At 71.8% G+C, this 56245-nt stretch carries 54 protein-coding genes and 5 tRNA genes (2 of these 59 cut by a window edge); 26 read left to right on the top strand and 33 right to left on the bottom strand.

Annotated elements, in window-relative coordinates; translation table 11 throughout:
- A protein-coding gene (locus tag IEY61_RS10215; protein WP_189042903.1) for a HelD family protein crosses the window boundary here: on the top strand, positions 1–1375 show its 3' portion. The gene continues 926 nt to the left of window position 1, outside the view; only the last 1375 of its 2301 coding nucleotides appear in the window; the start codon falls outside the window, past its left edge; the stop codon is at positions 1373–1375.
- Between the two features lie 131 nt (positions 1376–1506).
- Here the strand turns inward: IEY61_RS10215 and IEY61_RS10210 are convergent, their stop codons facing one another.
- Positions 1507–1911: a hypothetical protein gene (locus IEY61_RS10210; protein ID WP_189042901.1), complete on the bottom strand. Its 405-nt coding sequence runs from the start codon at positions 1909–1911 to the stop codon at positions 1507–1509.
- Positions 1912–2206: 295 nt separating this feature from the next.
- On the opposite strand from IEY61_RS10210, the gene IEY61_RS10205 reads away from it, so the two are divergent.
- Positions 2207–2587 (top strand): hypothetical protein, encoded by a 381-nt coding sequence (locus IEY61_RS10205; RefSeq protein WP_189042899.1) that lies wholly within the window; start codon positions 2207–2209, stop codon positions 2585–2587.
- A 70-nt stretch (positions 2588–2657) separates the two neighbouring features.
- Here the strand turns inward: IEY61_RS10205 and IEY61_RS10200 are convergent, their stop codons facing one another.
- The 3 genes from IEY61_RS10200 to IEY61_RS10190 form a co-directional block, all read right to left on the bottom strand.
- A complete protein-coding gene (locus IEY61_RS10200; protein WP_189042897.1) occupies positions 2658–3743 on the bottom strand; it encodes a sporulation protein in 1086 nt (361 codons plus the stop codon).
- Positions 3744–4334: 591 nt separating this feature from the next.
- Positions 4335–4601 carry a DUF397 domain-containing protein gene (locus tag IEY61_RS10195; protein ID WP_189042895.1) on the bottom strand — a complete coding sequence of 89 codons (267 nt, stop codon included), beginning with the start codon at positions 4599–4601 and terminating at the stop codon, positions 4335–4337.
- On the bottom strand, positions 4598–5467 hold the full coding sequence (locus IEY61_RS10190; RefSeq protein WP_189042893.1) for a helix-turn-helix domain-containing protein: 870 nt from the start codon (positions 5465–5467) through the stop codon (positions 4598–4600). The genes IEY61_RS10195 and IEY61_RS10190 overlap by 4 nt, the downstream gene beginning before the upstream one ends.
- Positions 5468–5912: 445 nt before the next feature.
- On the opposite strand from IEY61_RS10190, the gene IEY61_RS10185 reads away from it, so the two are divergent.
- Both IEY61_RS10185 and IEY61_RS10180 read left to right on the top strand, forming a co-directional pair.
- Positions 5913–6167 carry a DivIVA domain-containing protein gene (locus IEY61_RS10185; RefSeq protein WP_189042891.1) on the top strand — a complete coding sequence of 85 codons (255 nt, stop codon included), beginning with the start codon at positions 5913–5915 and terminating at the stop codon, positions 6165–6167.
- Positions 6164–6415, top strand: coding sequence for a hypothetical protein (locus tag IEY61_RS10180; protein ID WP_189042889.1), 252 nt, complete (start codon positions 6164–6166; stop codon positions 6413–6415). Before IEY61_RS10185 ends, IEY61_RS10180 begins: the two co-directional genes overlap by 4 nt.
- 233 nt (positions 6416–6648) lie before the next feature.
- Here IEY61_RS10180 and IEY61_RS10175 read toward each other — a convergent pair whose 3' ends face one another.
- The 3 genes from IEY61_RS10175 to IEY61_RS10165 are packed head-to-tail and all read right to left on the bottom strand — an operon-like array spanning position 6649 to position 9168.
- The gene (locus tag IEY61_RS10175) at positions 6649–7392 is read right to left on the bottom strand and encodes an SDR family NAD(P)-dependent oxidoreductase (protein ID WP_189042886.1); all 744 of its coding nucleotides are present in this window, start codon (positions 7390–7392) and stop codon (positions 6649–6651) included.
- 52 nt (positions 7393–7444) lie between these two features.
- On the bottom strand, positions 7445–7696 hold the full coding sequence (locus IEY61_RS32125; RefSeq protein ID WP_189042884.1) for a hypothetical protein: 252 nt from the start codon (positions 7694–7696) through the stop codon (positions 7445–7447).
- Positions 7697–7722: 26 nt separating this feature from the next.
- Positions 7723–9168 carry a cellulase family glycosylhydrolase gene (locus tag IEY61_RS10165; RefSeq protein ID WP_189042881.1) on the bottom strand — a complete coding sequence of 482 codons (1446 nt, stop codon included), beginning with the start codon at positions 9166–9168 and terminating at the stop codon, positions 7723–7725.
- A 357-nt stretch (positions 9169–9525) separates the two neighbouring features.
- On the opposite strand from IEY61_RS10165, the gene IEY61_RS10160 reads away from it, so the two are divergent.
- A complete protein-coding gene (locus IEY61_RS10160; RefSeq protein ID WP_189042879.1) occupies positions 9526–10488 on the top strand; it encodes a TIGR03557 family F420-dependent LLM class oxidoreductase in 963 nt (320 codons plus the stop codon).
- A gap of 344 nt (positions 10489–10832) precedes the next feature.
- On the opposite strand, the gene IEY61_RS10155 is transcribed toward IEY61_RS10160, so the two are convergent.
- From IEY61_RS10155 to IEY61_RS10125, 7 genes are all read right to left on the bottom strand, one after another.
- Positions 10833–11585: a hypothetical protein gene (locus IEY61_RS10155; RefSeq protein WP_189042877.1), complete on the bottom strand. Its 753-nt coding sequence runs from the start codon at positions 11583–11585 to the stop codon at positions 10833–10835.
- Between the two features lie 250 nt (positions 11586–11835).
- Positions 11836–12621 (bottom strand): endonuclease/exonuclease/phosphatase family protein, encoded by a 786-nt coding sequence (locus IEY61_RS10150; protein WP_308424563.1) that lies wholly within the window; start codon positions 12619–12621, stop codon positions 11836–11838.
- On the bottom strand, positions 12618–14108 hold the full coding sequence (locus IEY61_RS10145) for a phosphatase PAP2 family protein (RefSeq protein WP_189042875.1): 1491 nt from the start codon (positions 14106–14108) through the stop codon (positions 12618–12620). The genes IEY61_RS10150 and IEY61_RS10145 overlap by 4 nt, the downstream gene beginning before the upstream one ends.
- Positions 14109–14175: 67 nt before the next feature.
- Positions 14176–15186: a YihY/virulence factor BrkB family protein gene (locus IEY61_RS10140; RefSeq protein ID WP_189042873.1), complete on the bottom strand. Its 1011-nt coding sequence runs from the start codon at positions 15184–15186 to the stop codon at positions 14176–14178.
- Positions 15179–16183: a diacylglycerol/lipid kinase family protein gene (locus IEY61_RS10135; RefSeq protein ID WP_189042944.1), complete on the bottom strand. Its 1005-nt coding sequence runs from the start codon at positions 16181–16183 to the stop codon at positions 15179–15181. Before IEY61_RS10135 ends, IEY61_RS10140 begins: the two co-directional genes overlap by 8 nt.
- A gap of 38 nt (positions 16184–16221) precedes the next feature.
- Positions 16222–16896, bottom strand: coding sequence for a Clp protease N-terminal domain-containing protein (locus tag IEY61_RS32300; RefSeq protein ID WP_444543346.1), 675 nt, complete (start codon positions 16894–16896; stop codon positions 16222–16224).
- The gene (locus IEY61_RS10125) at positions 16896–17132 is read right to left on the bottom strand and encodes an HTH domain-containing protein (RefSeq protein WP_111218248.1); all 237 of its coding nucleotides are present in this window, start codon (positions 17130–17132) and stop codon (positions 16896–16898) included. Before IEY61_RS10125 ends, IEY61_RS32300 begins: the two co-directional genes overlap by 1 nt.
- Positions 17133–17253: 121 nt before the next feature.
- Between IEY61_RS10125 and IEY61_RS10120 the strand changes: the two genes are divergently transcribed.
- From IEY61_RS10120 to IEY61_RS10095, 6 genes are all read left to right on the top strand, one after another.
- A complete protein-coding gene (locus tag IEY61_RS10120) occupies positions 17254–17634 on the top strand; it encodes an ArsR/SmtB family transcription factor (protein WP_189042871.1) in 381 nt (126 codons plus the stop codon).
- Entirely contained in the window at positions 17631–18068 is a 438-nt protein-coding gene (locus IEY61_RS10115) for an SRPBCC family protein (RefSeq protein ID WP_189042869.1), read from the top strand. The genes IEY61_RS10120 and IEY61_RS10115 overlap by 4 nt, the downstream gene beginning before the upstream one ends.
- Positions 18069–18093: 25 nt before the next feature.
- A complete protein-coding gene (locus IEY61_RS10110; protein WP_189042867.1) occupies positions 18094–18450 on the top strand; it encodes a nuclear transport factor 2 family protein in 357 nt (118 codons plus the stop codon).
- Positions 18451–18640: 190 nt separating this feature from the next.
- A complete protein-coding gene (locus tag IEY61_RS10105) occupies positions 18641–19468 on the top strand; it encodes a universal stress protein (protein ID WP_189042865.1) in 828 nt (275 codons plus the stop codon).
- A gap of 115 nt (positions 19469–19583) precedes the next feature.
- The gene (locus IEY61_RS10100; protein ID WP_189042863.1) at positions 19584–21977 is read left to right on the top strand and encodes a phosphoketolase family protein; all 2394 of its coding nucleotides are present in this window, start codon (positions 19584–19586) and stop codon (positions 21975–21977) included.
- Between the two features lie 11 nt (positions 21978–21988).
- Entirely contained in the window at positions 21989–22858 is an 870-nt protein-coding gene (locus IEY61_RS10095) for a universal stress protein (protein WP_189042861.1), read from the top strand.
- 62 nt (positions 22859–22920) lie between these two features.
- On the opposite strand, the gene IEY61_RS10090 is transcribed toward IEY61_RS10095, so the two are convergent.
- Positions 22921–24798, bottom strand: a complete 1878-nt coding sequence (locus IEY61_RS10090) for a heavy metal translocating P-type ATPase (protein ID WP_189042943.1) — start codon at positions 24796–24798, stop codon at positions 22921–22923.
- A gap of 296 nt (positions 24799–25094) precedes the next feature.
- Between IEY61_RS10090 and IEY61_RS10085 the strand changes: the two genes are divergently transcribed.
- Positions 25095–26099, top strand: a complete 1005-nt coding sequence (locus IEY61_RS10085) for an Acg family FMN-binding oxidoreductase (RefSeq protein WP_373293125.1) — start codon at positions 25095–25097, stop codon at positions 26097–26099.
- A gap of 172 nt (positions 26100–26271) precedes the next feature.
- A complete protein-coding gene (locus tag IEY61_RS10080; RefSeq protein ID WP_373293130.1) occupies positions 26272–27900 on the top strand; it encodes a sensor histidine kinase in 1629 nt (542 codons plus the stop codon).
- A gap of 75 nt (positions 27901–27975) precedes the next feature.
- On the opposite strand, the gene IEY61_RS10075 is transcribed toward IEY61_RS10080, so the two are convergent.
- Positions 27976–28614 (bottom strand): response regulator, encoded by a 639-nt coding sequence (locus tag IEY61_RS10075; RefSeq protein WP_189042857.1) that lies wholly within the window; start codon positions 28612–28614, stop codon positions 27976–27978.
- A gap of 342 nt (positions 28615–28956) precedes the next feature.
- Here IEY61_RS10075 and IEY61_RS10070 point away from each other — a divergent pair, with 342 nt between their 5' ends.
- A complete protein-coding gene (locus tag IEY61_RS10070; RefSeq protein ID WP_189042855.1) occupies positions 28957–29931 on the top strand; it encodes an Acg family FMN-binding oxidoreductase in 975 nt (324 codons plus the stop codon).
- Positions 29932–29960: 29 nt separating this feature from the next.
- On the opposite strand, the gene IEY61_RS10065 is transcribed toward IEY61_RS10070, so the two are convergent.
- From IEY61_RS10065 to IEY61_RS10050, 4 genes are all read right to left on the bottom strand, one after another.
- A complete protein-coding gene (locus IEY61_RS10065; protein WP_189042853.1) occupies positions 29961–30965 on the bottom strand; it encodes an NAD-dependent epimerase/dehydratase family protein in 1005 nt (334 codons plus the stop codon).
- Between the two features lie 322 nt (positions 30966–31287).
- Entirely contained in the window at positions 31288–32304 is a 1017-nt protein-coding gene (locus IEY61_RS10060; protein ID WP_189042851.1) for a LacI family DNA-binding transcriptional regulator, read from the bottom strand.
- A gap of 100 nt (positions 32305–32404) precedes the next feature.
- Positions 32405–33457, bottom strand: a complete 1053-nt coding sequence (locus tag IEY61_RS10055; protein ID WP_189042849.1) for a LacI family DNA-binding transcriptional regulator — start codon at positions 33455–33457, stop codon at positions 32405–32407.
- A gap of 75 nt (positions 33458–33532) precedes the next feature.
- Complete coding sequence (locus IEY61_RS10050; RefSeq protein WP_189042847.1) at positions 33533–34825, bottom strand: extracellular solute-binding protein; 1293 nt, start codon at positions 34823–34825, stop codon at positions 33533–33535.
- Between the two features lie 254 nt (positions 34826–35079).
- Here IEY61_RS10050 and IEY61_RS10045 point away from each other — a divergent pair, with 254 nt between their 5' ends.
- From IEY61_RS10045 to IEY61_RS10035, 3 genes are all read left to right on the top strand, one after another.
- Entirely contained in the window at positions 35080–36702 is a 1623-nt protein-coding gene (locus IEY61_RS10045) for a glycoside hydrolase family 43 protein (RefSeq protein ID WP_189042845.1), read from the top strand.
- A gap of 322 nt (positions 36703–37024) precedes the next feature.
- Positions 37025–38218, top strand: coding sequence for an endo-1,4-beta-xylanase (locus IEY61_RS10040; RefSeq protein WP_189042843.1), 1194 nt, complete (start codon positions 37025–37027; stop codon positions 38216–38218).
- Positions 38219–38397: 179 nt separating this feature from the next.
- Positions 38398–39045, top strand: coding sequence for a polysaccharide deacetylase family protein (locus IEY61_RS10035; RefSeq protein WP_189042841.1), 648 nt, complete (start codon positions 38398–38400; stop codon positions 39043–39045).
- A gap of 180 nt (positions 39046–39225) precedes the next feature.
- Here the strand turns inward: IEY61_RS10035 and IEY61_RS10030 are convergent, their stop codons facing one another.
- On the bottom strand, positions 39226–40779 hold the full coding sequence (locus IEY61_RS10030; RefSeq protein WP_189042839.1) for a lysyl oxidase family protein: 1554 nt from the start codon (positions 40777–40779) through the stop codon (positions 39226–39228).
- Between the two features lie 151 nt (positions 40780–40930).
- Between IEY61_RS10030 and IEY61_RS10025 the strand changes: the two genes are divergently transcribed.
- Complete coding sequence (locus tag IEY61_RS10025; protein WP_189042837.1) at positions 40931–41674, top strand: AfsR/SARP family transcriptional regulator; 744 nt, start codon at positions 40931–40933, stop codon at positions 41672–41674.
- A 97-nt stretch (positions 41675–41771) separates the two neighbouring features.
- Here the strand turns inward: IEY61_RS10025 and IEY61_RS10020 are convergent.
- A tRNA-Val gene (locus IEY61_RS10020) sits at positions 41772–41846 on the bottom strand.
- A 40-nt stretch (positions 41847–41886) separates the two neighbouring features.
- A tRNA-Gly gene (locus IEY61_RS10015) sits at positions 41887–41959 on the bottom strand.
- A 152-nt stretch (positions 41960–42111) separates the two neighbouring features.
- Here IEY61_RS10015 and IEY61_RS10010 point away from each other — a divergent pair.
- On the top strand, positions 42112–42354 hold the full coding sequence (locus IEY61_RS10010) for a DUF6458 family protein (RefSeq protein WP_189042835.1): 243 nt from the start codon (positions 42112–42114) through the stop codon (positions 42352–42354).
- 101 nt (positions 42355–42455) lie between these two features.
- Here the strand turns inward: IEY61_RS10010 and IEY61_RS10005 are convergent.
- The 3 genes from IEY61_RS10005 to IEY61_RS09995 all read right to left on the bottom strand — a co-directional run bounded on the left by IEY61_RS10005 (position 42456) and on the right by IEY61_RS09995 (position 42721).
- Positions 42456–42530, bottom strand: a tRNA-Val gene (locus IEY61_RS10005).
- 13 nt (positions 42531–42543) lie between these two features.
- Positions 42544–42614, bottom strand: a tRNA-Cys gene (locus IEY61_RS10000).
- A gap of 34 nt (positions 42615–42648) precedes the next feature.
- A tRNA-Gly gene (locus tag IEY61_RS09995) sits at positions 42649–42721 on the bottom strand.
- Positions 42722–43001: 280 nt separating this feature from the next.
- On the opposite strand from IEY61_RS09995, the gene IEY61_RS09990 reads away from it, so the two are divergent.
- Positions 43002–43604 carry a TetR/AcrR family transcriptional regulator gene (locus IEY61_RS09990; protein WP_189042833.1) on the top strand — a complete coding sequence of 201 codons (603 nt, stop codon included), beginning with the start codon at positions 43002–43004 and terminating at the stop codon, positions 43602–43604.
- Positions 43605–43730: 126 nt separating this feature from the next.
- Here IEY61_RS09990 and IEY61_RS09985 read toward each other — a convergent pair whose 3' ends face one another.
- Entirely contained in the window at positions 43731–44648 is a 918-nt protein-coding gene (locus tag IEY61_RS09985) for a hypothetical protein (protein ID WP_229705797.1), read from the bottom strand.
- A gap of 176 nt (positions 44649–44824) precedes the next feature.
- On the opposite strand from IEY61_RS09985, the gene IEY61_RS09980 reads away from it, so the two are divergent.
- From IEY61_RS09980 to IEY61_RS09965, 4 genes are all read left to right on the top strand, one after another.
- Positions 44825–45493: a class I SAM-dependent methyltransferase gene (locus IEY61_RS09980; RefSeq protein WP_189042831.1), complete on the top strand. Its 669-nt coding sequence runs from the start codon at positions 44825–44827 to the stop codon at positions 45491–45493.
- Positions 45494–45502: 9 nt separating this feature from the next.
- On the top strand, positions 45503–46696 hold the full coding sequence (locus IEY61_RS09975) for a cytochrome P450 (protein ID WP_189042829.1): 1194 nt from the start codon (positions 45503–45505) through the stop codon (positions 46694–46696).
- Between the two features lie 153 nt (positions 46697–46849).
- Positions 46850–47788 (top strand): ATP-binding cassette domain-containing protein, encoded by a 939-nt coding sequence (locus IEY61_RS09970; RefSeq protein ID WP_189042827.1) that lies wholly within the window; start codon positions 46850–46852, stop codon positions 47786–47788.
- Entirely contained in the window at positions 47785–48537 is a 753-nt protein-coding gene (locus IEY61_RS09965) for an ABC transporter permease (protein ID WP_189042825.1), read from the top strand. Before IEY61_RS09970 ends, IEY61_RS09965 begins: the two co-directional genes overlap by 4 nt.
- Here the strand turns inward: IEY61_RS09965 and IEY61_RS09960 are convergent.
- The 4 genes from IEY61_RS09960 to IEY61_RS09945 are packed head-to-tail and all read right to left on the bottom strand — an operon-like array spanning position 48466 to position 52796.
- Entirely contained in the window at positions 48466–49230 is a 765-nt protein-coding gene (locus IEY61_RS09960) for a response regulator (protein WP_308424561.1), read from the bottom strand. The two genes, IEY61_RS09965 and IEY61_RS09960, sit on opposite strands and share 72 nt — an antisense overlap.
- Complete coding sequence (locus tag IEY61_RS09955; RefSeq protein ID WP_229705796.1) at positions 49227–50888, bottom strand: sensor histidine kinase; 1662 nt, start codon at positions 50886–50888, stop codon at positions 49227–49229. Before IEY61_RS09955 ends, IEY61_RS09960 begins: the two co-directional genes overlap by 4 nt.
- Before the next feature lie 46 nt (positions 50889–50934).
- On the bottom strand, positions 50935–51672 hold the full coding sequence (bioD, locus tag IEY61_RS09950; protein ID WP_189042821.1) for a dethiobiotin synthase: 738 nt from the start codon (positions 51670–51672) through the stop codon (positions 50935–50937).
- Positions 51660–52796 carry an 8-amino-7-oxononanoate synthase gene (locus tag IEY61_RS09945; RefSeq protein WP_189042819.1) on the bottom strand — a complete coding sequence of 379 codons (1137 nt, stop codon included), beginning with the start codon at positions 52794–52796 and terminating at the stop codon, positions 51660–51662. The genes bioD and IEY61_RS09945 overlap by 13 nt, the downstream gene beginning before the upstream one ends.
- Before the next feature lie 295 nt (positions 52797–53091).
- On the opposite strand from IEY61_RS09945, the gene bioB reads away from it, so the two are divergent.
- On the top strand, positions 53092–54087 hold the full coding sequence (gene bioB, locus IEY61_RS09940; RefSeq protein WP_189042817.1) for a biotin synthase BioB: 996 nt from the start codon (positions 53092–53094) through the stop codon (positions 54085–54087).
- A 29-nt stretch (positions 54088–54116) separates the two neighbouring features.
- Complete coding sequence (gene bsaP / locus IEY61_RS09935) at positions 54117–54356, top strand: biotin synthase auxiliary protein BsaP (RefSeq protein ID WP_229705801.1); 240 nt, start codon at positions 54117–54119, stop codon at positions 54354–54356.
- A 45-nt stretch (positions 54357–54401) separates the two neighbouring features.
- Here bsaP and IEY61_RS09930 read toward each other — a convergent pair whose 3' ends face one another.
- Positions 54402–55853, bottom strand: coding sequence for a WD40 repeat domain-containing protein (locus tag IEY61_RS09930; protein WP_189042815.1), 1452 nt, complete (start codon positions 55851–55853; stop codon positions 54402–54404).
- A protein-coding gene (locus tag IEY61_RS09925; protein ID WP_229705794.1) for a SigE family RNA polymerase sigma factor crosses the window boundary here: on the bottom strand, positions 55850–56245 show its 3' portion. The gene runs 129 nt beyond the window's last position; the window shows 396 of its 525 coding nt (coding positions 130–525); the start codon falls outside the window, past its right edge; its stop codon occupies positions 55850–55852. Before IEY61_RS09925 ends, IEY61_RS09930 begins: the two co-directional genes overlap by 4 nt.

Below are 56245 nucleotides of genomic sequence, written 5' to 3'. Positions count from 1 at the left end.
CCGACAGCGGGTGCCCGACGAGCCGTTGGAGATCGAGCTGCCGCAGCGGGAGATCCTGCTCCTCGACCCGGCCACCGTGCACGCGGCCCGGGAGCGGGCCCGCCGCAGCGGTCGGCCGCACAACCTGGCCCGCGCCGTGTTCGACATCGAGATCATCCATGCGCTGGCCGCCCAGGTGGCGGAGCGGATCGGTGCCGATCCGCTGGGCGGGGAGAACCTGCTGGACGAGGCCGACCTCGCGGAGATCCGCCGCGAACTGCGCGAGGAGCCGGAGGTCCGGGCCGCGCTGGACGAACTGTGGCCGGTACTCACCCCGCAGCGCCTCCTCGCCGACCTGTTCGCCTCGACCGAGCGGATCGCCACCGCCGCGCCGATGTTGACCGCCGACGAGCGGGCCGCGTTACACCGCGAACCGGGCGGCTGGACCCCGGCGGACGTACCCCTGCTGGACGAGGCGGCGGAGCTGCTCGGTGAGGACGACCGGGCCGCCGCCGCCCGCCGGGAACGGATCCGCGCCCTGCAACGGGAGTACGCCGAGGGCGTCCTAGAGATCGCCCGGGGTTCCCGGTCGATCGACGTGGAGGACGAGGCCGACGGCGGCGAGATCCTCGGCGTGACCGACCTGCTCGACGCCGACCGGCTGCTGGAGCGGCAGGAGGAGGCGGACCGGCTGACCACCGCGCAACGCGCGGCGGCCGACCGCAGCTGGGCCTTCGGTCACGTGATCATCGACGAGGCGCAGGAGCTGTCGCCGATGGCGTGGCGGCTGCTGATGCGCCGCTGCCCGAGCCGTTCGATGACCATCGTCGGTGACGTGGCGCAGACCGGGGCGTTGGCGGGCACACCGTCATGGTCGGAGGCGTTGGCGCCGTACGTGGCGAGCCGGTGGCGGCTGGCCGAGCTGACCGTCAGCTACCGCACCCCCGCCGAGATCATGGCGGTGGCTGCGGGCGTACTGACCGAGATCGACCCGGCGTTGCGCCCGCCGCGCGCCGTACGCTCCAGTGGGTTCCCGCCCGCCGAGCGCACCGTGCCGGCGCAGCGGCTGGCCGCGGAGCTGGTGGAGGTCGCCACGGCGGAGGCGGCCGGGCTGGCCGACGGGCGGCTCGGCGTGATCGTGCCGGCTGGTCGGCTGGACGACCTCGGCGCCGCCCTGACCGCGGCGTTGCCTGAGGCTGCCGTCGGCGAGCAACCCGACCTGGAGAGCCGGGTGGTGCTGCTCACCGTCGCCGAGGCCAAGGGCCTGGAGTTCGACTCGGTCGTGCTGGTCGATCCCGACCGCATCGTCGCCGAATCCCCGCGCGGCCCCAGCGACCTCTACGTGGCCCTCACCCGCGCCACCCAACGCCTGACCACCCTCACCCCCACCCCCTGACCCCACCCCCTGACCCCACCCAACGTGCGTTGATCATGAGGTTAGCGGCGAAGTCGATCTCCCTGACTGCCGCTAACCTCATGATCAACCGAGGTCGGCGGGGGGAGAGCGGGGTGAGGGGGGTGAGCGGGTCAGTCGGCGAAGTTGCCGGTGTGGGTGGCGGGAGTGGACTGGTCGCTGGTGGCGCCACCCGAAGGGGTGCTCATCCCACCGGTGGTGGCGTCACCCGTGGTGGTCGGGGCCACCTTGCCCCGGTGCCGCTCGGGTTGGCGGGCCAACCGGCGGGCGCTGGCCGGCCCGGCCGTACCGCCGGTCGTGGTGATCGCGCCCTGCCCCCGGGTGGGGCCACCGTCACGCAGTACGGTGGGATCGATCGGCACGTGCGCCGGATCGTCCCGGTCGTCGCGCTGGATGGCGGCCTCCACATCGGTCGGTGGCACGGTCACCTCGTCCACCGCGCCCTCGCCGTAAACGCCGTCGGCGATCCGCTCCTCGGCCCGGCGGGCGGCTTCCTGTCGCATGTCGTCTTCACGCACGATCCATCACCTCGCAGAAGCGTCGGTCCGTTGTGCGTGCCCGGTGGCCAGCGGGACAAACCCGCACGGCCGGACCGTCGAGCACGGCGGAACCGGACATCCGCCGCCAACGACGCGGCGTACGGGTAGCAGCCACACAGGGACCCGTTCTCCGGATCCGTCGACCAATCGGGGGTTACTGCTTCCGAAGCGCCGGGTAGACGCGGGGTGCCCGCGCCGAGCACGCGAACCGTGCCGTGGCCGACACGCGGTGGCGGGGCGAGGGTTACGACTCATCACATCCTGAGGAGGACAGATGAGCACGCAGGCTGCATCCACCAGGCCGATGAACCGTCCGGCTCCGGACGTACAGCAGCGGCAGGCCATGCAGGAGACACCGACCCAGCCGATGCCGATGATGCACGACGGGCATCGGGAGCCGATGCAGGCGCCGGGTACGGAGACCAAGCAGGCCTTCCTGACCACGGAGTTCTGGATCTACGCGGCCGCCGTCACCCTCCTGGTGATCTCCGCCTTCTGGAAGGGTACGACCGCGAACGGCCTGAACATCAACAACCCGGGCCAGGCGTGGCTCTTCATCACCCTGCTGACCCTTGGTTACCTGGGTAGCCGTGGTTTGTCCAAGGCCGGCAGCGCGCGACGTTCCAGCCAGGAGCGCCGGCAGCGCGGACGCTGACCTAGCCCGCGCGTAACACGGTGGCCCTCCGGGTTCGTCCCGGAGGGCCACCGTGAGCGTTCCCGACGATCTAGAACTCCTCGAAACCCCCGAAGTCACCGCCCCCGAAGTCACCGCCGCCGAAGTCACCGCCGCCGAAGTCACCGCCGAAGTCACCGGCCGCCTCGGCGACCTCCTCCTCGCCGCCTTCGAACGCGTTGCTGATCATGTGGCCGGCGAGCATGCCGCCCGCAGCGCCGAGCGCCGCACCCGCCACCACACCACCGATGCCGGGACCACCCCGCCGCTGCGGCGGGCCGTACGCCTGCGGAGCGCCATAACCGTGCGGGGCACCATAACCGTGCGGGGCACCGTAACCCTGCGGAGCGCCGAACGCCTGGGCGCGCAGCGTGCTGAAGCGGTCGATCGTCTCACGCAGCCAGCCGTCGACCACCTGCGTCCAGTCGTGCTTGTCGGCCTCGGCGTGCCCGACCTGGTAGCGGCCGAAAACGTCCTGTCCGGGTACGAGGAAGCCACCCCGCTTGTCACACTCCAGCACCACGTCGACGCCGTGCGGGTTGGTCACGAAGGTCAACTCGACCTCGTTGATGACCTGCGCATACTGCGGCGCCGCGAAGAACTCGATCTCCTGGTAGAACGGCAGCGTCTGCTGCACGCCGCGGATCATGCCGCGCTCGAGGTCCGCCTTCTTGAACCGGAAACCGAGCTGGCCGAACGCCTCCAGGATCCGCTCCTGCACCGGCAGCGGGTGCACATTGATCTCGTCCAGGTCACCCTTGTCGACCGCGCGGGCGATCGCCAACTCGGTACGCAGCCCCATCGTCATGCCGTGCAGACGCTGCCCGTACACCGCGGTGACCGGGGTCTCCCACGGCACCGGAAGCTGGAACGGAATGGACAGCGCCTGCTTCGGGGCGAGCTGGAGCCGGCCGCCGACCACCTGCCGGTGGAACTCCATCACGCCGGCCTGCTCACCGACCTCGACCCGGGTGACCAGCCCGATGACGATCTGCTCGATGTCCGCCTGGGCTTCCCCGCCCACCAGGTGCACCTGGCCGTTGAGGGTCTCGCCAGGTCGGGTGTTCGGGTTGGCCAGGACGGTGTCCACACTCGGACCGCCCACGCCGAGCGCGCTCAACATCTTCTTAAAGACCATCGGTACTCCCGCGGGGTCTGGTGCCCGTACTCCCTATAGGAGCGGACGCTGACCGGCGCACGGTATCGGCCGCCGCTGTGAGGTCGCTGGGAACACGCCGACCGTCAGTGGCGGAAGTGTGCCCGGCCCGGCCGACGACGACGACCCGGCCACCACGTTCAGCAGGTAGGTATTCCGATCACCGCAACGTCCATGCCGAGCCGGTTCAGATGCCGGGCGGCGCGGTAGAGCATCGCCTGGGAGAAGGTGAACAGCGGATCACCCAATATGCTTGATCCGCCTACCGTTCTGGCCTGTGCAGCGCCGGCCGCTCAGCCTGAGGCGCTGCATCGGCCTCGTCGCGCAGCATGCCGCAACTCGTGGTCGGCGCACGAGATGCGGCAACTCGCGGCCTCAGCGGACCCGGACAGCCCGACATGCGGCAATCCGTGCCGCTCACCGGACGGGATGCCCCGGTATGCCGCAACTCGTGCCCACCCGATCGGCCCGAACACCCCGACATGCCGCATCCCGCGCTGCCCATCACCCGAGGCGCAGCATCACCAGCCCTGGACCCCAGGCCTCGCCTATTGCCGGTCTCCCTTACGCGGGCTAACTCACTGTCGTTCGACAAACTCTGGCGCGAGGTGCAGATGCTCCTCTCCTGATGAAGTCGAACTCGCCGTCCTTGACGCCACCGATGAAGGCCGTCCACTCCTCGAAGGTGTAGACGATCGTCGCAGCGTCGCGTGCCTTGCTGTGCCGGACAGCAACCCGTCCAGAACCATCGAGCACCGGCCCCGCCTCGACGCAGCTGCCTCCGTTACTGTTGCTCTTGGTGCTGATATGCCAGGCCACAGCCGGCAAATCTCGGTTCATGACAGATCCTCCGCGATCTTGGTGATCAGTCTTGCCGACTCGCGCGGGTCGAGAGCGGCCTCCCGAAGTCGATCGTACGCAAGCGCGTAGCGCTTTGACTTGGGCGATTCCATGAATCGGCGTCCTCCCAGCATCTCGGCGTAGGCGACCTCTGGGTAGGGCTTGGGCATGGCGAAAAGCACGAAGGAGCCATCCAAGCCAGCGTGCAGACCAACGGCGGATGGCAGGACACGAATATCCATGTTGGCGCTCAACAGCAGTTCCCCGAGGTGCTGGAGCTGATCACGCATCAGGGATGCACCGCCGACTGGACGACGCAGGACGCTCTCGTCAATGACCGCTGCGATACGCAGGCTCGGCTCTCGGTCAAGCACCCTCTGCCGGTCCAGCCGCAACTGCAACCACTTGCCGACCGAGTAGTCGGTCGCCTTGTCACCCTCCGCGTTGCGGATCACAGCCTCGGCGTAGTCCCGCGTCTGCATGAGCCCTGGCATGAGCATGGCGTCCCACGAACAAATCTGTTCCGCCCGACTCTCCAACCAGGGAAAGTCGATGAAGGATGCCTCGACCAGCTCGTCGTAGTCGTCGTCCCACCGATCCGTACGCCACGCATCCTCAGCAAGTTGGATGTAGCGGTTCCGCTCGCGACCGTCATGCTCGCCGTAAAGGTCGAGGAGGGACACCACGACCCCTCGGCGGAACGGCCACTCGGCGCGCTCCCACCGCGCGACAGAGGAGAAATCTCGTTCCAGAAACTCCGCCGCCTGCTTGAGGGTGAAACCGCGCTGCTCGCGTAGCTGCCGCATCTGCTGGCCCAGCCATTGGGCGCGGAGCGTCTGCACGAACGACTCATGTTTGACAGGCATGATCCCTCTTTCCTGCCCCATCTCTGACTGAGATCGGTTGGGGTTGGTTGCACCAATGCCGAGGCCACTGGAAATGTGGTCTTCGGGTGAGGGTGATCGCCGACCCCCGGGGACGCCCGGTGCAAGCACAGCAACCGCGGCTGGGCCAACAGCCGAGAAGGTGACGAGAGACGGCCTCGCGTGTGGCAGACGCATACCGGTTCTCGTCGGGTCTCAACATGGAACCGCTGTTCCGGCTCCGACCGACTTGATGAATACCTATCACGGCAGGGCAGGTCGTCGCGAGCCTGCCTGGCCGGAAATCTCCACCGTCCACCGTCCACCATCCACTGGCAGCCCGGTGGCCGTACTCGCCGAGTGAGGCTGCGGTCGTCGGGCGGGGGCGGACCTGCCCGGAACTCCCCTCCGCCGCAGGGCCGCCCCATTCACATTGGAGGAGCATCCGATGAGTCGCGGAAATGTCTACGGCAGGCGGCCGGAACGGCTGTTCCCGCGCGAGGTTCGGGACTGGCAGTTCTCCGTCGTCGGTTTCGGCCGCCGAGGCCTCGACGAGCAGGAGGTACGACAGTTCCTGCACCGGGTGGCGCGGGAACTGACCATCCTCTATCAGGACCTGGCCCGGCTGGACGACGAGAACATACGCCTCAAGCGGGCGCTGCGTGACTGGCAGGCCGCCCACGCGCAGCGGAGGACGCCATGAGCCAGCGGCATGTGATCCACCTGCCCGTGAACGTGCCGGAGTTGGCCGACGCACTTCGCTTCGCGTACACCCTGAGCCGGTCGCTGGCACTGATACCGGGTATCGAGGTGGCCGGCGCTAACGTCTCCTCGGAGGACGCGCAGCACGTACGCCATTGGGTGTTCTGCGACCGCTTCCTGCCCGACCGGCGTCGGTGCACCCGGCGGGCCGACCACGACGGCCCGTGCGATCCGGTCGGTCCCGGCTGACTCGCTACCTGCGCAGGTAGCCCTGAGCCGCAGCCGCCTGCGGCGAGGCCCAGGTGGTGACCAGGCACGGACAGGAAGTCGCAGTGTTCATCGATATCAACGATGTTCCGGGCCGCATGTCGAGAACCGGCTCGGTGGCTTCGACCTGCTGGTGAAGGCACCGACAATGGTGCGCAGCCGTGAGGGGGCCTCCGTCCCGGAAGCATCCCGGCGGCCGGGCCGGGAGGAACCGCTCAGCGGGCCAGATAGCCGCCGTCGACGGGAATGTAGGAGCCGGTGAGGAAGCTCGCCTGGTCGCTGCTGAGCCAGGCGACCGTGTCGCCGACCTCGCGTGGTTCGCCCATTCTCCCGAGGGCGTGCATTCCGGGCAACGTCTTGCGGATCTCCACCGGGATGTTGTTCTCCAGACCGGTGGCGATGTAGGCGGGACCGACGGAGAGGGCACGGATGCCCTGCTGCCCGTACTCCCAGGCGATGGTCTGCATGATGCCGATCACGCCGTGCTTCGCGGCGGCGTACGGCGCCATGCCGAAGAGACCGCGTTTGCCGGCGATGCTGGAGATCGTCACGATCACGCCGCCGCCGGCTCGGAGCATGGCCGGAATCTGGGCGCGTACGCCGTAGAAGACGCCGTCCAGGTCGACGTTGCGGACCTTCTCCCACTGATCGAGTGGCAGATCGGCGGTAGGAACGGCCGGCACGGTCACCCCGGCGTTGTTCGCCGCGATGTCCAACCGGCCGAAGCGTTCCTCGATGTACTTGATCACGGCGAAGTGCCGTTCGGGATCGGTTGTGTCGAGGTGCCTGCTGTCGGCGGTGCCACCGGACTCGGTGATCTCGGAAGCGACCGCGGCGGCCGCGTCGGAGTCGATGTCGGTGACCATGACACTGGCCCCGGCTTTGGCGTAGGCCTGCGCGATCGCCCGTCCGATACCTGCCCCACCGCCGGTGACGAGAGCGATCTTGCCGTTCAGCATGACATCCCCGATTCAGAGTTCCGCCGATGCAATCACCCTCGCACGGATCCCATTACCCATGAGGCAGAAGACCTCGATCGAGGACCTGCTGCGCGACCTCGCGCCGCAGGTCCTCGGCGTGCTCGCCCGCCGCTTCGGTGACTTCGCCACCGCCGAGGACGCCGTGCAGGAGGCCCTGCCGGGCCCGAGGACTGCCCCGGGGCCCGGTCGGCCCGTACCAGGTGCAGGCCGCCATCGCCGCGCTGACCTCCACGGCGTGGGCGTACCGACGCGCCGGTGGCCGGGCCCGTACGGACCCGGGCACCGGCCGATGGTGCGGCGGTGCGGGGGTCAGCTCGCGGTGCAGGTCACCGCAGGTGCCGAGTTGGTTCCGTTCCAGCTGCCGAGGAAGCCGAAGCTGGCGCTGGCGCCGGCCCCGAGTCGGCCGTTGTAGTCGGCGTTGCGCGCCGTCACCGTGGAGCCGCTGCTGGTCAGCGTGGCGTTCCAGGACTGCGTCACGGTCTGGCCGTTGGCGAAGGTCCAGCGCACCGTCCAGCCGTTGATGGCGGAACTGCCGGCGGTCACCCGGACATCACCCTGGAACCCACCCTGCCACTGGTTACTGATCGAGTACGTCGCGGAGCAGCCGGCGCCCGGCGGCGGGGTCGGCGTCGGAGTGCGGGTCGGAGGGGGCGTCGGCGTCGGGGTCGGAGTGCGGGTCGGGGTGGGCGTCGGCGTCGGGGTCGGAGTGCGGGTCGGGGTGGGCGTCGGCGTGGGGGTCGGAGGGGGCGTCAGGGTGGGGGTGGGACCCGGCCCGTAGACGGTGGATTCACGCGCGGTCTGCCGGATGCCGTTGGTGCCGTTGAACAGCCGCTGGCCCCAGCTGGTCAGCTGGTTCGGGTTGAAGTTGGTGACCATGTCGAGGTACTCGACGCCGCCGCTGTTGCCGCTCCACGACCAGCCCAGCCAGCCGATGCCGTTGGCCTGGGTGTACGACAGGATGGCGTCCTCGTCGGGGTCGCCGTCAGAGTGGTTGTGGCCGAACTCGCCGACCACGATCGGCAGTTGCCGGCTGCGGAAGCGCCCCAGGTAGTCGCTGATCTTGGCGGCGGTGTCGAAGACGCCGTACATGTGGATCGAGAAGACCGTGTTGCGGGCCGGATCGGCGTTGAACACCGTCGGTGCGTTGTCGCGCATGGTGAAGGCCCAGTCCTGGCCCCAGTTCGGGGCGTCCACCATGATGGTGTGCTGGATACCGCCGTTGCGCAGCCGCCGGATGGCGTTCGAGGTGTCGGTGGTCCAGGAGGAATAGTTCTGGTTGCCGTACGGCTCGTTGCCGATGTTGACGATCACGTACGCTTCCTGCCCGTTGAGCGCGCTGGCGATGCTGAGCCAGTAGTCGACCGCGCGGTCCAGGGTGATGGCCCCACCCTCTTCGCCGTAGCCGGTGGTGTCGTGCACCTCCAGTACGCAGATCAGCCGCTGGGCCTTGCACTGCTGGATCACGTTGGTCACGTCGGCGGCGCTGTTGCGGGTCCACCGGTCGCCGCTGGAGAGCACGACCCGCACGCTGTTCGCGCCGAGCGCCTTGATGTTGGCGAAGGAGCTGGTCTGGCTCGTGTACCAGGTGTGCGCGTGGTTGACGCCGCGCATGATGAACTCCTGGCCGTTCGCGTCGTAGAGCTTGCCGGCGCTGACCGTGAAGCCGGTGGCGGCCTGCGCCGACGGCCCGAAGGCGAACACGGCGGCGACGGTCGCCAGCAGGACGGCGCCGGCACCCGCGAATAGTCTTCTCATCGCTTTTCCTCGCAGCAGGGTCTCTCCCCCGCGCCCAGCGGGGGTTGCGGTGGTGGCTGGTGTGGCGGCTGCAGCCCGACAGCCGCTGTCCGGGGCCCGGCGAGGCAGGCATCAGCGTAGGCCGATGCAATACCGAAAAGCAACCGGTTCAGTACGGCTCGGCGGCGGGCGATGACCCGTGACGACCCATGAGAGCAACAGGGCGGGCATCCCCACCACAGATGCGCACCACGCCGATCTCTGAACCGGTTCAGGTCAGCGGTAGACAGCGGCCCGTAGGGCGTCAAGCGCCATCCAGGGTTGATCGAACCGGGGCGGGGTATCCGGAACGGGCCACCCGGTTCGGAAGGAGACACCATGGTCAGCATCGGCTACACCCTGTTGTGCGAGCAGGCCGGCCCGAAGCAGCTCGTCGACTACGCGGTACGCGCCGAGGCGGCCGGTTTCGACCAACTCGTCGTGTCCGACCACTACTACCCCTGGCTGGAGTCACAGGGGCACTCGCCGTACGCCTGGTCGGTGTTGGGCGCGGTCGCGCACGCCACCTCCCGGGCGGAGCTGATGTCCTTCGTGACCTGTCCGATCCGCCGCTACCACCCGACGGTGGTGGCACAGAAGGCGTCCACCATCGGCGTCCTCTCCGACGGCCGGTTCACCCTCGGTCTCGGCGCCGGAGAGAACCTCAACGAGCACGTGGTCGGCGCGTGGCCGCACGTGCAGCAGCGACACGAGATGTTCGAGGAGGCGCTGCAGATCATCCGGCCGCTGCTCAACGGGGAGACGTTGACCTTCTCCGGCAACCACTACGACGTGCCGGACGCGTACGTCTGGGACCGGCCCGACGTGCCGGTGCCGATGGCGGTGGCCGCCTCCGGCCGGCAGTCCGCCACGCTCGCCGCCGAGTACGCCGACGGCATGATCGCCACCGAGCCGCAGGCGCACCTGGTGGAGATGTACGAGGAGGCCGGCGGCGTCGGGCGTCCCCGGTACGGACAGGTGGCCATCTGCTACGGCCCCGACGAGGCGGAGTGCCGCAAGATCGCTCACGACCAGTTCCGCTGGTTCGGACTGGGCTGGAAGGTCAACACCGATCTGCCCGACACGGACGCGTTCGAGGCGGCCACCCAGAGCGTCCGCGAGGAGGACGTGGCGGCCGGGATCTCCTGCGGGCCCGACGTGGACAAGCACGTGGCCGCGTTCAAGAAGTTCGTCGACGTCGGGTTCACCCACGTGGCGCTGGTCCAGGTCGGCGGGGACAGCCAACCGATGTTCCTGGACTGGGCGCAGGAGCAGTTGCTGCCCCGGTTGCGCGAGCTGTGACCTGCCCGTCCCGGGCTGGCGGGGTCGCACCGCCGCGCCCTGCGGGTGCAGGAGCACTCCGACGAACTGACGAACAGGTGAGACGATGCGCATCGGCAACACGGAGATCCGTCCGGCCGGCGGCGGCCTCGGCTGCCTCCTGATGATCCTTTTCTCGATCGTCGCCTCGATCGTGCTGACCGTCCTGCTCAACCTGGTGCTGTGAGCGCCGCGCCAAGTCGGCGCAGTGCCGAGAAGCGGCGCTGATCAGACGCGGCGCTGATCAGGCACGGCGCTGATCAGGCACGGCACCGACCAGACGCGGCACCGACCCCGGTGGCCGCGTCCGCCGGGGCGAGAACCGGTCAGCGGCGCAGCCCGAGAGCGGTCAGCGCCTCGCGGGTGGCCTGGCGGGCCGGCTCCAGGACGCTGCGACGCAGCCAGCGGGCGGCCGGCGTGACGGTCGCGCGCCAGGTCGTGCGGACCGCCCGGCCCACCGGCACGACCGCGACCCGCCACAGCCATCGTCCCGCCAGCCACACCGGACGCAGAGTGAGCGCCCAGCACCACCACAGGATCCGGCCCGCCGCCCGCCACGCCCAGCCGAGCACGACGGCCGACCGGCGGGCCAGAGCGGACAGCCACCGGCTCAACGTGGCCAGGATCAGCCGGGCGGGCGGGGTGAGCACCCGGACCAGCCGGGCCAGCGGCACCCACAGCAGGTAGTACAGCGGTACCAGGATGAGGATCGACACCAGCCAGACCAGCCCGAGCCCGCACCACCGCGACAGCCGCGCCAGACTCCGACCGCACCATCGCAGCGGCGGCCACAGGGCGTTGCGCCACAGCCAGGCCACACCGTCGCCGAGCCAGCTCAACGGCAGCCAGACCAGCGCCCGCCACAGCCACGACGCCGCGCGGGCCGCCCAGAGCAGCGGAATCCAGACCAGGTGCCGCAGCAGCCAGCCGAGCGGACGCAGCAGCCAGCGGTCCACGAACCGAATCGTCGGGGCGAGCACCCACCGGTACAGCCCTCGGCCGGTCGCCGTCAGCAGTTCCCAGGCCAACCGCACCGGTAGCACCACCACCAGCGCGATGACCCGCACGACAACCGCCACTGGCGGCAATCCGCCCGATGCCGACCCGGTCGGTCGACCGTCGGGCACGGGATCACCAGCCGAAGATTCGATCACGGCCCGAACGTTAACCCCGCCCAACAATCCCCGCCCTCACCCGTTCCCGCCCCGGCCTCACCGACGCAGTTGACCAAGAGCTTTCGGTCATGCGAACACGCGTGTCATGACCAAAACCTCTTGATCAACTGCGCGGCGAACCGGCGGGGAACCGGCGGGGAACCGGCGGCGGGGGTCAAGGTGACGGGAGGTCGAAGTGGGCGAGGAGGGGGTAGTGGTCGGAGGCGTGGTCGGTGTCCGGGTCGCGGAGCACCTGGACGTCGGTGCGGCGGGCAGCCAGCGCGGGGGTGGCGAGCAGGTAGTCCAGGCGCATGTCGGAGAACTCCGTACCGCCGTGCCGGGTGGGTGCGGTGGGTCCACCGGTCGCCGCCAGGTCGACCAGACCGGTGGCGAGCAGGCGGGCCACCGCCCGGGTGTCCACGGTCCGGCCGTCCCGGTGCAGGTGTCGACGGCGGTACGCGGCGGGCAGCCGGGCGATCCGCTCGGCGTGGTCGGCGTACGGATCGAGGGTGTTCAGGTCGCCGGCGAGCAGCGCCAGGTTGTCGCGGGCCGGGCGCAGCGCGGCGGCCGCCCAGCCGGCCTCTACCAGCCGGCGGGTGCCCGAGTACGGGTCGAGGTGGGTGGTGAGCACGGTGAACGCTCCGGCGCCGGTGGCCACCACCACCCGCTGCGCGGCGTGGTGCCACGGGCGGCGCACCGGCGCGGCGGACAGCACCCGCCACGGCGGGCGGACCAGCACGGCCACCGGCTGCCCGAACCAGGAACGGGCACGGAACGGCCGCATCCCCAGCCGGGCGGCGAACGCCGACACGTCGAGATTCCGCAACTCCTGCAGGGCCAGCACGTCCGGCCGCTGGCCCGCGATCACCCGGGCGATCCGGTCACGGCGGTCCGGGCCGCCGGTGTCCCGGCCGCCGGTACGGATGTTCCAGGTCATCATCCGCAGCACGGGGCGGCTCACACGGGTCGGGCGGCCTCGGCCAGCTCGTCATCGAGGGCGCCGACGTCCTCGGACCCGATGGCCGGCCGGTTGCCCTGACGCAGGTCCTCGTTGGGGCGCACGACCCAGTACAGCAGTCCGACCCACAGGGTGGTGAGCAGGATCGCGCCCATGAAGTCGGTCGGGTGATGCATCCCCCGGTACATCCGCGAGACGGCCACCCCGACCGGCATCACCACCGCGAGCGCCACGAAGACCCACCGCCACCACCGGTCGGTGCGGGGGAAGACGATGACGGCGACGGCGAGCCACAGGCAGCACGTCGCGGCGATGTGACCGGAGGGGAACGACGAGGTCGGCATCGGGCCGTCCAGATTCTCCACGGGCGGACGCGGCCGGTCCACCGCCGCGGCGCTGGCCAGGAAGAGGGTCAGCTCGCCGAACATCACCAGCGCCACGAACAACACCGGCCGCCAGCGACGCCAGACTGCCAGCACCAGCGGGCAGAAGACCAGCGAGATTAGCAGGATGGCGTGGGTGTCGCCGGCCTTGCTCCACCACCAGCTCAGCTCGTCGAGCAGCGGGGTGCCCCGCTCGGCGAACCAGATCGGCACCACCTCGTCCCAGGTGGCGAGGAGGGTGTCCTGAGCGTAGTAGCTGACGAACATGCCGAAGCCGTAGAGCGCGCCGCAGACCAGCACCCAACCGACCACGATCTCGGCCACCGCGGCCCGGGGATGGGGCAGCAGCTCGCGCTCGTCCGGCGCGGGGGCCACCTCGTGCGCCGCCTCCGGCTCCAGCCCCTGCGTCAGCGGGGTCACGGGCCGGCCCCGCTCCAGCCGCCACAGCCGGAAGGCGTACGCGGTGACGCCGAGCCAGGCGCCACCGAGCAGCCAGGCGCCGATCACGTCGGAGAGGAAGTGCACGCCGAGCGCGACCCGGGTGAACCCGATCAGGAAGACGACGGTGCCGACCAGGACCATCGCCGGTCGGCGCCAGCGGGGCGCCAGCGCCGGCAGGAACACCAGCAGCAGCGCACCGTAGGCGACCATCGACCCGAGCGCGTGGCCGCTGGGAAAGCTCTGCCCGGCGTACGTGCCGATGGACACCTCCACCTCGGGCCGCAACCGGTCGACGAGGGTCTTGAGCGTCAGGTCGAGGATCAACGCACCCGCCCCGGTGACGAGCAGGAAGACGGCGAGCCGGCCCTGCCGGCGGATCAGGAAGCCGACCACGGCGACGGTGATCAGCCAGATGATCACGGGCCGGCCGCCCAGGTCGGTGATCGCGTTGAGCACGGTCACCAGCGGACCGATCGGGGAGATCTGCTCGTTGAGCCACCGCGCCAGGCCGTGGTCCACGTCGTACAGCGGGGACCACCGTACGCGCACCAGCACCAGCACCAGCCCGAAACCGACCCCGGCACCGAGCACGAGCGCCAGGCCGGCGAGCGTACGTTCGGTGAAGTGCCCGAGAGGTCGGCGCAGTACGTCCCTGACCGCGCCCACGAAAGGCCTCCTTCGCTTCTGGCGTGCCGCTGTACCCGGTCGATGTCTGCCGTACACCCGACGGTCGTCAGAGGGCGGTCATCTCGCCGGTGTCGAGCAGCTCGCCGCGTTGCACGTCCGGCTCCCACAGGTCCGGCTGCGCCGGTTCCTGCACGCCGATGCGGACCGCCTCCAACTGGGCCGCGAAGGCCAGGCCGCCGAAGAGCGCCATGCCGGTGAGGTTGGCCCACAGCAGCAGGGCCATCATTCCGGTCAGCGCCCCGTAGGTCTGCCCGAAGCCGTCGCTGAACCGGACGTAGGCGGCGAGCAGCAGGCTGGCCAGCCACCACAGGGCGGTGGCGATGCCGGCCCCGAAGAACAACCAGGACAGGCCGGGCTGGTGGCGTCGGGGGGCGTGGCGGAACAGCACCGCCACGGCGAGCACGGTCAGCCCGAGGCTGAGTGGCCAGCGGATCATGTCCCAGCCGGCGCTGGCCATCCCGCCCCAGGCGTAGTGCCGTGCCACCGAGTCACCCATCGGCCCGCCACCGACGAGGATGAGGAACCCGGCCAGCGCCGGCACGCCGGCGGTGACGGCGAGGACGGCCGCCCGCAGGTACTTGCGCAGTGCCGGGCGGTCCCGCTCCACGCCGTAGATCCGGTTGGCGCCCCGCTCGATCTGCGCCATCGTGCCGGTCAGCGCCACCAGCCCGGTGATCAGGCCGAGGGTGAGGGCGACCTCGCCGATGGTCTCGACCCGCTCGGAATGCTCGGCGTCGCCGAGCAGTTCGGCGACGACCTGTTCGCTCGCGCCGGGGGTCAGCGCGAGCACGGTGTCGGCGACCACCTCACCGCCCTCCGCGACCCCCAGCTCGGAGATCAGCCCGGTCAGTGCGATCAGGAACGGCACCACGGCGAGGCAGAGTTGGAAGGCGAAGGCCCGGGAATGGCTGAATCCGTCGCCGTAGCGGAACCGGGTGAAGGCGTCGCGCAGCAGGCGCCAGCCGCCCTCGCGGCGCAGCGTCCGCCAGGCGTGGTCGGCGCAGAGCTGCTCGTCGAACATCAGCCGGGTCTCCGGCACCAGCTTGGTGCTACTCACTGCTGCCCTCCTCGACCAGGCGCTCACCCCGCTCGGCGACGGCGGACGCGTCCTCGGTGAGGTCGGGCGTCCGCTCCGGCCGCGGTACGCACAGCCACAGTGCCCGACGGCGGATCCGCACCCGCAGCACGCGCCCGGGCTCGATCAGGTCGCCGTCCAGCTCGCGCGGCTGGGCCCGGTTGCTGGTTATCTCCACGCGACGGGCGCGGTACACCTCCATCCGTGGCACCCGGTCGCGCCGGCGTACCACCGCCCAGCCGAGCGAGAGCCAGTGGCGCAGCGTACGCGGGGTGAGCACGGCGACATCGAGGTAGCCGTCGTCGGGCTCGGCCTCGGTGAGCAGGACCACCCCGCCCTGGAGCCGGCCGACGTTGGCGACCAGCACCGAGCGGGCCCGGCGGCGCAGTGGCTGCTGGTCGTCCAGCCGGATCCACACCCGCATCGGCCGGTCGCGCAGGTGCCGGAGAGCACCCACGACGTACGCCGGCCAACCGATCCGCCGCTTGGTCGTCTCGCTGGTGGCGGCGAGCATCTGGGCGTCGAAGCCCATGCCGGCCATCACCGCGAAGTGCCGCCCGTCCACCTCGCCGACGTCGAGCAGTCGCCGCCCGCCCTCCACCGCCACCGCCAGCCCGGCGGCCAGTTCGTTCGACAGGCCCAGGTTGGCCGCGAGCAGGTTGCCGGTGCCCTGGGGCAGGACGGCGAGCGCCACCTCGGTGCCGGCCAGGGCGCTGACGCAGGCCATCACGGTGCCGTCGCCACCGCAGGCGAAGACCACGTCCACACCGACGGCCACGGCCTGCTCGGTCTGGCCGCGACCGGGATCCTCGACAGTGGTCTCGAACCACAGTGGCTCGGGCCAGCCGGCCGCGGCGAGTGTGTCGCGCACCGTGCGGCGCAACCCGTTCAGGTCGGCCACCTTGACCGGGTTGACCACCACCGCGCTGCGCAACGGCCGCGCCTGCCGTCCAGCTTCCACGGCGTCAGTGTGCGGCATGGTGCGGGCTTCGGCGACTCGGCGGCGGGTGGGCAGATTCACCCACCCGACACCGGCGGACGGTGTTTACGGCTCGCGGAGAAGAACCCGGGACGCGACCCGGTCAGCGCGGCGGCGCGGGACGCTACCGGCTCAGGCGGTGGCGCGCAGCGCGGCCTCCACCCGGCGCCGCACGTCGTCCAGGTCGACGCCGGCCTCGCTGAGCACCAGCGCGCCGAGGCCGGCGCCCTCGCGCAGCAGCCCGAGCAGGATGTGTTCGGTGCCGATGTGGTGGTGGCGCAGCCGCACCGCCTCGCGGGCAGGGACAACTCCAGCACCTTCTTCGCCCGGCCCGAGAAGGGGCCGCCGGAGTACCGGCGCCGCCCCCAGCGACGCCGTGGCGCCGGCACGGCCTCCCGCAGCGCGTCGGGGCCGAAGGATTCCTCGATCCGGGCCACGATGGCGGCCAGGTCGATGCCGATCTCACGGAGTGCGGCGGCGTCGGCCTCGGCGAGGCCCACCCCACCGCTCTCGGTGTGCCGGCGGATACGCGCCCGCAGGTTGTCGGCGGTCACGCCGGCATCGCGGAGCACCCGCACCGCGAGGCTGTCGCCGTCAGCGAGGATGCTGAGCAGCAGGTGCTCGGTGCCGACCGGGCGCTGACCCTCGGCCCGCGCCTCGTCACGCGCCCGCCGCACCACGGCACGGGCACGGTCGGTGAACCGTTCGAACATCATGCCTCCCAGGAGGATCCGACCGCCGGTCGCCCGGCGTGCTTCTTGTGGACCGCCTGCCGACTGACCTCGAGCGCGTCGGCGATCTCCTGCCAGGACCAGCCCTGTCGTCGGGCGTTGTCCACCTGGACCACCTCCAGCCGTTCGAGCAGCCGGCGCAGTGCGCGCACCGCGCGCAGGCCGACCCGGGGGTCGGTGCTGCCGGCCGCGGCCGCGAGTTCCGTTGCCTGACTCATAGTCGTCAACTTACATTGACAGGACGGCCACGTCAACCAAAGTTGACAGAAGGGGCACTCCCGCCAGGCATCTATGAAGAAGATGGCTTTTGCAAGTAATGATTTGTGTTAATGTACGGTCATGTCCTCGCCGCTCCTGGCCCCTGGTGCAGACCTCGACCCGACTTTTGCCGCCCTGGCGGATCCCGTCCGCCGCGCCCTGGTGACTCGTCTCGCCCGTGGTGACGCCACCGTCGGGGAGCTCGCCGAGCCGTTCGACCTCACCCCGCAGGCGATCTCCCACCACGTCGGCGTCCTACGCCGGTGTGGCCTGGTCGAGCAGCGACGCGAGGGCACCAGACGCCCCTGCCGACTGCGGGTCGATCAGTTGACGCTGCTCCGCACGTGGATCGATGACCAGCGCCGCGTCTGGAACGACCGACTCGACACCCTCGAACAGCACCTCGCCGACGACACCCAGCCGCCGAACCATTCGTCCGCGACCGACGGGACGCTTCGTTGACCGCCCGCGCCCGGCTTCGCGGCGCCGAACTGATCGCCGAGCGCCACCTCCTGGCGCAGCCCGAACGCGTCTGGACCGCCTTCACCTCGCCCACGGGCATCGCGGCGTTCTGGGGCGGTTCGCACGCCACCGTGCCGCCGGAATCCGTGGCCGTCGACCTGCGTCCCGGCGGAGAGTTCGCGCTCGACACCCGCGCACCTGACGGGGCGACCCGCCGGCTCCGGTTCGTCTACGTGCGCATCGCCGCGCCGCGCGAACTCGTCTTCGACGAGCCCGTCACCGGGCTGCGTACCACCATCACGCTCCAGCCCACCAACGACGGCACCCACCTCACCGTCCACCAGAGCCCGCTTCCCCCGCAACTCCGGACGGCCCAGGCCGCCAACGGGCTCGCCTCGATCCTCGACACCCTCGCCGCACACCTCACGCACTGACACTCACCTCAGAAGGAGTCACGCCATGACCCAGCCGAGCCAACGCGATCTGGTCGCGGAGTACTTCGCCGGATTTCGGACCAGTGACCACCCGAGGATCCTGACGACCCTCACCGACGACGTCGAGTGGGTCATCCACGGCCACCGGACCACTCGCGGCAAGGCAGAGTTCGACGGCGAGATCGAGAATCCGGCATTCACCGGCAGCCCGGAACTCGACGTCCAGCGCTGCCACGAAGACGGGCCCGTCGTCGTCACCACGGGCGAGGGCCGCGGCATCAGCGTCGACCACGGTCCGTTCCGCTTCGCTTTCAACGATCTGTTCACATTCCGCGACGGACTCATCGCCCGCGTTGATTCCTACGTGGTCCCGCTGCCCTGAGACCCATCGACGGGTGTGGCGGTCACGCCCTCGACGCACGACACAGGTGAGGGCCGGATCGGCAGCGCTGTCGCCGACCACAGCGTCACCGACGGGATTTTCTGCGGTGCGGCGATCACCCTCCAAAGCCATACCGTCACGGTTAGCCTCAGACGCAGGCCGGGCGCGACAGCCGCGGAGGTGATGCCGGATGGCCGCAGCCGCCAGGGACGCGCCGCTGCTCGTCGGCGTCGGCCCGGAGGACGCCCCGGCGGTGGTCCGGCTCGCGGCGCGGATGGCCGCCGGGTACGGCCGCGGGCTGCACCTGCTGCACTCCTTCAACTGGGCCGCGATGCAGGCGCCGGCGGTCTCCGGTTCGCGCGCCGACGCCGAGGAGTTGATCGCGCAGGCCACCGCCGCGGCGCGGGAGAGCGAACCGGGCGTCCCGGTCACCACCGAGATCGCCGAGGGCTCGGCGGTGGCGAACCTCGTCCGCCGGTCCGGGTCGGCCTTCCTGTTGGCCATCGGCGACGGTGGGATGGCCCACTGCGAGCGCTGCATCCCGGCCGACAGCCCCGCCGTGCAGGTGGCCGCCCGTGCCGACTGTCCGGTGCTGATCACGCGGCGGAAACCGCCACCGCGAGGTCCGGTGCTGGTCGGGCTGGACGGCTCGACGTCCTCGGAGATCGCTCTGACCTGGGCGTTCGCCTACGCCGCCCGGCTGGGAGCCCGGCTGCTCGCGGTCTGGGTGGTCGCTGGAGACGGCAAGGTCGAGGAGGCCGGCGACCGGCTGCGCCACCTGGTGGCCCGCTGCGGCGCCGGCCACCCGGACGTCGCCGTCGAGTGCCACGCCGTGCGCGGCGACCCGGGCGGGGTGCTGGTCGACCAGTCCCGCTCGGCGCAGCTGGCGATGGTCGCGGCCCGGGGCGACGAGCCGTGGCGCGGCATGCTCGGCGCGGTGAGCCAGTCGCTGCTGTACCACGCACCGGCACCGGTGATCGTGGTACGCGGCGTGTCCGGCCCGCCCGACGGGTCATGACACCCGACCGGACGGGACCAACGGCCCTGATCCACGCCCACCGATTTGGCGAGGCTGAGAACGGAAACCGCGCTGCGGATGCAGGATCGACCGACCCGCGAGAGGCTGACCAGGTATGGACACCGTGGTAGATGCGCCGAGCACCCTGACCGATGACGAGCTGCGCCGGCTGGACGCCTACTGGCGGGCCGCGAACTACCTCACCGTGGGACAGATCTACCTGCTGGACAATCCGCTGCTGCGCGAGCCGCTGACACCCGAGCACGTCAAGTCCCGCCTGCTCGGGCACTGGGGCACCTCCCCCGGCCTGAACCTGCTCTACGCCCACCTGAACCGGGTCATCGTCGCCCGCGACCTGTCCGCGATCTTCGTCACCGGCCCCGGTCACGGCGGCCCGGCCATCGTGGCGAACACCTGGCTGGAGGGCACCTGGAGCGAGCGCTACCACGGCATCGGTCGCGACGAGACGGGCATGGCCCGGCTGTTCCGCCAGTTCTCCTTCCCCGGCGGCATCCCCAGCCATGTGGCCGCGGAGGTGCCGGGTTCGATCCATGAGGGTGGCGAGCTGGGGTATGCCCTCAGCCACGCCTACGGCGCGGCCTTCGACAACCCGGACCTGCTGGTCGCCTGCGTCATCGGCGACGGGGAGGCGGAAACCGGGCCGCTGGCGGGCAGTTGGCTGTCCAACGTGTTCCTGAACCCGGCGCGCGACGGCGCCGTGCTGCCCATCCTGCACCTCAACGGTTACAAGATCGCAAATCCGACCGTGCTGGACCGGATCCCCGAGTCCGACCTGCTCGACCTCATGCGCGGCTACGGCTACCAGCCGTACGTGGTGGCCGGCGACGACCCGACCGCCGTGCACGAGTTGCTGGCGAGCACCCTCGACCGGTGCCTGGACGAGATCGCCGCGATCCAGCGCCGGGCCCGCTCCGGCGGCGCCGTCGAACGCCCCCGCTGGCCGATGATCGTGCTACGTACCCCGAAGGGGTGGACCGGCCCACACGAGGTCGACGGGAAGCGGGTCGAGGGGACGTACCACGCCCATCAGGTGCCGCTGTCCGAGGTGCGCCGCAATCCGGCGCACCTGGCCGAGCTGGAGCGTTGGCTGCGCAGCTACCGGCCGGAGGAGCTGTTCGACGCCACCGGCGCGCCGGTCGCCGAGCTGGTCGCGCTGCCGCCACGCGGTGACCGACGGATGAGCGCCAACCCGGTCACCAACGGCGGGCAGGTGCTGCGTGACCTGAGTCTGCCGGATTTCCGCGACTACGCCGTCGAGGTGCCCAGTCCCGGCGCGACGGTCGCCGGCGCCACCGGCGAGCTGGGCAGGTGGATCCGCGACGTGATCGCCGCCAACCCGCAGACCTTCCGGCTCTTCGGCCCGGACGAGGTCGCCTCGAACCGGCTCCAGGCCGCCTTCGAGGTCACCGACCGGGCCTGGCTGGCCGCCACGGTGCCCGACGACGACCACCTCTCCCCCGACGGGCGGGTGATGGAGGTGCTCTCCGAGCACCTGTGCCAGGGCTGGCTGGAGGGCTACCTGCTGACCGGCCGGCACGGCATCTTCACCAGCTACGAAGCGTTCATCCACATCGTCGACTCGATGGTCAACCAGCACGCCAAGTGGCTGAAGGTGACCCGTGGCATTCCCTGGCGGATGCCGGTGGCGTCGCTGAACTACCTGCTCTCCAGCCACGTCTGGCGGCAGGACCACAACGGTTTCTCGCACCAGGATCCGGGCTTCATCGACCACGTGATGAACAAGAAAGCCGAGGTCGTCCGGGTCTACCTGCCGCCGGACGCCAACACCCTGCTCTCCACCATGGACCACTGCCTGCGCAGCCGGCACTACATCAACGTGGTGGTGGCCGGCAAACAGTCCGCGCCGAACTGGCTGACCATGGACGAGGCCGTCCAGCACTGCCGGCGCGGGTTGGGCATCTGGGACTGGGCCAGCACCGACGACGGCAGCGAACCGGATGTCGTGCTCGCCTGCGCCGGGGACGTACCGACGCTGGAGACCCTGGCGGCGGCGGACCTGCTGCGCCGGCACCTGCCCGAGCTGAAGGTACGGGTGATCAACGTGGTGGACCTGATGCGGCTCCAGCCGCCCACCGAGCATCCGCACGGCCTGCCGGACTCGGAGTTCGACACCCTCTTCACCCGGGACAAGCCGGTCATCTTCGCGTACCACGGCTACCCGTGGCTGATCCACCGGCTCACCTACCGCCGCACCAACCACGACAACCTGCACGTACGCGGATACAAGGAGGAAGGCACCACCACCACGCCGTTCGACATGGTGATGCTCAACGACCTGGACCGCTTCCACCTCGTGATCGACGTGATCGACCGGGTGCCGGGGCTGGCCGCCCGCATGGCGCACCTGCGGCAGGAGATGACCGACGCCCGGCAGTCCTGCCGCGACTACACCCGCCGGCACGGCGAGGACGATCCCCGCGTGGCCGAGTGGCGCTGGATCCGCGAGACCGACCAGACCAACCCGTGAGGAGTGCCGTCATGAACGAGATCGTGGTCGGCTACGACGCCTCGCCGGACGCGGCGGCGGCGCTGAACTGGGCGCTGGATCAGGCCCGCCGGGACGGCCGGCCGGTCCGGCTCGCGTACGTCTTCGAATGGCTCACCGTGGCCGGCTGGATCGGTCCCGGGGTGACGCCCGGCATGTGGCCGGACGAGCGGGCCCGGCAGCAGGTCGAGGAGCTGGTCCGCAAGGCCGCGGCCGACGCCGCCGCCACCCACCCCGACCTGACGGTACGCGGCGAGGTGCTCGACGGTCCGCCCGCCCTGGTGCTGGAGGAGTGCTCGTCCGAGGCCGGCCTGCTGGTGCTGGGCGGCCGGGGGCACGGCGGCTTCGCCGGGCTGCTCGCCGGCTCGACCGCGGTCAGCGTCACCGCGCACGCGCACTGCCCGGTGGTGGTGGTCCGCCGCGACACGGCGGACCGCGCCGGGACCGGGCACGTGGCGGTCGGCGTGGACGGCTCGGAGCACTCGCTGCTCGCCCTCGGGTTCGCCGTCGAGCAGGCCGCCCTGCGTCGGGTGCCGCTGCACGTGGTGCGGGCCTGGCAGCCCCGCCGTGAGCAGTGGCACCTCGTCGGCGAGCAGGTCCGCGACGCGGCGCTGGCCGAGCAGCGCGCCGAACTGGACGAGCCGTTGCGCCGCTGGCAGGAGAGCTTCCCCGACGTCGAGGTGACCGTCGAGATCGCCGCCGCGGCCCCCGCCGGCCTGCTCATCGACGCCAGCCGCAACGCGCAGCTGATGGTGGTCGGCACCCGGGGCCGCGGTGGCCTGCGCGGCATGCTGCTCGGCTCGGTCAGCCAGCAGCTCATCCAGCACGCCCACTGCCCGGTCGCGGTGGTCCGCGAACGCTGACCGAGCCGGTGACCGGGGTGCCAGCCCGACCGGCGGACCGTCGCGCGCCGCGCGGCGGTCCGTCAGTCCGAGGGGCGGGGACCGCCGTGCAGCGCCCGCAGCGCGTTGAGGATCACCAGCACGTCGATCCCCTCCTGGAGGAACGCCCCGGCCACCGGCGGCAGTCGGCCGGCCGCCGCGAAACCCATCGCGATGACCGCCAGCCCCATCCCGACCGTGGCGCTCTGCACCGCGATCCGGCGGGCGTACCGGGCCACCTCGACCGCGTCGGCGAGCGGGTCCAGCCGGTCGACGGTGAGTACGGCGTCGGCGACGTCGGCCGAGGCGGTCGCCCCGGTGGCGCCCATGGCCACCCCCACGTGCGCCGCCGCCAGTGCCGGGGCGTCGTTCACCCCGTCACCGACCATGACGGTGACCGCCCGCCCCGCCTCGGCGCGTACCCGGGCGACCTTCTCCTGCGGCGTGCACCGGGCCAGCACGTCGTCCACGCCGACGGTGTCGGCCACCTGCCGGGCGGTGCCTTCCCGATCCCCGGTGACCATCACGATCCGGGTCAGCCCGGCCGCGCGCAGTCGCTGCACGGCCCGGGGCGCGTCGGGGCGTACCGGGTCGGTGAACAGGACGGCGCCGAGCGGAGCGTGTTCGTCGGCCACCCAGACCACCGAGTGCCCCGCCGCCTCGGCGCGGGACCGGGCCTGCTCGGCCCACCCGGGCAGGTCGCCGGTGAGCTGGCCGACCCGGACCGACCGTCCGTCGACCCGGCCGCGCACCCCCCGGCCGGGTTCCTCGACCACCTCCGTCGGCGTGCTCAGCCGCAGCCCCCGATCACCGGCGTGCCGCACCAGCGCCGCCGCCAGCACGTGTGGGGACAACTGCTCCGCCGAGGCGGCCAGCCGCAGCACCTCGTCGGGGTCGCCGCCGGGCGCGACGACGGTCTCGGTGACCCGGGGACGGCCGGCGGTGAGCGTGCCGGTCTTGTCGACCAGCAGGGTACGGGCCCGGCCCAGCACCTCCAGCGAACCCCCGTCGCGCACCAGCACGCCCCGACGGGCCACCCGGGACAGTCCGGAGACGATGGCGATCGGGGTGGCCAGCAGCAACGGGCACGGGGTCGCCACCACCAGCACCGCCACCGCCCGGACGAAATCCCCGGACAGCGCCCAGCCCAGGCCGGCCAGGACGAGGGTGAACGGGACGAAGGCCGCGGCGTACCGGTCGGCGAGCCGGACGGTCGGCGCCTTGCGGGCGGTCGCCTCCTCGGCCAGCCGGACGATTCCCGCGTAGGTGCTGCGCTCGGCGCTCTCGGTGGCCCGCAACCCGAACCCGGCACCGGCGTTGATCACGCCGCTGGCCACCGCCTCGCCCGCCGCCCGTTCGACCAGCCGGGACTCCCCGGTGACCACCGACTCGTCCAGGGTCGCCGGCGCCTCGGTGACACCGTCGACGGCGACCACGTCACCCGGGCCGACCAGCAGCCGGTCCCCCACCGCCACCCGGTCCACCGGTACCACCTCGACGCCGCCGTCGGCGGTGCGCCGCCGCGCGGTGCGCGGCGCCCGTTCGAGCAGGGCCCGCAGGTCCCGGGTCGCCCGGCCCTGCGCGTACGCCTCCAGGGTCCGGCCGGTCGCCAGCATCACCGCGATCACGGCCCCGGCCAGGTACTCCCCGACGCCGAGCGCGCCGGCCAGCGCCAGCACCGCGATCACGTCCACGCCGAACTTGCGCCGCCACAGGTCGCGCAGCACGCAGGCGGCGGCGGGCAGCAGCGCGATCAGCGTGACCACCGCCCACACCGCGTCGGCCGCGCCGGCTCGCCCGGACAGCCACAGCACCGCCCCGACCAGCACCAGCGCGGTCAGTCCGGTCAGCGGTGTCCACAACCCCCACCGGATGCGCCGCCGACCGGGCTGATCGCGCCGCCGCGCCGGCCGCTCCGGCAGGCACTCCCCGGACCGGTCGGGCTCGGGCCGTTCGGGTCGCGCCGGCGGGACCTCGGGCCCGCGCTCCCGCTCGCCGCGCCGCGGCCCGTCCGCCGCCGACTCCTCGCCCACCTGCGGATCGTCCCAACATCCGAGGCTCGGTGTCGGGCGCTCCGGCCAGATTCCGGGCCGGAGTGCCCGTCCGGGCGGGACCAGCGGACCGTGCGAACGGGCCGCCGATGGCACAGGATGGACCCGACCCGCCCCGCGGCCGGCGCGCGGTGCGGCACGATGTTACCGACGGAAAGGTCGTGACGATGAGCCAGCAGACGCCGACTAGCCACCGCCCGCTGACCACCGCCCTCGCGGAAGCCGCCGCGATGGCCGGCCACGCGCCGTCGGTGCACAACACCCAGCCGTGGCGCTGGCGGGTGCTGCCCGAGGCACTGGAGTTGCGGATGGTCCGCGACCGCCGGTTGGCGGCCACCGACCCGACCGGCGAGTTGGTGACGCTCAGCTGCGGCGCCGCGCTGCACCACGCCCGGTTGGCGCTGGCCGCCGAGGGTTGGACGGCGAGCGTGCACCGGATGCCCGACCCGGACGAGCCGGATCTGCTCGCCCGACTGACCGATCTGCAGCCCACCGGCGCCGAACCGGACGCGATGCGCATGGTGCAGTGCATGCGGGTGCGAAACACCGACCGGCGGCCGGTCAGCGACGAGGCCGTCGCCGAGGAGACACTGGCCGCGATCGCCACGGCCGCCGCCGCGGAGGGCGCCCGCCTGGAGATTCTCGACCGCGACCAGGTCCTGCAACTGGCCGCGGCCGCCTCGCACGCCGCGTCGGTCGAGGCGGAGGATCCCCAACTGCGCGAGGAACTGGCCTACTGGACCAGCCGCTCCGGCGGGGTCGGGCTCACCCCGGAGGTGCTGCCCGAGCAGGCGCCGCAGACCACCGTCCCGGGACGGGACTTCGGCCGCCCCGGCAGCCTGCCGGTCGGGCCCGGGCACGACCAGGCGGCGTCGTACGGGGTGCTGCACGGGGACGAGGACAGCCCGGTCGACTGGCTGCGCGCCGGCGAGGCGCTGTCGGCCGCCTGGCTGCTCGCCACCCGGTCGGGTGTCTCGGTGGTGCCGCTCAGCGGGGTGGTGGAGGTGCCGGGCACCCGGCAGATCCTGCGTCAGGTGCTCTCCGGGCTGGGCCAGCCGTACCTCGTCCTGCGTCTCGGGTTCGCGGACCCGGCCCACGCCGGTCCGCCGCACACCCCGCGGCTGCCGCGCGAGCAGGTGGTGGACACCTCGGCGGTCGACGGCACCGCCTGACCGGGCCGCGCGCCTCGGCCCCGCCCTGCCGCCCGGGCCGCGCGGCGTTCTCAGCCGGTGGCTTGCCGGATAGCATCGCGGGGTGACCGCTGCCCCGAATCCCCGGCAGGATCCGCCCTCGCTCGGGCTGAGCCCGCTGTCCCGGGTCCGTCTGGACGAGCTGCTCCAGGAGATGCTGGACCGGGTCGGCGAGGTGGTGACGAGCCGGGAACGGCTGCGCGCGCTGCTCGACGCGGTGGTCGGGATCGGCACCGACCTGGATCTGCGCAGCACCCTGCAACGGATCGTGCAGTCGGCCTGCGACCTGGCCGGTGCCCGGTACGGCGCGCTCGGCGTGATCGGCCCCGACCGGACGCTGCACGACTTCATCACCCACGGCATCTCCCCGGAACTGCACGCGAAGATCGGTGACCTGCCGCACGGCCGGGGCGTGCTCGGCCTGCTCATCGACGAACCGAAACCGCTGCGGATGCCGGACATCACCCAGCACCCACGCTCCTACGGGTTCCCGCCGCACCATCCGCCGATGCACACCTTCCTCGGGGTGCCGGTGCGCATCCGCGACCAGGTCTTCGGCAACCTCTACCTGGCCGAGAAGCAGGGCGGCGCCCAGTTCACCGACGACGACGAGGAGATCGTCGTGGCGCTCGCGGCGGCGGCCGGCGTGGCGATCGAGAACGCCCGGCTGTACGCGCTGGCGCACCGTCGGGAACGCTGGCTGGCCGCCACCGCCGAGATCACCTCCCTGCTGCTCGGCGAGGTACGCCGCACCGACGCGCTGACGTTGGTGGCCCGCCGCGCCCGGGAGGTCGCCGAGGCCGAGCTGGCCCTGGTGCTGCTCTACGACGACGAGGCCGACCACTACACCGTGGAGGTCGTCGACGGCGCGGGCACCCAGGCCCGCGCCCTGGTCGGCACGGTGCTGCCGGCCGCCGACACCAGCTTCGCCGGCCCGGTCGCGCAGGGGCGGCACGACTCGGTGGACGATCTGGCGCACGCGGCGCCGTGGCCGGCGGTGTTGCACACCGGGCCGGCGGTGATCTCTCCGCTGGCCACCGCCGACACGCTGCACGGCGTCCTGGTGATCGCGTACGGCACCGAGCACGGCGGCGCCACCGACGACGACGTGACGCTGCTGGGCAGCTTCGCCGGGCAGGCCGCGCTGGCCATGGAACGCGCCCGGGGCCAGGAGGAACGGGAGCAGTTGGTGGTCCTAGAGGACCGCGAGCGGATCGCCCGGGACCTGCACGACGTGGTCATCCAGCGGCTCTTCGCCACCGGCCTGCAGTTGCAGAGCGCGGTGCCGCTGGCGGCCCGGCCCGAGGTGGCCAAGCGGGTCAACGCCGCGGTCGACGACCTGGACGCCACCATCAAGGACATCCGCCGCACCATCTTCGAGCTGCGCAGCCCAGTGAGCGCGGCGCTGCGCACCGAGATCCGCGAGGCGGTGGAGGTGGCCGCGGAATCGCTGGGCTTCCGGCCCCGACTGGAGCTGACCGGCCCGATCGACAGCGCCGTCCCGGACGCGGTCCGCCCCGACCTCACCGCCGTGCTCCGCGAGGCCCTGTCCAACGCCGTACGCCACGCCAAGGCGTCGGCGGTGTCGGTGTCGGTGGCCGTGGAAGCCACCCGGGTCACCCTCCGCGTCACCGACGACGGGGTGGGCTGCGACCCGGCCGCCGCCCGGGGCGGGCTGGTGAACCTGCGCGAACGCGCCGAGCGCCACGACGGCATCTTCGAGGTACGCCGTGCCGAGCCGCGCGGCACCGAACTGCACTGGTCGATTCCCCTGCGCGACTGACCCGACCCGGGCCGGTGTCGGTCGCGGTTGCCCGGCCGCAGTTGATCAGCCCGTGGGCAGGTCCGCCGGCCGGGGTCAGCGGGTCTTGCCGAGCAGGCGGGTGGCCAGAACGGCCGCCTGGGTACGCCGTTCCAGGCCGAGCTTGGCCAACACGCTGGAGACGTAGTTCTTGACCGTCTTCTCGGCCAGGAACATCTTGCCGGCGATCTCCCGGTTGGTCAGCCCCTCGGCGACGTACTCCAGGATCCGCCGTTCCTGCTCGGTGAGCGACTGCAGCTCGCGGGGCTGCTCCACGCCACTGCGGATGCGCTCCAGCACCCGGGTGGTGATCGCCGGGTCGAGCAGCGACTGGCCGGCCGCGACCCGGCGTACCGCGTCGACCAGGTCGGTGCCGCGGATCTGCTTGAGCACGTACCCGGAGGCCCCGGCCATGATCGCGGCGAACAGCGCCTCGTCGTCCTCGTACGAGGTGAGGATCAGTCCCTTGATCGAGGAGTCCACCGCCCGGATGTCGCGGCAGACGTCGATGCCGTTGCCGTCTGGCAGCCGGGCGTCGAGGATCGCCACGTCGGGCCGCAGCGCCGGGATGCGGCGGGCCGCCTCCTGGGCCGAGCCGGAGTCACCCACCACCTCGATGTCCCCGCTGGCGTGCAGCAGGTCGGCAAGGCCACGACGCACGACCTCATGATCGTCAAGCAGAAATACCCGAATCACCCCCCCTTTCTACCCCCTCCCACCCACTCCCCACCCGGGCCAAAGGTCCCAACTCCCCACCCACCCACCCACCCACCCACCCCACCCACCCCACCCCGTCCCACCGTTGATCATGAGGTTAGCGGCAGTTTTGGAGATCAAGAACGCCGCTAACCTCATGATCAACGCGAGGGGGCGGGGTGGGGGCGGGGTGGGGGCGGGGTGGGGGCGGGGTGGGGGCGGGGTGGGGGCGGGGTGGGGTGGGGTGGGGGGTCCCGAGAGGTCGGGACATCCGGCCCTGCTGGGTGGGGGTGGTGGGGGCGCAGTGTGGGGGTGTACGGCGAGCGCGAGGGGGGCAGGACGATGGAGAGCGGTTACACCGTTGAGCAGCTGCGGGTTGCGGCGACCGATGCGGTCCGCGCGCCGTCCCTGCACAACATTCAGCCGTGGCGGTTCCGGCTGCGCGACGGCGGGATCGAGGTCCTCGTCGACGCGGCCCGCCGGTTGCCCGCGACCGACCCGAGCGGCTGGGGTGCCCGGGTCGCCTGCGGGGCGGCGCTGTTCAACCTGCGCCTGGCGCTGGCGGTGGCCGGTGCGCCGGCCACGGTCCGACTGCGCCCGTACCCGTCGCAACCGGATGTGGTGGCCCGGCTGACGCCGGATCTGCCGCGCCGACCCACCCCCGCCGAGCAGATCCTGTACGCGGCCATCCCCCGCCGGTTCAGCAACCGTGCCCCGTTCTGGCCCGATCCGGTGCCGGCGGACGCGCGCTGGCGGCTCGGCGAGGCGGCCCGCGCCGAGTTCTGCTGGCTGGAGCTGCTGATCGGGATCAGCGCGGTCAACGCGTTCGCCGAGATCGCACACGGCGCACACCGGGTCCTCGAACGCGATCCGGCCTACCGGGCGGAGCGGGAGGCATGGGTCCGCGCCGCGCACGCACCCGACGGCGTACCCGCCGCCGCCGGTGGCCCGCACGCCGAACCGCAGGACCTGCTTCCGTCGCGCAGCTTCGGCGGCCGGCCACGGTCGCCGGGGCGCGACTTCGAGCCGGAGCCGCTGGTCGCGGTGCTCGGCTCGGCCGGCAACACCGCCGTCGACCAGGTCGTCGCCGGCCAGGCGTTGCAACGGGTGCTGCTCACCGCCACCGACGCCGGCCTGTCGGCCTCGATGTTGTCCCAGCCGGTCGAGGTTCCCTCGGCGCGGGAACAGCTCCGGATGTCGCTGGGCCGCTTCGGCACGCCCCAGATGGTGCTGCGGATCGGGTACGGCCAACCCGGCCGGCCAACCCCCCGCCGTCGGCTGGACGAGGTGCTGGACCTGCCGGTACACCAGGGGTAGGCGTTTCCGGCGGGACCGGCCGGAGCCGACTAGCCCGCGCGGATCGCGGTGAGCAGCGCGGCCTCCCGCGTCGGGTCGAGGCCGATCGGCGCCCGGGCCGGCCGACCGGCCCGGGCCGGGACCTCGCCGACCCGGCGCAGCCACGACCATGTGTCCGCGACGGTGTCGGCCACCGGACGGCAGGTCAGCCCGTCGGCGTACGCGCGCTCGACGTCCATCTCCTGCATCCAGCGGTACTCGTGGCCCGGCGGGATCCAGATCGGCAGGTCGTTCCAGGGCGTCACGCCGGCGGCCAGGACCCGTTCCGGCTCGGCCCAGCGCAGCCGGGCGTCGGCGCCGGTGGCCGAGACACAGGCGGCGAGCAGCTCACCGATGGTGGTGTGCCCGGACCGGCTCACCACGTTGACCGCGCCGCTACACCCGGCGGCGCCGGCGTCCAGCAGGAAGGCCGCCAGGTCCCGCACGTCGACGTACTGCACCGGCAGGTCGGCCGGGCCCGGCGCGAGGACCTCGCCGCCTCGGGCGACGCGAGCCAGCCACCACGGCAGCCGGCCGATGTCCTCCCCCGGGCCGAGGATCAGCCCGGCCCGGGCGAGCAGCAGGCGCTCGCCGAACTCCGCGTGCAACGCGCGCTCGGCACCGGCCTTCAGCATCGGGTAGTCCCCGTCGGCGGCGTCCGGGTCCGCCCGCAGCACCGGGGCCTGCTCGGTCACCGCGATCGGCACCGGCGGCGCGTAGACGGCGCCGGTGGAGACGTAGACGTAACGGCCCACCCGGCCGGCCAGGGCCCGCGCCCCCGCCCGCGCGGCCCGGGGCGCGCCGTCCCAGGTGTCGACGACGACGTCCCATTTCCCGTCGGCCAGCGCGGCCAGCCCGGCGTGCGCCGTCCGGTCACCCACCAGTCGCCGTATGCCTGGTGGAGGCGTGCCGTGCCGTCCCCGGTTGAACATCGTGACGGACCAGCCACGGTGGACGGCCTCCGCGACCGTCGCCCCGCCCACGAATCCCGTTCCGCCCAGCATGAGAAGTCGCATGCGGATCACCCTGCCGCTCGCCGGCCGGCGCCGGGACACCTGTTCACCGTCGGCGGATCTGCCGTGGGCAGAACGGCCGCGCGGCCCGGCAACCGGTCTGGGTCGGCCGGCCAGGACGGGGTCGCCCACGCCGGCCGGACGCCTGATTGTCCGGCCGACGTGGGCTCGGTCGACGGTGCCGCGGGCACGGCGGGCTACCACCCGACCGGCTCCTTCAAGCGAAGGTTCGCACCAGCAATCGTGGGCTGCATCCGATACGGGAGTCAACAACTTCCGGAAAAGTATCGGTAGCCGGCTCGGGCCGGTCCGCTGCAGCTGCGCCTCAGGCGACCCGGGCAGCGCTGTCCCGGATGACCAGTTCGGTGGCCAACTCGACCCGAGGACTCTCCACCTTCTCCCCCTTGGCCAACCGCAGCACCGTACGCGCCGCCAACATCCCCATCTCCGCCAACGGCTGACGCACCGTGGTCAACGGCGGCGAACACCACCGCACCTCCGGCAGATCATCGAAACCCACCACACTGATGTCATCCGGCACCCGCAGACCCCGCTGCCGCACCGCCTCGTACACACCCAACGCCATCTGATCACTGGAAGCGAAAAACGCCGTCGGCGGATCCGCCAACCCCAACAACCGCACCCCACCGGCAAACCCGGCCTCGTGATAAAAGTCCCCCGGGCACACGAGTTCCTCGTCGAAGGTGAGCCCGGCGGCTTCCAGCGCCGCCCGATAGCCGTCCATCCGGGCCCGGCTGCACATCAGCTGCGCCGGCCCGGCAATGAACCCGATCCGCCGGTGCCCCAGACCGATCAGATATTCCGTCGCCCGCAGCCCGCCGGCCCAGTTGGTGGCGCCGATCGCCGGGGCGTCGCGCGCCGGCAGACCGTCGGCGTCGACGACCACCACCGGGATGTCGAGCTGGCGCAGCTCGGCCTGCAACGGCGGCTCGACCATGGAAGTCACGAAGATGACCCCGTCGGTGCCACGCCGGCGCATGCCCTCCAGCCACTGTTCGGCGGAGGAGGTCTGGCGGTGGATGGCGGAGACGACCGTGCCCACCCCCACGGCGTGCGCCACATCCTCCACACCCCGAATGATCTCCACCGCCCACGGGCTGTCCAGATCGTTGAAAACCAGATCCAACAACCCCGAACTCGCCCGCATACTCGCCGGACGACGCCGATAACCATGCCGCGTCAGCAACTCCTCCACCCGCGCACGAGTCTGCGGAGCCACATCCGAACGACCATTGATCACCCGAGACACCGTCGGCACCGACACCCCGGCCAGGTCGGCGATCACCGAGATGGTGACCTTGCGGGCTTCTCTGGCAGCCACGACACTCCCTAGCCAAGGTGACAGCCCGCGCGACGATCAGGGACGGCCGGGACGGGCTGCCGGCTGCCATCCCCACCCTAATACCGAGAATTTCACTCGCCTACCGGTAGTTGGTCGGTTCACACCTGAAGGATCCGTTTCGCGGAGCCGCCGCGCTGTCCCGGATGACCAGTTCGGTGGCCAACTCGACCCGAGGGCTCTCCACCTTCTCCCCCTTGGCCAACCGCAGCACCGTACGCGCCGCCAACATCCCCATCTCCGCCAACGGCTGACGCACCGTGGTCAACGGCGGCGAACACCACCGCACCTCCGGCAGATCATCGAAACCCACCACACTGATGTCATCCGGCACCCGCAGACCCCGCTGCCGCACCGCCTCGTACACACCCAACGCCATCTGATCACTGGAAGCGAAAATCGCCGTCGGCGGATCCGCCAACCCCAACAACCGCACCCCACCGGCAAACCCGGCCTCGTGATAAAAGTTGCCGGGCTGGATCAGCCGGTCGTCGATCGGGATGCCGGCTGTCTCCAACGCCGCCCGATAGCCGTCCATCCGCGCCCGGCTGCACATCAACTGCGGCAGGCCGGCAATGAACCCGATCCGCCGGTGCCCCAGACCGATCAGATATTCCGTCGCCCGCAGGCTGCCCGCCCAGTTGGTGGCTCCCACCATCGGCGCCTCCTGAGCGGGGACACCGGCCGGGTCCACGATCACCACGGGAATGTTGAGCCGACGCAGTTCGGCCTGCTGCGGCCCTTCGAGGGTGGAGGTCACGAAGATGACCCCCTCCGTCGAACGGGTGCGGATGTTGTCGAGCCACTGCTTGGCCGAGGAGGTACGACGGTGGATGGCGGAGACGACCGTGCCCACCCCCACGGCGTGCGCCACATCCTCCACACCCCGAATGATCTCCACCGCCCACGGGCTGTCCAGATCGTTGAAAACCAGATCCAACAACCCGGAACTCGCCCGCATGCTCGGCGGACGACGCCGATAACCATGCCGCGTCAGCAACTCCTCCACCCGCGCACGAGTCTGCGGAGCCACATCCGAACGACCATTGATCACCCGAGACACCGTCGGCACCGACACCCCGGCCAGGCGAGCGATCGCCGCGATGGTCACTGTGCGGTTGTCGTTGGCAGCCACCCGGCGCCTCCCTCTCACTCGTCCCGTGGCGCTGGCGGGCGGGGTGCCGGCGGCGTCCACCGGTCCCGCTCGTCGCTACTGGCTCCTTGCCACCGCGGTGATGTCCTTGACGATCTGGTCCGGCCGCTTGGAACCGGCGACCAACTGGGCGACGCTGTCGTTGATCTGACCGCCGACCGCCGGCGGGAACGCCTGGTCGAGGTAGAGCTGGAACCCGGTCGCGACGGCCAGGTGCGCCGCCACCACCTGGTTGTTCGGGTCCTTGATCTGGCCGACGGCGGCCAGGTTGGTCGGCAGCACGACACCGGTCTGGGCGGCCCGGCGCTGATTCTCCGCCCGCAACAGCGTCCGCAGGAAGTCCACCGTCCTGGGCGGTGCGCCCCGTCCCACCGCGAAGCCGTTGCCGCCGCCGAGCACGTCGGTGGCCTCGCCCTTGCCACCCTCGACGGCCGGGAAGGTGAAGAAGCCGAGCCGGCTGCCGATGCCGCGCTTGCTGGTCGACGACGACGCCTGGATCGAGGGGGCCCACTGGCCCATCAGCTCCATGGCGGCCTCGCCGTTGCCGATCGCCGCGGCCTGTCCGTCCGGGGCGCCGTACTCCGCGCGTCGGAAGCCCGGCTGGAACGGCTTCATCGCGACCAGTTCCAGGAACCGCTCACCGGCGGCCACGAAGTCCGGGGTGTCGAAGTTGCCGTCCAGTGCCGCACGCTGCAGCGGCCCCATGCCGCCGATCCGCATCGCGAGGTACGCCCAGTAGAAGTGCGCCGGCCACTTGTCCTTGCCGGCGAGCGCCATGGGCACGATGTTGGCGGACTTGAGCTTGTCGACCGCCTCCAGCAACTGGGCCCAGGTGGTCGGGGGCGAGGCGATGCCGGCATCGGCGAAGAGATCCCGGTTGTACCAGAAACCCACCATGCCCAGGTCGAACGGGACGGCGTAGAGCCGACCATCCACGGTGTACGGCTGCAGGGCGGCCGGCAGCAGCTGGCCGACCCACGGCGCCGCCTCATCGGTGATGTCCTTGACCAGGCCCGCGGTGACCTGCTCCCGCAGCAGGCCACCGCCCCAGGACTGGAACAGGTCCGGCGGCGAACCGGCCTTGCTGGCCTTGACCAGCGCCGCCTTGAACACCTCGTTCTCTCGCGGCTCGATGTTGATCGTGACGTGGTCGTGCCGGACCTCGTACACCCGCGCCATCTCGGCCCAGACCGGAAGCATGGGCTCGGTGTCCTGGATGTGCCACCACTTGATTGTCTGCGGGTCCTCGGAGCCGCTGGACTCCTCACTCGCACAGCCCCCTAGCAGGACAGCACCGGCGCCGAGACCGGCCAGCCCGAGCAGCGACCTACGGGAGATGTGCGCTGTCATGGATTGTCCCTTCGAGAGTGTATGAGTACGCGGATCGGTGCCGCGGATGGTGAGTGGCCAGGGCAGGCAGGCCGGAAGTTTCAGCTCAAGGCCGGTATTTTCGATGCGATGGCGGGCACGTTACGACGCGTTGACGTACGCGGTCAAGAGGGCTGTCGCAAGCGGACCACAGTCGATAGCGTGAGCGGATTCCGGGCACATCTGGTGGGGGACTTCCGGAAATCCACCGGTACCAAATCTTGAAGGAGTCGCACATGTCGACCGAGATCGCGGACCTGACCACCACCCGGTCCATCCGCAACCCCGTGCTCCCCGGTTTCCACCCGGACCCGTCCATCCTGCGTGTCGGCGACGACTACTACCTGGCCACCTCAACCTTCGAATGGTACCCGGGCGTACGGGTGCACCACTCCAGGGACCTCGTGCACTGGCGCACCCTGGGCGGCATCATCACCGAACGCCGCCTGCTCGACCTGCGCGGTTGCGGCGACTCCAACGGGATCTGGGCCCCCGACCTGAGCTGGCACGACGGGCTGTTCCACCTCGTCTACAGCGACGTGGCGAGCTTCGCCAGCGGCTACTGGGACGCACAGAACTTCCTCACCACCGCGCCGGCCATCACCGGCCCGTGGTCGGATCCGGTCCGGCTGCACTCGCACGGCTTCGACGCCGAACTCTTCCACGACGAGGACGGCACCACCTGGCTGCTGTCGATGAGCGCCGACTGGCGGCCCGGCCGCAACCGCTTCGGCGGCATCGAGATCCAGCAGTACGACCGGGTCCGCCAGCGGCTGGTCGGCGAGTCCCGGATCATCTTCACCGGCACCGACGTCGGCCTGACCGAGGCTCCGCACCTCTACCGTCGCGACGGCTGGTACTGGCTGGTCACCGCCGAGGGCGGCACCAGCTGGGAGCATCAGGTCACCGTGGCCCGCTCGCGCGAGCTGTTCGGGCCGTACGAGGTCGACCCGGCCGGGCCGCTGCTCACCTCGGTCGGCCGGCCGGACCTCGCCCTCCAGAAGGCCGGCCACGGCAGCCTGGTCCGCACCCAGGGCGGCGACTGGTACCTCGCCCACCTGGTCGGGCGCCCCTACACCCCGCTCGGTAACTGCGTCCTCGGACGGGAGACCGCGCTACAGAAGGTCGAGTGGCCGTCGGGCGCCTGGCCCAGCATCCCCGGCGGTATCCCGGCCGACGAGATTCCCGCACCGGACCTGCCGTCGCATCCCTGGCCCGACGAGCCGACCACCGACCACTTCGACGCGCCCGAGCTGGCCACCTGCTGGTCGACGCTGCGCCGGCCGGCCACCGACGACTGGATCGACCTGCGGTCCCGCCGGTCGCACCTGCGGATCTACGGGGGACAGTCGCCGGTGGGCAGGCAGACGCCGAGCCTGGTGGCGCGGCGGGTGGGAGCGGCGCACTGCGCGCTGGAGACGGTCGTCGAGTTCGAACCCGGCGACCATCGGCACCTGGCCGGGATCGCCGGCTACTACAACACCCAGAACTGGCACTATTTTTACCTGACCCGCGCCGACGACGGCCGGGTGGTGCTGGAGCTGCTCAGCTGCGACAGTGGCCGCCGTACGGCGTACCCGCAGCTCACGATCGACACCGACGGCGCCGGCCGGGTCGGGCTGCGGGTGACGTTCGACGGCCCGGTGCTGCGCTTCGGCTACGACCTGGGCGACGGCTGGCAGCAACTGCCCGTCGAACTGGACGCCACCATCCTCTCCGACGAGCACGCTGCCATGATCATCGACGGCGAACCGGCCGCCTGGGGCTTCACCGGCTCGCTGCTCGGGCTGTGGGTGCAGGACCTCGGCGGCGACGGTCGTTACGCCGACTTCGACCACGCCACCTATCTCGAACACTGACGCCGCCCCACCGCCCGGCCCCGGTCGCCTTCCGTCTGAGCGGCCACCGGGGTGCCGGGGGCACCGATAGTTCCGATATCAACGCGATCGCCGCCAACAGCGCGTATGGCGGTTTTCCGAAACTCTCCGTGGTTGACGTCAGGGATCGATGGCCCTAATGTTTCGGAGAAGTTATCGGATTCTATCCGGAACTATCGGCGCCGCTCACGAGCGATTGCCTGCCCCGCGCGGCGTCGATCCTCGCCTCCGACTCACCGGCACCTGATCCGAGCCCCGCCCTTCATGATCGATGTTTATCGATCAATATCCGGAAGGAAGGCAGATGAAGCTGAGAAGGTGGGTGTCCATCGCCACGGTCTCCCTCGCGACCATGGCGGCGTTGAACACCGTGCCGGCCACCGCCGGCAAGCCGTACGACCCGACCAAACAGACCCTGGGCGCGCTCGGCCTGCGCCACGGTCTCCAGATCGGCACCGCGGTCGACATCGCCGCCCTCAACGACGGCAGCAACCCGCAGTACCTTCGGATCACCGCCGCCGAGTTCACCTCGGTGACCGCCGAGAACGCGATGAAGTGGGAGAGCCTGGAGCCCACCCGCGGCAAATACAACTGGGGCCCGGCCGACCAACTCGTCGATTTCGCCAAGCGCAACAAACAGAGCGTGCGCGGCCACGTGCTGGTCTGGCACAACCAGCTGCCCGCGTGGTTGACCACCGGCGTCGCCGACGGCTCCATCAGCAAGCAGGAGCTGCGCGAGTTGCTGCGCAAGCACATCACCACCGTGGTGAGCCGCTACAAGGGCAAGGTCTGGCAGTGGGACGTGGTCAACGAGGCGGTCAGCGACCCCTGGGACAACCCCCCGACCCTGCACTACAAGGGCTTCTGGGCCCAGCACCTCGGGCCCGGCTATCTCGCCGACGCGTTCCGCTGGGCGCGCGCCGCCGACCCGAAGGCGCTGCTGTTCTACAACGACTACAACATCGAGGCGTTCGGCTCGGGCAACCCGGCCGACGACAAGACGCAGTTCGTCTACGACATGGTGCGGGGACTGCGCGCGCAGGGCGTCCCGATCGACGGCGTCGGCTCCCAGGGACACCTGGGCACCCAGTACGGCAACTACAACACCTTCCAGGTGATCGAGGCGCTGAAGAAGTTCACCGCGCTCGGTGTCGCCACCGCCTTCACCGAGGTCGACGTCCGTAGCCAGCTGACCGACGGCGTCCAGGCCGGCGACTCGGAGGAGATCAACCCCAGGTTGCAGGCCTCGGCGGCCAACTTCAGCGTGCTGATGAAGGCCTGCCTCGCCGTACGCAGCTGCCTGTCGTACACCGTCTGGGGTTTCAGCGACCGGCACTCCTGGGTGCCGGGCTGGTTCGACGACCCGCCGGAGGGCCTGGCCACCATCTACGACGAGAACTACCAGGCCAAGCTCGCGTACCACGAGATCAAGTCTGACCTGATGCTCGCTGGCCCGCCGTACGTCCTCCCCCGCATCACCCCCAAACCCCGCCGCTGACCGTGCAAGGAAGGGCCCCTTATTAACGCCTGCGGTAGAGAAAGGGCCCCCTCTTAACAGTCGGCATCGATGCGGTCCGGGTGGGGTGCCGTCCCGCCCCACCCGGATCCCGCAGGCAAGCCCACCGCCGCCAGCAGGCCCCGGGGTGACCGCCACCCCCGCCACGGAAGGTCTGACCGATGCACACCCTGCGAAGCCCGCAGCTCACCACCGCGTCCGGGCCGGGTGCGGCGGTACGCCCCGTCGAGGCCATCGGCACCGAGCGCGTCGTCTGCCTAACCTTCGACGACGGACCACACCCGGTGCACACCCCGCGCCTGCTCGACGTGCTGGCCGCCCACGACGTACGGGCGGTCTTCTTCCTCCAGGGCGACCAGGCCGCCGGCCACCACGACCTGGTCCGCCGGATCACCGCCGCCGGGCACGCGTTCGGCAATCACGGTATGCACCATGACGACATGAGCGGCTGGGCCGCCGGCCGGATCGCCTCGGATCTGTTGCAGACCACCGCCGTCATCCGCCAGGCCGTGCCGCACGCACAGGTCCCCTGGTTCCGGGCCCCGTACGGCGCGTGGGGGCAGACCCCGACGGTGGCGACCGCGCTGGGAATGCGGCCGATGGGCTGGCGGCTGGCGGTCACCGACTGGGAACCGCCCGGCACCGGTGAGCTGGTCCGTCGCCTCACCGAGGGGGTCTCCCCCGGCGCGGTGGTGCTGTTGCACGACGGCGGCGGCGACCGCAGCCAGACCGTCGACGCCGTCGACCGCGTCATTCCCGCCTTGCGGGCTCAGGGCTGGCGTTTCGCGCTGCCCGACGATTCCCGGTAGTCGGGGCCCCGGCCCCTGTGGTACGGCTCGTCCGCCAGGAGTGACCGCCGCCCCCGGACGCAGAGACCGCCACGGCCTGCCGCCCGACGGTCGCCAGGCAGTGGCGACCGTCGAGCAGGCACGTGCGAAACACCTTCGGGGCAGCGACCGCCGCCGTCACCCGGCGTCGCTGTGCCGGCGTCAGCCCTCGATGCCCTCGTGCGGCGGAACCGTCACCGTACGGGCGCCGGGAGTACCACCCAGGATGATCTGCCGGTACGAGTTGTTGTTGTTCAGGTTCGACTCCTGGAGCCGCTTGGCCGGGTTGGCCGCCACCTCGATGTAGTACGTGCCGTTGGGCAGGTCGGTGATGTCGAACGACTGGCCCGGCAGGTACTGGGCGTAGGTGTCACCGCTGCCGATGTCCAGAACCTGCCGCACCGCCACCGACGTCTGCCGGCCACAGGAGGTGCCCAGGTCGGTGTTGGTGGGCCGCCACTTGGCGTTCGGCAGGGTCAGGTCGACCGCGTCGGTGTTGGCCAGGCAGAACGCTTCCTTGCCGCTGCGCACCGCGACCGTCTTGTTCGCGTTCAACAGGCGATACTCGGCAAAGTCGGTGAAGTGCCAGTGGTTGTGCCCCGGGCGCGCGTCCCACTCCATCGTGCCGGACTGCGCGTACCCGACCTGAACGCCGTTGGCATCGTAGAAGTACTGGTACGCGTCCATCAGGTCGCTGTCGGTACGACGGAACCCGTCCACCACCAGCGGCGACGTCCCGGCGTTCCACACCGTGGCGTTGAAGGTCACCTGGTCGTTGCCGGTCTCCGCGTCCTGCTCGACACCGATCTGCCAGGCCGGCAGGGAACGCAGGTCCGGCCGCGGGCCCTGCGGAGCGGCCTTGGTCCGAGCGGCGGGCCGGGCACCCGGCTTGAGGCCGGGAGCGCTGTCGCTGACCGCCTCCGCGTGCACCGTGTGCTCGTCATCCCCCGGGGCACCGAGCACCCGCTGCTTCGAATCGGACGGGCGGTGCTCCGCGTCGGCGCGGCCCCAACCGTCATCGACCGTCCGGACCGTGACCGCCAGGGTCAGCGTGGCCGCCGAGTCCGGGATGTTCAGCAGCTTCCGGTACGGCGGATTGATGCTCACCGTGGCCGTGTACGACCCGTCCGCCACGTCCACCGGCCCGGACCACCAAGTGGTGGTCGCGGAGCTCCAACCGGCCTGGATGCCCCAGACCCCGCCGAGAGTGAACGGGTTCCACGCACAATCGGTGGGATAGGGCGTCGAGTCCGGCGCGTCGACCCGGGTCCGGGTGGAGCCCCAGTCGTTCGGGCAGAAGGTCTCGTTCCGCTCCACCACCGTACGCCCTGCCGCGTCGGTCAGTTTGAGGTGGGTGAATTCGAAGAAGCCGGTGAAGTCCTTGACCAGGCCGGCGGGCAGCAGCACCGCCCGCTGTTTGCCTCCCGCCGCCCGGACCAGCTGGAAGGCGTCGATCGGCTTGCTGTACGCGCTCCGCTTCACCCGGAACTCCAGCGGATCCTTGCCGGCGACCAGGTGGGTGCCCAGGTCGAGATAAACCTGCTCCCCTTCCCATCGGTCGACGGTGACCGAGGTGGTGGCCGCGACGAACCGCGCCTGAGCCTCCGGGGCGGGCGCGGGAGCCGCCGTGCCGGCCCCGGTGCCGAGCATCAGCGCGCCGACGGTCAGCACCGCGAAGGCGGGCAGCCGGCGGAGCTGTCGGTGTCCTACATCCATGAAGTCTCCTCTGAGGACGTCTGCGAAGCTGAGGGTGCCGGTTCGCCGTATCACCCTCGGTGCCGGATGCAACCGGATACCGTCTTCGCACCGTCTCCTCTGATGGATGTTTCTGGACCGGGGAGATTCAATCGTGGGGACAGAATCGACCATGCCGAGTGACGACGATCCGACGTACGCACCAAGACTGTTACGGCTGTTACCCGTCTTCTCCTGCACGCACAACGGGGTACGCCGGATGGTCGCGCCGCTGCCCGAGCGGGTGCTGTCCTACCTGGCGGTGGCGTACCCCACCTGGGTGTCCCGGGACGCGGTGATCGAGGCCTGCCAGCTCGACGGGACGGGCGATCCGCGGGCCCGGCTGCGGCAGGTCTGCTGGCTGCTGCGCTCGCGGCTCGGCTTCGATCCGATCGTCGGGGACCGCCAGCGGATCGGCATCTCACCCACCTGCCGGGTCGACCTACACGCGGCCCAGGAGTGGTGCCAGTTGCTGCTGGAACAGGGGTTCGCCAAGGCAGTCGTGCGAGCGGTGCCGAACTGGTTGGCGTCCGCTCTGAGCCATCCGCTGCTGGCCGACTGGAGCTGGGATGACGCCTGGCTGCAACCCGTGCAGGCGCGCTGGGACGTGCTGCGCCGGGAGACCCTGGACCAGCTCTCCGGCAGCCTGCTCGCCGCCGGCCATCACCAACAGGCGCTGATCTGCGCGCACGCCCTCATCCAGCAGGACCCGCTACGGGAGACTGCCTGGGAGGTCCTCATCGAGGCGCTGATTCACAGCGGCCAACGGGCCGAGGCACGCGCCCAGTTCGACCGACTGACCAGCATGCTCAGTGCCGAGCTCGGCGTGCATCCGAGCGACAGCGCCCACCGGTTGATCGCCGACCTGTACCGCTGACCATGCCAACCGCCCGCCAAGGGCTGGAACTCGTCGTCGATGAAGGTCGTACGCGACACCTGACCTTGGTGTCGGGCCGGAGGGTGTCGACCGCAGGTGGTGGGCGATACTGGGTTTGAACCAGTGACCTCTTCCGTGTCAAGGAAGCGCGCTCCCACTGCGCCAATCGCCCCTGGTGACCAGCCGGCACCGACGGGTGCGGGCGGATCGCGAGCGGACGACGGGATTCGAACCCGCGACCCTCACCTTGGCAAGGTGATGCGCTACCAGCTGCGCTACGTCCGCGTGCCCCCGATGTTTCCCGGGGACGGGCCCACTCTACCCGATGACAAGATCGCCTGACCGGTGACCCCACTCCGGGCGTGATTGCGCCGGTCACCGCCGGGGTACAGACACCCCTCGACAGCGCACCGCACCCCTGGGAAAAGGAGGCTGTCATGGGTATCGGCACCAGTGTTTTCCTGCTCGCGGTCGGCGCGATCCTCGCCTTCGCGGTCAACGCCAGCATCGGTGGTCTCGACCTGGACGTGGTCGGGTGGATCCTGATGGCTGCCGGTCTGCTCGGCCTGATCATGACCACCCTCGTCTGGGGACGCCGCCGCCAGGTGGTCGCCACCACCGAGGAGCCGGTGGAGTACCGCCGCGTCGAGGAGCGCCGGGACGTCGCCCCGCCGCTCTGATCGGCGGAACTGGCTGGTCGAATGACGAGCCAGCACCAGAGCATCCGCAAATACGTGAGAGCCCGTACCGGATCCGGTACGGGCTCTCACGACGTCTTTCCTGGTGGGCGATACTGGGTTTGAACCAGTGACCTCTTCCGTGTCAAGGAAGCGCGCTCCCACTGCGCCAATCGCCCTTGCTGTCGTACGAGGTGGGGACGGGATTTGAACCCGCGTACACGGCTTTGCAGGCCGTTGCCTCGCCTCTCGGCCACCCCACCGAGGTTGCCCCCGTCACGCGTGGCGGCAGCTCCGAGCGGACGACGGGATTCGAACCCGCGACCCTCACCTTGGCAAGGTGATGCGCTACCAGCTGCGCTACGTCCGCGTGCCCCCGATGTTTCCCGGGGGACGGATGAGAACTCTAGCCGAGCGACGGAAGGGTTGCCAAATCGGCTTCCATCCCGGCGCGTCCGAAACCACCCTCCGCTGATCTTCCTAGGAGACTGGATCAGTTGCTCCCGAGCCGCTCGCCGACCGAGCCCTCCCGCGAAGGGCTGAAACACCAGGTATGGGCCGGCCAGTGTCCGGCTTCCGACTCGGGCAAGCTAAATCAACCAGGCTTTGGTGACGGGCTGTATCCGGTTGGATGGGCTACGGTGACGGACGTGACGAGACGTGCGGCCGAGATCCGCCTGGATGCCCTGCTGCGCACCGCATGTGACGTGATCGTGCAGCGCGGGCTGGCCAACACCCGCACGGCGGACGTGGCGCAGGCCGCCGGCGTGAGCCAGGCGCTGGTCTTCTACCACTTTGCCACCAAGGAACGGCTGCTCGCCCAGGCGTTCGCCTACGCCGTCGAGCAGGACCTGGCCCGGCTGGACGCGGTGACCCGGTCCAACGCCCCGCCGCTGACCAAGCTCCGGCGCATCCTGCGGCTCTACACCCCGGCCGGGCGCCCCACGTCCTGGTCCATGTGGATCGACGGGTGGGCCGAGTCGTTGCGTACGCCTGAATTGGAGAAGGTCTCCCGCAAGCTGGATCTGCGCTGGCGGCAGGACCTCACCACGGTGATCACCGACGGGGTCCGCGAGGGTGTCTTCGAGTGCGCGGACCCTGCCGGTGCGGCCTGGCGCATCAACGCCGTCATGGACGGCCTGGCGGTGCAGCTGGCAGTGCACGAACGCGTCATCTCCCGCCGGCAGCTCGCCGAATGGGTGCGCCTGGTGACCGCCCGCGAACTGGCCCTGAACCCAGCCCAACTCGACTAACCCCGCCCCCACCCCGCGCCGCCCCACTCCGCGCCGATCTTGCACTTTTGGTCGCTGATATGAAGCCTTTCGCGGCTTATGTCCCGACCGAAAATGCAAGATCGACGAAAGCGGAGGGGTGAGGGGTCAGGGGTAGGGGGTGTTGCGGGGGACGGTGCGCCAGCGGGAGCGGGAGGGTTGGGCGGGTCGGCGTTCCCAGCGGGTCGCGACGTCCACCGCTTCCGGTTCGCGGGTCAGGTGCCGCAGGCGCAGCAGCAGGCCGACGCCGAGGAAGAGCAACAGCCCGCCGAGCAGGAAGGCGGCCTCGGTCAGGCCGATCCCGGTGCCGGTCTGCGAGACCTGGTTGCCCGCCGCACCCGCGGCCGGCGTCTCCCCCGCCCCGCCCGCGTACCCCGCGTCGTCGGCGAGGTCGCTCTCCTCGTCGGCCGGATCCACCGTCGGCTCCTCAGTCGGGTCCACCGTCGGTTCCTCGGTCGGCACCGAGGTCGGCGGCACCGTCGGCGGCGCGGCCGGCGGCGCGGTGGTGGGCCGCGCCACCCGGCCCCGGCCGACCACCACGCGCGTCGCGGTCTGCCGGGACAACAGTTGCAGGTTCCGGTCGTACGCCTCGGCGGCCAGGCTGACCCGGCCCTCGCCGACGTCCCCGGTGAACGCGATCCGGTACTGCGCGGTCACCGTACGTCCGGGGCAGAGCGTGCCCGGGTCGAGCTGCCGGTCGGTCAACCGGGCCACGTCACCGTCGATCCGGACCTCCGTCGGGAACGACCCGGTCTCCTCGATCCGGTCCACCCGCACCTGGTCCAGCCGCAGCCCCTGCACACCGAGCACCAGCGACCAGCGGACCTTGATGCAGTCGCCCTGGTCGGATCGCGACACCACGGCCGAAACCGTCGCCACCCGCCCACCGGCGGTGAACTGGTCCGGCAGGCCGCTGAGTTCGGTGGCGAACGCCGCGTGCGCCGGTGCGGCCAGGGCGACGTCCACTCCGGTGAGACACGCCAGCACCACTCCGATCCGTAGCGTGCAACGCCACAGCCTCTTCACGATCCGTCCTCCCGTTGGTTGCCTCCATTGGCAACGCTATGAGCGCCGGCAGCCACCCGGTAGACGGGCGTGTTCGCACGGACCGTCAAGCACGATGCCCGTTCTCACGTACGGTATTGAACCGGTCACCGCCGATTCGCGACACGCCGTCACGGGTCACCGGGCACAATCGGCCGGTGTCCGAACTCTCCACCGCCTTCGTCCGGCTGCACGCCCGGCTCACACCCGTCGCCTTCGTACCCGAGGTGCGGCTGCACCAGGCGGACGAGCCGATCGGCCTGTGGGAGCTGACCGAGGGCGAGTTCCGCAGCGACCAACCGCCGCCGTTCTGGGCCTTCGCCTGGGCCGGCGGCCAGGCTCTCGCCCGTTACGTCACCGACCATCCGCAGTTGGTCGCCGGACGCCGGGTGCTCGACCTGGCCGCCGGCTCCGGCCTGGTGGCCATCGCCGCCGCCCGGGTCGGCGCCGCCGCCGTGCGCGCGGTGGAGATCGACGAGCTGGCCGTCGCGGCGGTCGCGCTCAACGCCGAGGCCAACGGGGTACGCGTCGACGCCGAACTCGGCGACGTGCTCGACGGCGACGCGGGCGACGCCGACGTGGTCCTCGCCGGGGACGTGTTCTACAGCGAGGCGATGGCCAGCCGGGTGCTGCGTTTCCTGCTGCGCGCCGTGCGCTCCGGGGCTCGGGTGCTGGTCGGCGATCCGGGGCGGGCCTACCTGCCCCGGGACCGCTTCGACGAGCTGGCCGCCTACGACGTGCCGGTCAGCGAGGCGCTGGAGAGCGTACGGGTGAAGCGCACCACGGTGTGGCAGCTGCGCGCGGGCGGTGCGAAACCGGCCGGCTAGCGTGACGCGGTGCTGTTCCGCAGCTGGGAGCAGGCCCCGACAGCGACCAGAGGCACCGGGGCCGGTGGCGGCGTGGACCGGTGGCCCGGCGTGGCCCGCGTCGCCGATCACGTGGGCGTCGAACACCTGCTGGTGACCCGGCACGCGCTGGTCCGCCGGGTGCTCACCGAGGCCGAGACGTACCGGCCGGACAACGCCCTGGACGCGGTCACCCCGATGCCGGTGGCCGCGCTGCGGACCCTCGCCGCGCACCGGTTCCGGCTGCCTCCGACGCTGGCCAACAACGGTGGCGCGAGCCACCCGGGGATCCGGGCGCTGGTCGCCGACGCGCTGCACCCGACCCGGGTGGCCGCCCAGCGGGACTGGCTGGCCGCACTGGTCCGGCGCCGGGTGGCCGAGCTGGACGCCACCCTGACCACCGGCGCACCGGTGGACCTGCACGCCGGACTCGCCGCCGACCTGCCGCTGCTGGTCCTGGCCCGGCTGGTCGAGCTGCCCGACGCCCCGGTCGCGGCCGTGAAGGACTTCGCCCGCGCGGCCCTGGAGCTGTTCTGGGCACCGCTGGACACCGACCGGCAGCAGGCTCTCGCCGCCGAGGTGGGTCGTTTCCACCGGGTGCTGCGGGAGTTCGCGGCCACCGGCGGCGGCCTGGCCGCGTCCCTGCGCGCCGCCGGGCACCCGCCCGACGTGGTGGTCGGCGCGCTGTTCTTCCTGCTGGTCGCCGGCCAGGAAACCACCTCGCAGTTCCTCACCCTGCTGATGCATCGGCTCACCGGAGAGCCGGCGGTGCTCGCCGGGCTGCGCGACGGCTCGGTCGCGGTCGCCGACGTGGTGGAGGAGGGGCTGCGGCTGGAACCGCCGATCGTCACCTGGCGGCGGGTGGCCGCGGTGGACACCACGCTGGGCGGTACGGCGGTGCCGGCGGGCACCAGCATCGTGCTGTGGCTGGCCCGGGCCGGGCGGGACCCGGCAATGGTGGACTCGCCCGACGAGTTCCGGCCGGGGCAACGCGGGTCACGCCGACATCTGGCCTTCGGGGCGGGCGCGCACCGCTGCGTCGGCGACCAACTCGCCCGCATGGAGGCCGCGACGGTGGTGGCCGAGGCCGCTCCGCTGCTGGCCGGCGTGCGCGTGCTTCGCCCGCCCCGATACCCGGACAACCTCACCTTCCGGATGCCCGACGCCTTCCTCGTCGGCCGCTGAGCCGGCGGCCCCGACAGACCAACGGCCCGACAGGCCGACGGCCCCGACGGAGGGGGCGACGCCGACGGAGGAGGCGGGCCCTGACGAAGGTCAGTGCCGGGTGGTGCCTTTCGGGCACGGTGGGACCGGCCGCCACCGACATACCGTCCGAACATGATCACGTTACGTACGTTGACCAAGCGGTTCGGGAGCACCGCCGCGGTCGATGAGTTGACCGTCGACATCGCTCCCGGCCGGGTCACCGGCTTTCTCGGTCCCAACGGCGCCGGCAAGTCCACCACCATGCGGCTGATCCTGGGACTGGACCGGCCCACCGCAGGCCAGGCGCTGATCGGCGGACGGCCGTACCGCCGGCTGCGCCGACCGCTGCACGAGGTCGGCGCGCTGCTGGACGCGCGGGCCGTGCATCCCGCTCGCTCGGGCCGGGCCCACCTGTCCGCGATGGCCGCCAGCAACGGCATCTCCGAACGCCGGGTCGACGAGGTCCTCGCCACCGTCGGGCTGGACGAGCGGGCGGCGGCCAAACCCGCTCGCGCGTTCTCGCTCGGCATGGGGCAGCGGCTCGGCATCGCCGGCGCCCTGCTCGGCGACCCGCCGGTGCTGATGTTCGACGAGCCGGTCAACGGCCTCGACCCGGACGGGGTGCGCTGGATCCGGCAGCTGGCCCGATCCCTGGCCGCCGAGGGTCGGACGGTGCTGATCTCCAGCCACCTGATGAGCGAGATGCAGCAGACCGCGGACTGGCTGGTGGTGCTCGGCCGGGGCCGGCTGATCGCCGACGCGCCGACCGCCCAGGTGATCGCGGACAGCGGGGTCGCCGTGCGGGTCCGCAGCCCGCGACCGGAGGGGCTGGCCGCCGTCGCCGATCGGCTGACCGCCGCCGGGGCGGTGGTCGAGTCCGCCGGAACGGACGAGCTGACCGTCACCGGCACCACCGCCGAGCGCGTCGGCGAACTGGCGTACGAACTCAAAGTGCCCCTGCACGAACTGGCGTCGCACGAGGCGTCCCTGGAACGGGCCTTCATGGCCCTGACCGCCGACCGGGTCGAGTATGCGGCCCGACCGGCCCGCACGGGGGGTGCGTCGGCATGACCACGATCCGCGCGGAGTGGGCGAAACTCCGGTCGGTACGCAGCACCTGGTGGACGGTGGTCGCCGCGGTGGTGGTCATGGCCGCGACCGCCGCGCAGGTGGCGATCTACGTGGCCAACGGCAACACCAACGACGATCCGAGTGACGACGCCGGGGTGGTCCCGCTCGGCAGCGTCCTGATCGACTCGCTGGAGCTGGTCCAGTACGCCGTGCTCGCCCTCGGGCTACTGATGATCACGAGCGAGTTCACCACCGGCACCATTCGTACCACCCTGCAGTGCACGCCGTCGCGGGGCCGCGTACTGCTGGCCAAGGCGGCGGTGACCGCGACCGTGACCTTCGGTCTCGGGCTGCTGCTCGGCGCGGTCGGCGCGGCGGTCGCCGGGCCGGTACTGGGCGAGTGGGGTGCCGCACCGGCGGCCGGTACGCTCCGCGACGTCGTCGCGCTGGCCGGCTACCTGGCGTTGATCGGTGTCCTCGCGCTCGGGCTCGGCGCCGTCCTGCGCAGCGCGGTGCTCACCCTGACGGTGCTCCTCGCCGTGCTGATGATCGTGCCGCTGTCGTTGCGGGAGCCGGACATCACCGCGCTGAACCGGGTCGCCGACGTCTTCCCGGGCGAGGCCGGGCGGCACTTCCTGGCCGGCGACGGCCAGCCGTACCCACCGGCCGTCGGGCTGCTACTGCTCGCCGGTTGGGCCGCCGTGGCGCTGCTGGCCGGTCGAGCGGCGCTGCGCAGGCGCGACGCCTGAGGGCGGGCGGGGCTGGTCCTCCTCGAGCGGCTCGACCAGCCCCGCCTCGTACGCGAGAATCGCCGCCTGCACCCGGTTACGCACCTCGAGCCGGGTGAAGATGCTGGTCAGGTAGGTCTTCACGGTGCCCTCGACCAGGCACAACCGGCGGGCGATCTCGGCGTTGGACAGTCCCGCCCCGACCAGCGCCAGCACCTCCTGCTCGCGATTGGTCAGCCCGGCCAGCCGGTCCCGGGCCAGCGGCCGGCGCGCGACCCGGTCGCCGCCCAGCTCGATCACCCGGCGGGCCACCGCCGGCGAGAGGTACGCCCCGCCACCGGCGACCGCGTGCACCCCGGCGATCAGCTCGCGTGGATCGCCGGACTTGAGCAGGAAGCCGCTGGCTCCGTGGCCGAGCGCCCGGGCCACGTGGTCGTCCTCGCCGAACGTGGTCAGCATGACGGTGGCCGTCTGCGGCACCAGCCGGCGAATCTCGGCGGCGGCGGCGAGCCCGTCCAACCTCGGCATCCGGATGTCCAGCAGGGCCAGCCGGGGCCGGTGGGCGCGGACCAGTTCGACCGCAGCCCGGCCGTCGCCGGCCTCGGCGACGACCTCGATGCCCGGGTCGGTGGCCAGAATCGCCCGGACCCCGGCCCGGATCATCGCCTCGTCGTCGGCCAGCAGCACCCGGACCGGCTCGGATGGAGTGCTCATTCGTTGATCCGCTCCTTGCTGACCAGCCGCCCACCCGCGAAGCACAACCGCCAGGTCGGCTGGGTCAGCGGGAAGGTTCCCCCGTCGGTGTAGTACTCGCAGTCCGGCCGCGCCCCGGCGGGCCGGTCGACCTGCCGGGGCGGCAGGCCGACCAGGTCGCCCCGGGCAGCCCCCACCGGCAGTTCCTCGAAGGTGCTCCGGTCCAGCACCGCGCCGACGGTGGCGACCGGGTAGTAGATCAGCGACAGCGCCAGCGCGAGGCCGACCGGTGCGCCGAGCGCCACCAGCAGGCTGCGCCGGACCTGCCGGCGGGCCGCCGCGCCGACCGGGTGCGAGCCGGCAGCAGCGCCCGAGCCGGTCGAGCTGGTCAGCCCACCGGCCGGGGCCGCGCCGGCCAGGCCGGCCGCGCCGGACAGGCCGCCGGCCGGAGCCGCGTCGCGCCGGGCGGGCAGGTCAGCCGCATCGCGCAGGTTGGGCGGGGCGATCGCGGCGGGAGCGGTGGGGGCGGTGAGGGCCGGCACGGGTAGCCGGGCCCGGACGGCGAAGCCGCCCTCCGGGCGGAGGCCGGTGCTCAGCGAGCCACCGGCGAGCCGGACCCGTTCGGCCAGGGCGAGCAGGCCGGAGCCGGTGGTGGGCGGTCCCGGCAGCGGACCGGCCGGCGGCGGCTCGTTCACCACCTCGACCGCCACCCCGTCCGCCCGCCGGGCCAGGCTGACCGTCACCTCGGCCCCGGGCGCGTACCGGGCGGCGTTGGTCAGCGCCTCGCGGACCAACCCGTACGCGGCGTGCGCCGTCAACTCCGGCAGAGCCGGCGGTACGTCCGGCAGGTCCAGCCGCACCGCCATGCCGGCCTCCCGGGCGCCGGCGACCAGGTCGGCGATGCTTTCCCCGGCGGGGCGGGTGGTGACCGGGTCGGTCTCCTCGCGGAGCACCCCGATGATCCCGTGCAGCCGCTCGGTCGCCTCGGCGACGCTGGCCCGCAGTTCACCGGCGGCGGCGCGGTGCCGGGGATCGAGGCCGTCGGCGAGTTCCAGCGCGGCGGCGCGCAGGGCGATCAGGCTCAACGCGTGCCCGAGCGTGTCGTGCATCTCCTGCGCGATGCGGGCCCGCTCGCGCAACCGGATCCGGTCCGCCGCGCCCTGTCGCTCGTCCGCGCGCACCTGCGCGTAGCGGCGACCAGCATCGATCAGGGCGACCTGCTGTCGTCGGTACCGGCCGATCAGCCAGGGGAAGACCCCGGCGAAGAGCAGCACCGTGGCGAGCAGGAACCAGGTGGCCAGGCCGGTGCCGAGCAGCGCGAGGTTGACCACCGTGCCGCCGGTCGCGATCACCACGAACGCCACGGCCACCGGCGTCGTACGAGGGCTGCGGCGCCCGGCCAGGTAACTGAGCACCGGGACGGCGAAGACGAAGTTGCCGTCCAGCAGCGTGCCGAGCAGCACCAGGAGCAGGGCGGTCAGCGGCAGTCGCCGGCTGACCGCGACCGCGACGCTGATCAGGCAGAGGCCGACGAGCAGCGACGCCACGCTGTGGCGGGAGTGTGGCGGGACGGCCCCGGCGTACCCCAGTGGGGCCGCCAGCACCGCCCAGAGCAACAGGTCGCGTCGGCCCGCGAATCTCCCGCCCCGGCTCGGACGACTCCGCCAACTGCTCCACACGGCGGCCACGCTACCGACGCAGGGGCGGGTCGGGCACTGACGAAAGTCAGCTGATCTCGTCGGCCCAGGCGCGCCAGTCGTCGAGCACGCCGTACAGCGCCGGGGTCAGCCAGCCCGGCGCGGAGCGCCGGAACACCCCCGGGTCCATCGCCCCGGCGCCGGCCGGCAGGGCGCCGAGCAGGTTCGGCAGCAGGTCGCTCAGGTTGGCCCAGTGCACCAGCTCCGGTCCGGCCGGCCAGGCACCGATCACCACGCCGGCCGGCACCGCCCGCCGTTCGAGCGCCTCCAGGGTGAGCGCGGTGTGGTTGAGGGTGCCGAGTCCGGCGCGGGCCACCACCACCGCCGGGGCACCCAGCGACACCGCCAGGTCGGCCACCGTCCAGGGCTCCCCCGAGGGTCGCAGCCCCATCGGTACGAGCAGCCCGCCGGCCCCCTCGACCAGCACCAGGTCGTGCTTGTCGGCCTCTTCCCGGACGGCGTCGACGGCGTTGTACAGCTCCAACGGCGGCAACTCGGCCACCCGGGCCGCGGCCAGCGGGGCGAGTGGATCGGGGAAGCTGGCCAGGGTACGGCCGGTCATCGGGGCGGCCAGCCGGGTGACCGCCTCGACGTCGCCGGGCGCACCGGTGGCCGTACCGGTCTGGCCGGGTTTGACCACCGCGACCCGCAGCCCCGCCGCCTGCGCGGCGGCCGTGATCGCCGCGGTCACCACCGTCTTGCCGACCTCGGTGTCGGTCCCGGTGATCAGGACCGCTCCCCGCCACGGATCCGTCATGGGGCACATTCCACGATGACCTCCAGGGCACGTTCGAAGTCCGCCCGAGACACCCCCGCACCGATGGTCAGCCGCAGCCGCGAGCGGCTGTCCGGGGTGGAGGGCGGACGGAAGCAGCCGACCGCGACTCCCCGGTCCCGGCAGGCGGCGGCCCAGGCGGTGGCCGCCTCGGGGGTGGGCGCGGTCACCGAGACGACGGCGGCGTCGGGGACGGAAACGTCGAGCCCGGCGCCCCGCAGCCGGCCGGCCGCGAGGTCGGCCCGCTCGGCCAGCTCGGCGCGCAGGTCGTCGCCGGCCCGGACCAGTTCCACGGCGGCGTGCACCCCGGCGGCCACCGCCGGCGGCAGGGCGGTGTCGTAGATGAAGGTCCGGGCGGTCTCCACCAGGTGACGGACGTACCCGGCCGGGCCGGCCACCACGCCGCCCGCCCCGCCGAGCGCCTTGGACAGGGTGGCGGTGACCACCACGTCCGGCTCGCCGGCCAGCCCGGCGGCGGCCACCGCCCCGGCTCCGGCCGGGCCGGTCACGCCGAGCCCGTGCGCGTCGTCGACCAGCAACACCGCTCCGTGCTGCCGGGCGACGGCGTGCAACCGGGCCAGCGGGGCCAGGTCACCGTCGACCGAGAAGATCGACTCGGTGACCACCAGCCCCGGGCGACCGGGCGCGCCGGCCAGAGCCGCGGCGACCGCGTCGACGTCGGCGTGCGGGGTGACCACCGTCTCGACGCCGGAGACGCGGCACCCGTCGATCAGCGAGGCGTGGTTGTGCGCGTCGGAGATCAGCAGCGTGCGGGGCCGCACCAGCGCGCGGACCGCCCCGACGTTGGCCAGGTAGCCGGAGGAGAAGACCAGCGCCCGCTCGGTGCCGAGCCAGCCGGCGAGGGTGCCCTCCAGGTCATGATGGGCGTACGTGGAGCCACGCACCAGCCGCGACCCGGTCGCGCCCAGCCCGTACTCCGACAGGGCCTTCCCCGCGGCGGCGACCACCTCGGGATGCGTGGCCAGGCCCAGGTAGTCGTTGCCGGCCAGGTCGACCACGACGTCGTCGGCGCCGCGCGGGTGCAGCCGTCGGGTCAGCCCCGCCTTCGCGCGCAGTTCGGCACGGCGGTCCAGCGCCGTCAGCCAGTCCGCCACCCTCGCCTCCTGCCGTCGACCCGCTCTCGCGGGGCGAAGTTACCACCCGCCCGGCGGGCCCCGACGGATCCACTCCGGGCTTGACCTCAACCGCACTTCAGCTTGAACGCTCGGCGGATGGGAAATTGGATTCGCCGGGCTGCCGTGACAGTGACCCGTTGCCTCGACGTCGCCCTCTTGCTGGCCGCCGCCGACCCGTCACTGCCGCCGCCGACCCGAGCGCTGCTGGTCGACGAGTTGTCCGCGGACGTGGAGCCCGTTTCTCGCCCGCGGACAGCCTTGTAGGGTACGACCCATGCCAGAGATCCTCGATCAGGCCCGGACCCAGGTGCTGGAGAACGGCGTCGGCCTCGACCAGGCCGGCGTCCTTGCCGTGCTGAACCTGCCCGACGAGCACCTGACCGCCGCGCTGCAACTCGCCCACGAGGTGCGGATGCGCTGGTGCGGTCCGGAGGTCGAGGTCGAGGGCATCGTCTCGCTGAAGACCGGCGGCTGCCCGGAGGACTGCCACTTCTGCTCGCAGTCCGGCCTGTTCACCTCGCCGGTGCGGTCGGTCTGGCTGGACATCCCCTCGCTGGTCAAGGCGGCCAAGCAGACCGCCGAGACCGGGGCGACCGAGTTCTGCATCGTGGCCGCCGTGCGCGGCCCGGACGCCCGGCTGATGAAGCAGATGCGCGAGGGCGTCGCCGCGATCCGGGCCGAGGTCGACATCCAGGTCGCCGCCTCGCTCGGCATGCTCACCCAGGAGCAGGTCGACGAGCTGGTCGAGATGGGCGTGCACCGCTACAACCACAACCTGGAGACCTGCCGCTCCTACTTCCCGAACGTGGTCACCACGCACACCTGGGAGGAGCGCTGGGAGACCCTGCGGATGGTCCGGGAATCCGGCATGGAGGTCTGCTGCGGCGGCATCCTCGGCCTCGGCGAGACGGTGGAGCAGCGGGCCGAGTTCGCCGCGCAGCTGGCCGAGCTGGATCCGCACGAGGTGCCGCTGAACTTCCTCAACCCCCGCCCCGGCACGCCGCTCGGTGACCGCCCGGTGATCGACGGCAAGGACGCGCTGCGGGCCATCGCCGCGTTCCGGCTGGCCATGCCGCGCACCATCCTGCGGTACGCGGGCGGCCGGGAAATCACCCTGGGTGACCTCGGCACCCGCGACGGGCTGCTCGGCGGCATCAACGCGGTGATCGTCGGCAACTACCTGACCACCCTCGGCCGGCCGGCGACGGCGGACCTGAAGCTGCTCGACGACCTGAAGCTGCCGGTCAAGGCGCTCTCGGCGACGCTGTGACGCCGACCGGCGAGCGCCGGCCGAACCCCGTGGGCAGCCCGCGCACCGGGGCGACGCCCGGCGATGTCACCAGCCGGTCGGCCGTGGACGCGCCGTGGTGCGACCGGTGCGGGGAGGCCGCCGCGTCCGGGCCGCACGAGGGGTGCGCGGCGGCCCGGACGCTGGAGCCGCCCCGGTACTGCGCCCGGTGCCGCCGGAGGATGAAGGTGCAGGTGCTTCCGGTCGGCTGGTCGGCGGTCTGCGTCGAGCACGGCGAGTCGCGGGGCTGAGCACGCTGCCGCACGGACGGGCGATGACCCTGCGGCCGGCTCCGGTCAGACCGGCCACGGGGGATCAGCCATCGGCGGAGCGGAGCGGCGGCGACGGTGCCGCCGCCACAGCAGCGGGACGCCCACGACGACCGTGATCAGCAGGACCGGCGGCACCACCACCAGCAGGATGATCGGCCGGGCCGGGAACGGGCGCGGCTCGGTCGCCGGAGCGCCGAACGAACCGGCTTCCAGCAGGTCCCGGGCCACGTCCAGGGACCACACCTCGTCCGGCGGGTCGAGCAGGACCTCGGTGGTTCCGTCCGGCCGCAGCGCGATGAGTTGCACGCGCCCGCTCTCCCAGTAGCCGGTGTCGTTCCACCCGGTGCCTTCGGGCATGCCGTTGCCGGGCTCCGCCTCGTACCGCACTGCCACCAGGTCGATACCGAGCCGCCAGCCCAGCGCGCGCAGCGCCTGCCCCCGCACCGGGGCCAGGGTCGGCCCCCCGGCGTCCCGGCCGGTTGCCGCGTCCAGCCAGGTCACCGTCCAGGTGCGTGCCGCCAGGGCGGCCGAGTCGCAGCCGGACAAGCAACCTTCCAGGTCGGCGACGGCGATCCGGGAGCCGTCTGCGGTGAAGGCCCCGTTGCCGGCAAGCTTGCGCTGCGGTCCGAGGTCACGGGACCAGAGCATCCGGCCGTCGCGGTCGAGCAGGCTCAGTCGGTCTCCGACGGTCGCGGCGATCCGGGACCCGTCCGGCGAGAACGCGGCCAGCGAGGCGGTACGCAGGCTCCACCGGTCACCGAGGTCGTCGACGAGGATCCGGGTGGCACCGGTGGTCACCTCCAGCAGGGTCAGCCGGGAGGCGTCCCTACCCCACCCTGAGGCGTCGTAGCGAGTCGCCTCGGGGTCGTACTCCACGACAAGCAGCGACGCGCCGTCGCGGGACCAGGAGACCGGGGTGGCGCAGCAGTCGCTGTTCGACGGCCCGAGGTATGCGCGATCGCTGCCGTCGGTCAGGTCGGTGACGGTCAGCCAGTCGGTGCCGGGAACGTGCGCGACGTACCGGCCGTCCGGGGAGAGTTGAACGTCCTCCCCCGCCGTGCTCTCGGAACCGCCGTAGAGAAGCATCCGGTAGTCGCCGCCCCGACCGACCACGGCGATCTTTCCCTCGTGGTCCACGAAGTCGCTTCCCCGCAGCCCGAGCCCGCCGCCGCCGAAGAGCACCGATGCCGATCCGGGCGGGTCCTGCTCGACGGTCGCCTGCCACATCCAGGGCAGGCTGATCCGCTCCGGCACGCCCGCGCCGGTCGCCGCCGGAGGCATTCCGGCCCCCGATCCCCCGAGTATCGCGGGGACGCCGAGCGCGCAGATCAGGACGGCCACCAGACCCGCGACGCCGGTACGCCACGCCGCCCGCCACCGTTGACGCCGGCCGACCATCCACGGGTCACTTCCCAACCGAGTCGCCGGCATCCGCTCACCCAGCTCACGCAGCGCAGTACGCAGTTCCTCGCTCACCGTTCCTCCCCTGCCGCAGCACCGATGCCGACCAGTTCGGCCAACTCGGGGGCGTGGGTGCGCAGCCGCGCCAGCGCGTCGCGGGTCTGACTCTTCACCGTCGACACCGAGCAACCGAGCGCGGCGGCGGCTTCGGCCTCGGTGAGGTCCTCGAAGAACCGCAGCACGAGCACCGCCCGTTGCCGCGGGGCGAGCCGGGCCAACGCCGCCCGGACGACCAGTGCGCGGGCAACACCGGCGGTGCCGTCCGGCATCGCCTGCTCCGGCGGGTCCGCGCGAAGGTCGACGCCCCGCCAGCGGCGTCGCCACAGCGAGACGTGCTGGCTGTACATCGTCCGCCGCACGTACGGTTCCGGGTCGCCGGCCGCGCTGACCCGCTCCCAGTGCCGGGC

Source organism: Micromonospora sonchi (assembly GCF_014646235.1).
In the GTDB taxonomy this organism is placed as follows: Bacteria; Actinomycetota; Actinomycetes; order Mycobacteriales; family Micromonosporaceae; genus Micromonospora; species Micromonospora sonchi.
The sequence above is the reverse complement of the archived record's forward strand: the minus strand, read 5'-3'. Positions and strand labels throughout refer to the sequence as shown.

Bases quoted from the DNA above. Each gene is read 5' to 3' on its own strand.
- IEY61_RS10190 (WP_189042893.1), bottom strand. From the start codon at position 5,467: ATGCCTGTCAAACATGAGTCGTTCGTGCAGACGCTCCGCGCCCAATGG.
- IEY61_RS10125 (WP_111218248.1), bottom strand. From the start codon at position 17,132: ATGAGTCAGGCAACGGAACTCGCGGCCGCGGCCGGCAGCACCGACCCC.
- IEY61_RS10025 (WP_189042837.1), top strand. From the start codon at position 40,931: ATGCCGAGTGACGACGATCCGACGTACGCACCAAGACTGTTACGGCTG.
- bioB (WP_189042817.1), top strand. From the start codon at position 53,092: ATGCCAGAGATCCTCGATCAGGCCCGGACCCAGGTGCTGGAGAACGGC.
- IEY61_RS10010 (WP_189042835.1), top strand. From the start codon at position 42,112: ATGGGTATCGGCACCAGTGTTTTCCTGCTCGCGGTCGGCGCGATCCTC.
- IEY61_RS10120 (WP_189042871.1), top strand. From the start codon at position 17,254: ATGTCCTCGCCGCTCCTGGCCCCTGGTGCAGACCTCGACCCGACTTTT.
- IEY61_RS10040 (WP_189042843.1), top strand. From the start codon at position 37,025: ATGAAGCTGAGAAGGTGGGTGTCCATCGCCACGGTCTCCCTCGCGACC.
- IEY61_RS10180 (WP_189042889.1), top strand. From the start codon at position 6,164: ATGAGCCAGCGGCATGTGATCCACCTGCCCGTGAACGTGCCGGAGTTG.
- IEY61_RS10185 (WP_189042891.1), top strand. From the start codon at position 5,913: ATGAGTCGCGGAAATGTCTACGGCAGGCGGCCGGAACGGCTGTTCCCG.
- IEY61_RS10085 (WP_373293125.1), top strand. From the start codon at position 25,095: ATGAGCCAGCAGACGCCGACTAGCCACCGCCCGCTGACCACCGCCCTC.
- IEY61_RS10095 (WP_189042861.1), top strand. From the start codon at position 21,989: ATGAACGAGATCGTGGTCGGCTACGACGCCTCGCCGGACGCGGCGGCG.
- IEY61_RS10045 (WP_189042845.1), top strand. From the start codon at position 35,080: ATGTCGACCGAGATCGCGGACCTGACCACCACCCGGTCCATCCGCAAC.
- IEY61_RS10195 (WP_189042895.1), bottom strand. From the start codon at position 4,601: ATGAACCGAGATTTGCCGGCTGTGGCCTGGCATATCAGCACCAAGAGC.
- IEY61_RS09970 (WP_189042827.1), top strand. From the start codon at position 46,850: ATGATCACGTTACGTACGTTGACCAAGCGGTTCGGGAGCACCGCCGCG.
- IEY61_RS10165 (WP_189042881.1), bottom strand. From the start codon at position 9,168: ATGAGAAGACTATTCGCGGGTGCCGGCGCCGTCCTGCTGGCGACCGTC.
- IEY61_RS32300 (WP_444543346.1), bottom strand. From the start codon at position 16,896: ATGTTCGAACGGTTCACCGACCGTGCCCGTGCCGTGGTGCGGCGGGCG.
- IEY61_RS10065 (WP_189042853.1), bottom strand. From the start codon at position 30,965: ATGCGACTTCTCATGCTGGGCGGAACGGGATTCGTGGGCGGGGCGACG.
- bioD (WP_189042821.1), bottom strand. From the start codon at position 51,672: ATGTGCCCCATGACGGATCCGTGGCGGGGAGCGGTCCTGATCACCGGG.
- IEY61_RS10160 (WP_189042879.1), top strand. From the start codon at position 9,526: ATGGTCAGCATCGGCTACACCCTGTTGTGCGAGCAGGCCGGCCCGAAG.
- IEY61_RS10175 (WP_189042886.1), bottom strand. From the start codon at position 7,392: ATGCTGAACGGCAAGATCGCTCTCGTCACCGGCGGTGGGGCAGGTATC.
- IEY61_RS10205 (WP_189042899.1), top strand. From the start codon at position 2,207: ATGAGCACGCAGGCTGCATCCACCAGGCCGATGAACCGTCCGGCTCCG.
- IEY61_RS10200 (WP_189042897.1), bottom strand. From the start codon at position 3,743: ATGGTCTTTAAGAAGATGTTGAGCGCGCTCGGCGTGGGCGGTCCGAGT.
- IEY61_RS10100 (WP_189042863.1), top strand. From the start codon at position 19,584: ATGGACACCGTGGTAGATGCGCCGAGCACCCTGACCGATGACGAGCTG.
- IEY61_RS10110 (WP_189042867.1), top strand. From the start codon at position 18,094: ATGACCCAGCCGAGCCAACGCGATCTGGTCGCGGAGTACTTCGCCGGA.
- IEY61_RS09965 (WP_189042825.1), top strand. From the start codon at position 47,785: ATGACCACGATCCGCGCGGAGTGGGCGAAACTCCGGTCGGTACGCAGC.
- IEY61_RS10070 (WP_189042855.1), top strand. From the start codon at position 28,957: ATGGAGAGCGGTTACACCGTTGAGCAGCTGCGGGTTGCGGCGACCGAT.
- IEY61_RS10030 (WP_189042839.1), bottom strand. From the start codon at position 40,779: ATGGATGTAGGACACCGACAGCTCCGCCGGCTGCCCGCCTTCGCGGTG.
- IEY61_RS09960 (WP_308424561.1), bottom strand. From the start codon at position 49,230: ATGAGCACTCCATCCGAGCCGGTCCGGGTGCTGCTGGCCGACGACGAG.
- IEY61_RS10035 (WP_189042841.1), top strand. From the start codon at position 38,398: ATGCACACCCTGCGAAGCCCGCAGCTCACCACCGCGTCCGGGCCGGGT.
- IEY61_RS10080 (WP_373293130.1), top strand. From the start codon at position 26,272: ATGCTGGACCGGGTCGGCGAGGTGGTGACGAGCCGGGAACGGCTGCGC.
- IEY61_RS10105 (WP_189042865.1), top strand. From the start codon at position 18,641: ATGGCCGCAGCCGCCAGGGACGCGCCGCTGCTCGTCGGCGTCGGCCCG.
- IEY61_RS10050 (WP_189042847.1), bottom strand. From the start codon at position 34,825: ATGACAGCGCACATCTCCCGTAGGTCGCTGCTCGGGCTGGCCGGTCTC.
- IEY61_RS10135 (WP_189042944.1), bottom strand. From the start codon at position 16,183: ATGCCGCACACTGACGCCGTGGAAGCTGGACGGCAGGCGCGGCCGTTG.